This window comes from Klebsiella sp. C349492, assembly GCF_042055345.1.
GTDB classification, from domain to species: domain Bacteria; phylum Pseudomonadota; class Gammaproteobacteria; order Enterobacterales; family Enterobacteriaceae; genus Klebsiella; species Klebsiella scottii.
This window is the reverse complement of sequence record NZ_JANQCE010000002.1, coordinates 173,015-230,049: the sequence shown is the minus strand read 5'-3', so window position 1 is coordinate 230,049 and position 57,035 is coordinate 173,015. Positions and strand designations below refer to the sequence as shown.

Annotated in this window: 52 protein-coding genes, 1 other RNA gene and 2 pseudogenes (1 of these 55 cut by a window edge); 27 read left to right on the top strand and 28 right to left on the bottom strand. The window is 55.9% G+C overall.

What is annotated here, in order from left to right:
* Positions 1-319, bottom strand: partial view of a DUF1428 domain-containing protein gene (locus NWP14_RS08780; RefSeq protein WP_375215188.1) — the 5' portion only. It extends 35 nt beyond the left edge of the window; 319 of the gene's 354 nt are visible here — the first part of the coding sequence; its start codon is at positions 317-319; the stop codon falls past the left edge of the window.
* 92 nt (positions 320-411) lie between these two features.
* The gene (locus NWP14_RS08775) at positions 412-1,026 is read right to left on the bottom strand and encodes a YitT family protein (protein WP_375215187.1); all 615 of its coding nucleotides are present in this window, start codon (positions 1,024-1,026) and stop codon (positions 412-414) included.
* Between the two features lie 87 nt (positions 1,027-1,113).
* Between NWP14_RS08775 and NWP14_RS08770 the strand changes: the two genes are divergently transcribed.
* Complete coding sequence (locus tag NWP14_RS08770; RefSeq protein WP_375215186.1) at positions 1,114-2,541, top strand: PLP-dependent aminotransferase family protein; 1,428 nt, start codon at positions 1,114-1,116, stop codon at positions 2,539-2,541.
* A 132-nt stretch (positions 2,542-2,673) separates the two neighbouring features.
* Here the strand turns inward: NWP14_RS08770 and NWP14_RS08765 are convergent, their stop codons facing one another.
* The 3 genes from NWP14_RS08765 to yeiL form a co-directional block, all read right to left on the bottom strand.
* Complete coding sequence (locus tag NWP14_RS08765; protein WP_041144338.1) at positions 2,674-2,889, bottom strand: hypothetical protein; 216 nt, start codon at positions 2,887-2,889, stop codon at positions 2,674-2,676.
* On the bottom strand, positions 2,886-3,143 hold the full coding sequence (locus tag NWP14_RS08760; RefSeq protein ID WP_331834166.1) for a hypothetical protein: 258 nt from the start codon (positions 3,141-3,143) through the stop codon (positions 2,886-2,888). The genes NWP14_RS08765 and NWP14_RS08760 overlap by 4 nt, the downstream gene beginning before the upstream one ends.
* Before the next feature lie 519 nt (positions 3,144-3,662).
* Positions 3,663-4,355, bottom strand: a complete 693-nt coding sequence (yeiL, locus tag NWP14_RS08755) for a transcriptional regulator YeiL (protein WP_375215185.1) — start codon at positions 4,353-4,355, stop codon at positions 3,663-3,665.
* Between the two features lie 137 nt (positions 4,356-4,492).
* Between yeiL and rihB the strand changes: the two genes are divergently transcribed.
* From rihB to NWP14_RS08740, 3 genes are all read left to right on the top strand, one after another.
* Complete coding sequence (rihB, locus tag NWP14_RS08750; protein ID WP_375215184.1) at positions 4,493-5,425, top strand: ribosylpyrimidine nucleosidase; 933 nt, start codon at positions 4,493-4,495, stop codon at positions 5,423-5,425.
* A gap of 76 nt (positions 5,426-5,501) precedes the next feature.
* Positions 5,502-6,752: a NupC/NupG family nucleoside CNT transporter gene (locus NWP14_RS08745; protein WP_375215183.1), complete on the top strand. Its 1,251-nt coding sequence runs from the start codon at positions 5,502-5,504 to the stop codon at positions 6,750-6,752.
* A 246-nt stretch (positions 6,753-6,998) separates the two neighbouring features.
* Positions 6,999-7,571, top strand: coding sequence for an HD domain-containing protein (locus NWP14_RS08740; RefSeq protein WP_331834163.1), 573 nt, complete (start codon positions 6,999-7,001; stop codon positions 7,569-7,571).
* Between the two features lie 159 nt (positions 7,572-7,730).
* On the opposite strand, the pseudogene arsC reads toward NWP14_RS08740, so the two are convergent.
* From arsC to NWP14_RS08720, 4 genes and pseudogenes are all read right to left on the bottom strand, one after another.
* A pseudogene (gene arsC / locus NWP14_RS08735) lies at positions 7,731-8,156 on the bottom strand (arsenate reductase (glutaredoxin)).
* Positions 8,157-8,171: 15 nt separating this feature from the next.
* Positions 8,172-9,461 carry an arsenic transporter gene (locus NWP14_RS08730; protein ID WP_375215182.1) on the bottom strand — a complete coding sequence of 430 codons (1,290 nt, stop codon included), beginning with the start codon at positions 9,459-9,461 and terminating at the stop codon, positions 8,172-8,174.
* Between the two features lie 46 nt (positions 9,462-9,507).
* Complete coding sequence (locus NWP14_RS08725) at positions 9,508-9,828, bottom strand: metalloregulator ArsR/SmtB family transcription factor (RefSeq protein WP_095094439.1); 321 nt, start codon at positions 9,826-9,828, stop codon at positions 9,508-9,510.
* A 185-nt stretch (positions 9,829-10,013) separates the two neighbouring features.
* Positions 10,014-10,922, bottom strand: coding sequence for a LysR family transcriptional regulator (locus NWP14_RS08720; RefSeq protein ID WP_346431989.1), 909 nt, complete (start codon positions 10,920-10,922; stop codon positions 10,014-10,016).
* A 95-nt stretch (positions 10,923-11,017) separates the two neighbouring features.
* Here NWP14_RS08720 and NWP14_RS08715 point away from each other — a divergent pair, with 95 nt between their 5' ends.
* Positions 11,018-11,854, top strand: a complete 837-nt coding sequence (locus NWP14_RS08715) for an SDR family NAD(P)-dependent oxidoreductase (RefSeq protein WP_375215181.1) — start codon at positions 11,018-11,020, stop codon at positions 11,852-11,854.
* 119 nt (positions 11,855-11,973) lie between these two features.
* Positions 11,974-13,221, top strand: a complete 1,248-nt coding sequence (locus tag NWP14_RS08710; protein WP_375215180.1) for an MFS transporter — start codon at positions 11,974-11,976, stop codon at positions 13,219-13,221.
* Between the two features lie 89 nt (positions 13,222-13,310).
* On the opposite strand, the gene ffs is transcribed toward NWP14_RS08710, so the two are convergent.
* Positions 13,311-13,407: signal recognition particle sRNA small type (gene ffs, locus NWP14_RS08705), an RNA gene on the bottom strand.
* A 283-nt stretch (positions 13,408-13,690) separates the two neighbouring features.
* On the opposite strand from ffs, the gene NWP14_RS08700 reads away from it, so the two are divergent.
* A complete protein-coding gene (locus tag NWP14_RS08700) occupies positions 13,691-14,098 on the top strand; it encodes a dTDP-glucose pyrophosphorylase (protein WP_095094435.1) in 408 nt (135 codons plus the stop codon).
* 65 nt (positions 14,099-14,163) lie between these two features.
* Positions 14,164-14,475: an MGMT family protein gene (locus tag NWP14_RS08695; protein ID WP_095094433.1), complete on the top strand. Its 312-nt coding sequence runs from the start codon at positions 14,164-14,166 to the stop codon at positions 14,473-14,475.
* A 33-nt stretch (positions 14,476-14,508) separates the two neighbouring features.
* On the opposite strand, the gene NWP14_RS08690 is transcribed toward NWP14_RS08695, so the two are convergent.
* On the bottom strand, positions 14,509-15,033 hold the full coding sequence (locus NWP14_RS08690) for a YbaY family lipoprotein (protein WP_331834156.1): 525 nt from the start codon (positions 15,031-15,033) through the stop codon (positions 14,509-14,511).
* A 219-nt stretch (positions 15,034-15,252) separates the two neighbouring features.
* Between NWP14_RS08690 and tesB the strand changes: the two genes are divergently transcribed.
* Positions 15,253-16,116, top strand: coding sequence for an acyl-CoA thioesterase II (gene tesB, locus NWP14_RS08685; RefSeq protein WP_095094429.1), 864 nt, complete (start codon positions 15,253-15,255; stop codon positions 16,114-16,116).
* A gap of 65 nt (positions 16,117-16,181) precedes the next feature.
* On the opposite strand, the gene amtB is transcribed toward tesB, so the two are convergent.
* From amtB to NWP14_RS08660, 5 genes are all read right to left on the bottom strand, one after another.
* Positions 16,182-17,471 (bottom strand): ammonium transporter AmtB, encoded by a 1,290-nt coding sequence (amtB, locus tag NWP14_RS08680; protein ID WP_189339808.1) that lies wholly within the window; start codon positions 17,469-17,471, stop codon positions 16,182-16,184.
* Between the two features lie 33 nt (positions 17,472-17,504).
* On the bottom strand, positions 17,505-17,843 hold the full coding sequence (gene glnK, locus NWP14_RS08675; protein WP_002891893.1) for a P-II family nitrogen regulator: 339 nt from the start codon (positions 17,841-17,843) through the stop codon (positions 17,505-17,507).
* Between the two features lie 242 nt (positions 17,844-18,085).
* On the bottom strand, positions 18,086-19,864 hold the full coding sequence (locus NWP14_RS08670; protein WP_095094425.1) for a SmdB family multidrug efflux ABC transporter permease/ATP-binding protein: 1,779 nt from the start codon (positions 19,862-19,864) through the stop codon (positions 18,086-18,088).
* Positions 19,857-21,629 carry a SmdA family multidrug ABC transporter permease/ATP-binding protein gene (locus NWP14_RS08665; RefSeq protein ID WP_095094423.1) on the bottom strand — a complete coding sequence of 591 codons (1,773 nt, stop codon included), beginning with the start codon at positions 21,627-21,629 and terminating at the stop codon, positions 19,857-19,859. The genes NWP14_RS08670 and NWP14_RS08665 overlap by 8 nt, the downstream gene beginning before the upstream one ends.
* A gap of 42 nt (positions 21,630-21,671) precedes the next feature.
* Entirely contained in the window at positions 21,672-22,130 is a 459-nt protein-coding gene (locus NWP14_RS08660; protein WP_041144328.1) for an Lrp/AsnC family transcriptional regulator, read from the bottom strand.
* A gap of 115 nt (positions 22,131-22,245) precedes the next feature.
* Here NWP14_RS08660 and NWP14_RS08655 point away from each other — a divergent pair, with 115 nt between their 5' ends.
* Entirely contained in the window at positions 22,246-23,298 is a 1,053-nt protein-coding gene (locus NWP14_RS08655; protein WP_375215179.1) for a PLP-dependent cysteine synthase family protein, read from the top strand.
* A 59-nt stretch (positions 23,299-23,357) separates the two neighbouring features.
* Here the strand turns inward: NWP14_RS08655 and cof are convergent, their stop codons facing one another.
* The gene (cof, locus tag NWP14_RS08650) at positions 23,358-24,176 is read right to left on the bottom strand and encodes an HMP-PP phosphatase (protein WP_375215178.1); all 819 of its coding nucleotides are present in this window, start codon (positions 24,174-24,176) and stop codon (positions 23,358-23,360) included.
* A gap of 746 nt (positions 24,177-24,922) precedes the next feature.
* On the opposite strand from cof, the gene NWP14_RS08645 reads away from it, so the two are divergent.
* Both NWP14_RS08645 and queC read left to right on the top strand, forming a co-directional pair.
* Positions 24,923-26,623 (top strand): SgrR family transcriptional regulator, encoded by a 1,701-nt coding sequence (locus NWP14_RS08645; protein WP_375215177.1) that lies wholly within the window; start codon positions 24,923-24,925, stop codon positions 26,621-26,623.
* A 66-nt stretch (positions 26,624-26,689) separates the two neighbouring features.
* Entirely contained in the window at positions 26,690-27,385 is a 696-nt protein-coding gene (gene queC, locus NWP14_RS08640) for a 7-cyano-7-deazaguanine synthase QueC (RefSeq protein WP_095094414.1), read from the top strand.
* Positions 27,386-27,486: 101 nt separating this feature from the next.
* Here queC and NWP14_RS08635 read toward each other — a convergent pair whose 3' ends face one another.
* From NWP14_RS08635 to bolA, 9 genes and pseudogenes are all read right to left on the bottom strand, one after another.
* Positions 27,487-27,885: a YbgC/FadM family acyl-CoA thioesterase gene (locus NWP14_RS08635; RefSeq protein ID WP_095094412.1), complete on the bottom strand. Its 399-nt coding sequence runs from the start codon at positions 27,883-27,885 to the stop codon at positions 27,487-27,489.
* 110 nt (positions 27,886-27,995) lie between these two features.
* Positions 27,996-28,359: pseudogene (locus NWP14_RS08630) on the bottom strand (ComEA family DNA-binding protein).
* 148 nt (positions 28,360-28,507) lie between these two features.
* The gene (gene ppiD / locus NWP14_RS08625; protein WP_331834152.1) at positions 28,508-30,382 is read right to left on the bottom strand and encodes a peptidylprolyl isomerase; all 1,875 of its coding nucleotides are present in this window, start codon (positions 30,380-30,382) and stop codon (positions 28,508-28,510) included.
* A 213-nt stretch (positions 30,383-30,595) separates the two neighbouring features.
* A complete protein-coding gene (gene hupB / locus NWP14_RS08620) occupies positions 30,596-30,868 on the bottom strand; it encodes a nucleoid-associated protein HU-beta (RefSeq protein WP_002444653.1) in 273 nt (90 codons plus the stop codon).
* Between the two features lie 207 nt (positions 30,869-31,075).
* The gene (gene lon, locus NWP14_RS08615; protein WP_095094403.1) at positions 31,076-33,430 is read right to left on the bottom strand and encodes an endopeptidase La; all 2,355 of its coding nucleotides are present in this window, start codon (positions 33,428-33,430) and stop codon (positions 31,076-31,078) included.
* Positions 33,431-33,614: 184 nt separating this feature from the next.
* Positions 33,615-34,889 carry an ATP-dependent protease ATP-binding subunit ClpX gene (clpX, locus tag NWP14_RS08610; RefSeq protein WP_041144319.1) on the bottom strand — a complete coding sequence of 425 codons (1,275 nt, stop codon included), beginning with the start codon at positions 34,887-34,889 and terminating at the stop codon, positions 33,615-33,617.
* A gap of 132 nt (positions 34,890-35,021) precedes the next feature.
* Positions 35,022-35,645 carry an ATP-dependent Clp endopeptidase proteolytic subunit ClpP gene (gene clpP / locus NWP14_RS08605; RefSeq protein WP_002891804.1) on the bottom strand — a complete coding sequence of 208 codons (624 nt, stop codon included), beginning with the start codon at positions 35,643-35,645 and terminating at the stop codon, positions 35,022-35,024.
* Positions 35,646-36,005: 360 nt separating this feature from the next.
* On the bottom strand, positions 36,006-37,304 hold the full coding sequence (tig, locus tag NWP14_RS08600) for a trigger factor (protein WP_095094401.1): 1,299 nt from the start codon (positions 37,302-37,304) through the stop codon (positions 36,006-36,008).
* 344 nt (positions 37,305-37,648) lie between these two features.
* Entirely contained in the window at positions 37,649-37,966 is a 318-nt protein-coding gene (bolA, locus tag NWP14_RS08595) for a transcriptional regulator BolA (RefSeq protein ID WP_041144317.1), read from the bottom strand.
* A gap of 302 nt (positions 37,967-38,268) precedes the next feature.
* Between bolA and NWP14_RS08590 the strand changes: the two genes are divergently transcribed.
* From NWP14_RS08590 to cyoE, 7 genes are all read left to right on the top strand, one after another.
* Entirely contained in the window at positions 38,269-38,847 is a 579-nt protein-coding gene (locus NWP14_RS08590; protein ID WP_004858708.1) for a lipoprotein, read from the top strand.
* A gap of 45 nt (positions 38,848-38,892) precedes the next feature.
* Positions 38,893-40,368 carry a muropeptide MFS transporter AmpG gene (gene ampG / locus NWP14_RS08585; RefSeq protein ID WP_346432004.1) on the top strand — a complete coding sequence of 492 codons (1,476 nt, stop codon included), beginning with the start codon at positions 38,893-38,895 and terminating at the stop codon, positions 40,366-40,368.
* Between the two features lie 520 nt (positions 40,369-40,888).
* Positions 40,889-41,836 (top strand): cytochrome o ubiquinol oxidase subunit II, encoded by a 948-nt coding sequence (gene cyoA, locus NWP14_RS08580; protein ID WP_041144314.1) that lies wholly within the window; start codon positions 40,889-40,891, stop codon positions 41,834-41,836.
* A gap of 19 nt (positions 41,837-41,855) precedes the next feature.
* Entirely contained in the window at positions 41,856-43,847 is a 1,992-nt protein-coding gene (cyoB, locus tag NWP14_RS08575) for a cytochrome o ubiquinol oxidase subunit I (RefSeq protein WP_095094397.1), read from the top strand.
* Complete coding sequence (locus NWP14_RS08570) at positions 43,837-44,448, top strand: cytochrome o ubiquinol oxidase subunit III (RefSeq protein ID WP_095094394.1); 612 nt, start codon at positions 43,837-43,839, stop codon at positions 44,446-44,448. Before cyoB ends, NWP14_RS08570 begins: the two co-directional genes overlap by 11 nt.
* Entirely contained in the window at positions 44,448-44,777 is a 330-nt protein-coding gene (locus NWP14_RS08565) for a cytochrome o ubiquinol oxidase subunit IV (protein WP_041144311.1), read from the top strand. Before NWP14_RS08570 ends, NWP14_RS08565 begins: the two co-directional genes overlap by 1 nt.
* Positions 44,778-44,788: 11 nt before the next feature.
* Positions 44,789-45,676, top strand: a complete 888-nt coding sequence (gene cyoE / locus NWP14_RS08560) for a heme o synthase (protein ID WP_375215176.1) — start codon at positions 44,789-44,791, stop codon at positions 45,674-45,676.
* Between the two features lie 53 nt (positions 45,677-45,729).
* On the opposite strand, the gene NWP14_RS08555 is transcribed toward cyoE, so the two are convergent.
* On the bottom strand, positions 45,730-46,488 hold the full coding sequence (locus NWP14_RS08555) for an IclR family transcriptional regulator C-terminal domain-containing protein (RefSeq protein ID WP_375215175.1): 759 nt from the start codon (positions 46,486-46,488) through the stop codon (positions 45,730-45,732).
* Between the two features lie 152 nt (positions 46,489-46,640).
* Here NWP14_RS08555 and NWP14_RS08550 point away from each other — a divergent pair, with 152 nt between their 5' ends.
* The 8 genes from NWP14_RS08550 (at position 46,641) to NWP14_RS08515 (ending at position 56,456) form a co-directional block, all read left to right on the top strand.
* A complete protein-coding gene (locus NWP14_RS08550) occupies positions 46,641-47,462 on the top strand; it encodes a shikimate dehydrogenase (protein ID WP_346432005.1) in 822 nt (273 codons plus the stop codon).
* A complete protein-coding gene (locus NWP14_RS08545) occupies positions 47,459-49,135 on the top strand; it encodes an FAD-dependent oxidoreductase (protein WP_375215174.1) in 1,677 nt (558 codons plus the stop codon). Before NWP14_RS08550 ends, NWP14_RS08545 begins: the two co-directional genes overlap by 4 nt.
* A gap of 13 nt (positions 49,136-49,148) precedes the next feature.
* Entirely contained in the window at positions 49,149-49,469 is a 321-nt protein-coding gene (locus NWP14_RS08540) for an NIPSNAP family protein (RefSeq protein ID WP_128878934.1), read from the top strand.
* Between the two features lie 10 nt (positions 49,470-49,479).
* Positions 49,480-51,183 (top strand): FAD-dependent oxidoreductase, encoded by a 1,704-nt coding sequence (locus NWP14_RS08535; protein WP_375215173.1) that lies wholly within the window; start codon positions 49,480-49,482, stop codon positions 51,181-51,183.
* A gap of 65 nt (positions 51,184-51,248) precedes the next feature.
* Positions 51,249-52,067, top strand: coding sequence for a sugar phosphate isomerase/epimerase (locus tag NWP14_RS08530; RefSeq protein ID WP_095094381.1), 819 nt, complete (start codon positions 51,249-51,251; stop codon positions 52,065-52,067).
* A 10-nt stretch (positions 52,068-52,077) separates the two neighbouring features.
* Positions 52,078-53,442, top strand: a complete 1,365-nt coding sequence (locus tag NWP14_RS08525; RefSeq protein ID WP_346432008.1) for an aromatic acid/H+ symport family MFS transporter — start codon at positions 52,078-52,080, stop codon at positions 53,440-53,442.
* Positions 53,443-53,756: 314 nt separating this feature from the next.
* A complete protein-coding gene (locus NWP14_RS08520) occupies positions 53,757-54,935 on the top strand; it encodes a Gfo/Idh/MocA family oxidoreductase (RefSeq protein ID WP_346432009.1) in 1,179 nt (392 codons plus the stop codon).
* A gap of 156 nt (positions 54,936-55,091) precedes the next feature.
* Entirely contained in the window at positions 55,092-56,456 is a 1,365-nt protein-coding gene (locus NWP14_RS08515; protein ID WP_095094373.1) for an MFS transporter, read from the top strand.
* Between the two features lie 28 nt (positions 56,457-56,484).
* On the opposite strand, the gene NWP14_RS08510 is transcribed toward NWP14_RS08515, so the two are convergent.
* Positions 56,485-56,976, bottom strand: a complete 492-nt coding sequence (locus tag NWP14_RS08510; protein ID WP_041144301.1) for a YajQ family cyclic di-GMP-binding protein — start codon at positions 56,974-56,976, stop codon at positions 56,485-56,487.
* Positions 56,977-57,035 lie beyond the last annotated feature (59 nt).

The window sequence follows — 57,035 nt, the reverse complement described above, 5'->3', positions numbered from 1 at the left end:
TCATGCGCTGGCCGTCAAAGGGCATACTCTCTCCCAGCGCCTTCATCCGCGGGTCCGTCATCAGCTTTGCGTTGGCGGCATCCCTCGTCTCTTTCGACGGATATTCGATCCAGCTGAATACCACCTCTTCATCGTCCTCGGCTTTTACCGCCATCCGAAAGTCGGTGAACTTGCCTTGCGGAACGTCGTCCGCCCAGCACTCCACTACGCGCAGTGCGCCAAACTCTCTGAACAGTGACGCGGCCTTCGCTGCCATCTCGCGGTATGCCTCCTTATTTTCCACGGGCACGGCAACGACAAAACCATCAACGTACTTCATGAGCGTTATCTCCGAAGTGAGCAGCGCAGCCGGCAAACCCGGCGACATTTGCAGCGTTAAGTTTAGTTCTCATCACCGGCGACGGCATAAAATCAGGATGCGGCTTCGCGGCTGTCGGCAATGGACTGCGGAGCGACGGGCTGACGGAACCAGGGCAAACAGAGCTGAATAAGCGGCCCGATGGTCAGCGCATACAGCACGGTGCCGATGCCAAAGGTGCCTCCAGCCATCCAGCCAATGAGCAGTACCGATACCTCGATGGCGGTGCGGATCCCGCGCAGCGACCAGCCGGTACGGGCATGCAGGCCGGTCATCAGACCGTCGCGCGGCCCGGGGCCAAATCCGGCGCCAATATACATACCGGTTGCGAGGGCGTTGAGGACCACCGCCCCGACCAGCATCAGGCTGCGCACCACGACCGATTCCAGCGGCGGCAAAACCGCCAGGGTCGCATTTGCCGCCAGGCCCAGCACGATCACATTACTGATGGTTCCCAGCCCGGGCATCTGGCGCAGGGGGATCCACAGCAGCAGGACCGCCGCGCCGGTCAGGATCATGACCGTGCCAAAATCCAGGCCAAACTGCTTACCCATGCCCAGATGAAAAACATCCCACGGGTCGGCTCCGAGATTGGCGTGCACAAAGAGCGCGGTCGACACGCCGTACAGGACAAGACCGATATAGAGCTGCAGTAGACGACGTAACATTTTTTACCTCTGGATGATTGCGGACCTCGCCATCATCAGCAAAAATGGATTGATAATTAATGGCCAGTTTTACAAAAGTGGATCGCTATGACCTCTCGTCGCTTTGGTACGCAATCTTTGGTTCGCCTGCTGGGCAACTGGCAGGAGTCCGCCTCCCGCACGCCGCTCTGGCGTCAGCTGGCTGAAGCCCTGAGGCTATTGATTCTCGATGGCCGCCTGACGCTGGAAACGCGTCTGCCGGGTGAACGCGAGCTGGCGACGGCGCTGAGCGTTAGCCGCACGACCATCGCCAGCGCGCTCGGCCAGCTGCGGGAAGAGGGATATCTTTATAGTCGCCAGGGCAGCGGCTCGCGTATCGCCCTGCCCCAGCGCCAGGCTGGAGTCGCGGAACAGGCCATCAGCGCAACCTCGGTTAATCTGGCCACCGCCGCCCTCAGCGCCGGGCCGGAGATTCATCAGGCCTACCATCATGCGCTGGGCGTGATGCCGCAGCATCTGACCAGCACCGGCTACGATCAGCAGGGATTGCCGGCACTGCGCGAGGCGATAGCCCGCCGCTACTGCGAGCGCGGTTTACCGACCCGGCCTGATGAAGTGATGATTGTAAACGGCGCGCTTAGCGGCCTGGCGCTGGTTTTGCGCTTAATGACCGGGCCCGGCGACCGCGTGGTGGTCGATGCCCCAACCTATCCCATGGCCATCAGCGCTATTCAGGGAGCCTCCTGTAGGCCGGTTGGCGTGGCGCTGCCCTCACAGGGCTGGGACTGCGACGGACTGGCGGCAACCATTGCGCAAACCGCCCCGCGCCTGGCCTGGCTGATGCCGGATTTTCACAATCCCACCGGCCGCTGTATGGATAGCGCGACCCGCCAGAGGGTGGCTGATATTGCAGCCCATACGCGCACCACGCTGGTGGTCGATGAGACAATGGTTGATTTATGGTACAACGCCCCGCCGCCGCCGCCGCTGGCGGCCTTCAACCCCGAGGCGCCGGTTATCACCATCGGCTCTGCCGGCAAAAGCTTCTGGGGCGGGCTGCGCATTGGCTGGATCCGCGCATCGTCCCGAACCATCGCCTCACTCGTCCAGGCTCGCGACTCCCTGGACTTAGGCTCGCCCCTGCTCGAACAGCTGGCCTGCTGCTGGCTGCTGGAAAATGAAAAACAGCTGCTCCCGCCGCGCCGGGCAATGCTGGCCGCTCGCCGGGACATGTGCGGTAAATTGATGGCTGAATATTTTCCCCACTGGCATTTTACGCCGCCGGAAGGAGGGCTCTCTTTTTGGGTTGAGCTACCGGGAATGCTGGCGACAATTCTTTCCGCACGGGCAGAAAGCCGCGGTATTCATATTGGAACCGGGACGCGCTTTGGCCTCGCAGGAGCTTTTGATCGCTATCTGCGGCTACCGTTTACGCTGGAGGATGAGGCATTACGCAGCGCCTTCACGACGCTACAGCCGCTGTGGCATAGTCTCGCACAGCAGAGTGAAAATACGCGGACGCGTAAAATAATATAATAAAATATCGACGGGCTGGGTTCAGCCCGTCAAAAGTCATCATCCATGACCGATATGAGATGTTTTTATAAAATTGCAGTTCATCTTGTCATCGCAATATGTCAGCGTAATGACAAAATTAACCGCATTTCATTAATGCTGGCGCGGAATGGGAAAGCTTTTTAGCGAGATAATAAAACCATCGTCATCTTTTTTTATTTTCGCCCCGGTTTCGCACCAGTCGGAAGCAATGCGAAAGAACTCATCGCTGCCGATATTCCAGTTCAGGCGAACGTGCTTCACATACCCTGAACGTAACATGTCGCAGGCTTCGCTGTAGTTGCTGGCTGTAGAGAGTTGTTGTTTCATTTTCTCTTCTTCAGAATCTTTCTTAACGCTTTGATTTCTTTAGGAGTTAATGGGGTCGCTTCCTCTTCGGTATGCTGGCTGTCAATATCCTCTTCCGAAACCCCCGCCTCGTCTGCTGAATCCGCTATTTGAAAAGCGAGTAGCAGCAGTTTCTCCGTCGCAGTACCCAGATTTTCGTTATTTAATTCCGCATAGTGACGCAGCTTCTCTTTTAATTCTGCATCAATTTTTACGTTCAAAACCACTGTGGTCATAGTCACGCTTCCCGTGCAATAAATTCATCATAATTAATACACGAAGTTAACATGTTGATCCAGACATATATTTACGGCTTGTAATCTGGCAACAAATTCCCACTACTAATCTGCCAGTTATTTATGACGAATGTATGACGGATATATTTCAGTATTATTTCAAAATTATGACAGCTACTTTTTTTGTCGGGCTCAGAGTGTTTTCGGCCCGAGGATTTGCACTTTTTGATTCTGGCCTCAGGTCCCGTATCGGAGATACGAACCGCGCGACCGGCTTACAAACCCAGGACGGTCATGATCGGGCAAATCACCGCACGCATGACCAAGGTTGCCTGCCAGTTGCCGCCATATTGATGAAGTCCGCCCATCAGCGAAGGCGGCCAGGAAGTAGCCAATAGATTGAGTCATTCCAGGTAATGCCGCCGTCTGCTGAGAGAGATATTGTCAGCTTAATAAATGACCGATGAGGGCTGACTGTATCTGTTTAACCTGGCAACGCCGAACGCGGCGGCAGCCTGATTAATTGCCGGCTATTGTGGTATTAGGCTCCATTTCCCGTGCCAGCGCCGTTAGCGCTTCTTTATTATTAATCGCGTAGCCGAAATTAAGTTTTATCAATATTCCTTGCGCGTTCAATTGCGCAATAACATATAGCAGGTGGCGATAGGTTACGCCAAGATACTCTGCTACCTGAGTATATTTTTCTTTATACAGCGCATCATGCTCGGTCAGCAAAATAAAAGCCGCCAGGCGATTTATCAACGGATAAGCCTGATTACGCGTTGAGGTGACAATATTGCGAAAATTCTTTTCAACCAGGCCGAGACAAACGTTGCGCAGAAATAATGTATCGTTGAGCAATGCCGTCCGTAAGGTTTTTACTGGCAATGCCAGACACCAGCACTCTTCAATAGCTTGCACCCCGCGAGATTGATGCTGGTCATCTAATACTTCTATTTCACCAATAAAACAAGGGGCGCTGAAAAAATCGACTAAGGATATTCGACCATTGGCTAATGTGACATAAAGTTTGGTGCGTCCGCGAGCCAGATAAAAAAGAAAGGTAGGTAAAGTACCTTCCCGCACAATGTAGTCTCCGGCCTGAGCATGGAATAAATGTGCGTTGCGGATCACATCCATTGAAAATTTATCAACATAGCCAGACTCCTTTATTAGTTGATTTTTAAAGGATTCACTTTGTACTTCTTTCATCACCCGCTCGCCCCTATGAGATTTCTCATGCCCGGTGTAGTTTGCCGCTGATAAGGTGAAAACGTCAACCCTACTGCACCTGATTATTTTTTTGAAATTATATCCAGGTGTTCCAAAATAAAAGATAAGGAATAAAAATGGCAACGCGCAAAATAATCCTGGACTGCGACCCGGGTCATGATGACGCCATCGCAATTATGCTGGCAGCAAAACATCCTGCAATTGAATTACTGGGCATCAGCATCGTTGCGGGAAACCAAACCCTCGATAAAACCTTGATCAACGGCCTGAACGTTTGTCAAACGCTGAATATTGACACCCCGGTATATGCCGGGATGCCGCAGCCGATTATGCGCAAGCAAATTGTCGCCGATAATATTCATGGAGAAACCGGTCTGGATGGCCCTGTTTTCGGCCCACTTACCCGCAAAGCAGAAAAAAAGCACGCCGTTAACTTTATTATTGATACATTAATGGATAGCACAGGAGATATTACTCTGGTCCCGGTGGGGCCGTTAACTAATATCGCGGTAGCGATGCGGATGCAACCAACTATTATTCCTAAAATTCGTGAAATCGTGCTGATGGGCGGCGCTTATGGTACCGGCAACTTCACCCCTTCCGCCGAGTTTAATATTTTCGCCGACCCTGAGGCCGCCCGCGTGGTCTTTACCTCTGGCGTTCCTCTGGTGATGATGGGGCTCGATTTGACCCACCAAACGGTTTGTACTCCAGACATCATATCGCGCATGGAAAATGCCGGAGGGCCGGCCGGTAAGTTATTCAGCGACATGATGAATTTCACACTGAAGACACAATACGACAACTATGGCCTGGAAGGCGGCCCGGTGCATGATGCCACCTGCGTCGCTTATCTCATCAATCCTGATGCTTTCAAAGTGCAGGAGATGTATGTCGAGATCGACGTCAACAGCGGGCCATGCTATGGCCGCACGGTCTGTGACGAACTGGGTGTACTCGGCAAAAGCGCAAATACCAAGGTTGGCATAACGTTGGATACCGCGTGGTTCTGGGACCTGGTAGAAGAATGCGTACGTAAATACCACTAAATAAACCACCATGGGCAGAATGCAGTCGCCCATACCGCTATGACACATCCCAAAGATGACATGAAGAGAGATCATTATGGATATACTGAGAAGCGTTCCTGGTATGGTGGTACTGCTGGCGATTGCATTTTTGCTATCAGTAAATAAAAAAAGTATTAGCCTACGCACCACCGGCGCGGCACTTTTAATACAGATTGTTATTGGCGGCACTATGCTGTACCTACCGCCGGGAAAATGGCTGGCAGAGAAAGCGGCAAACGGAATTCATCATGTATTATCCTATAGCGATGCCGGTAGCGCCTTTATCTTTGGCGCCCTGGCCGGCCCGCAGATGGATAAAGTATTTGACGGTGCAGGCTTTGTTTTTGCATTCCGCGTACTCCCGGCAATTATATTCATAACTGCCCTGGTAAGTATCCTGTATTACATAGGCGTCATGGGATTTTTAATTCGGATATTAGGCGGGTTATTTCAGAAGGCGCTGAAGATTAGTAAGATCGAATCTTTTGTCGCGGTGACGACAATATTCCTTGGGCAGAATGAAATCCCGGCTATCGTCAAACCTTTCATTAATCGTCTCAACCGTAATGAACTCTTTACCGCAATTTGCAGCGGCATGGCGTCGATTGCTGGCTCAACGATGGTGGGATACGCAGGGCTGGGCGTGCCGATCGAGTATCTACTGGCCGCCTCACTGATGGCCATTCCCGGCGGTATTCTGTTTGCTCGTTTACTTAGCCCCGCGACGGAAGAGTCTAAAGTGGATTTTGATAATCTGTCATTCAATGAAACGCCCGCTCGTAGCTTGATAGAAGCAGCGGCATCCGGAGCAATCATTGGTCTCAAAATCGCCGCCGGACTGGCAACAGTGGTGATGGCATTCGTTGGTATCATAGCGTTGATCAATGGGATTCTGGCCGGCGTCGGCGGCTGGTTTGGCTATGGTGATGCAAGCCTACAGTCTATTTTGGGCGTGGTGATGGCGCCGCTGGCGTGGCTGATGGGCGTTGACTGGGGTGATGCCGCGCTAGCAGGTAGCCTGATCGGCCAGAAGCTGGTGGTGAATGAGTTTGTTGCCTATCTTAGCTTCTCACCCTATCTGCATGATGCCGGCCTGCTGGATAGTAAAACTATCGCCATTGTTTCATTCGCGCTGTGCGGATTCGCCAATTTTGGCTCCATCGGCGTGGTGGTGGGCGCTTTCTCCGCCGTTGCGCCGGAGCGCACCTCGGAAATAGCGCGTTTGGGCATGCGGGCCCTGCTCGCAGCGACGCTATCGAATCTGATGAGCGCGACTATCGCCGGTTTCTTTATCGGTATTGGCTAAGCGTTACGCCTCTGCGAGGCCGGTAGTTCCAGGGCGTCATCAGCCCGCAACCGTTTTCAGACTCGGGTGTTCGCCAGTCCGCCTCCTGAGCCTGCAGGGGCGGACTGGCGCCCTTGCGCATTGACGTATACCGCCGGAGCCAATGCTGAAGTCACTATACCCAGAGGCTGAGGACTAAGCGTCACTCCAGGCAGTAGAAATAGTGACCGTATTCCACTATATGATTTTCAGATGAAGGAAAATGCAATGACGGCGTTGGAAAAACAATTAACCTTTCTGCGAGAAATTGACAAACTTAAAACGGTCATACGGCAATCACCGCTGCTTGATACAAGCCGCAAAGAAAACTCTGCCGAGCACTCCTGGCATCTGGCGATGTACGCCTTAATATTGAGCGAATATGCCGATGGAGCCGTTAATCCCTGTCGCGTGATAAAAATGCTCTTGCTGCATGACATTGTCGAAATAGATGTTGGAGATCATCCAATTCATAGTTCTTATTCAGGCGAACTGTATCAAGAGGAGTCCGCAGCGGCGATGCGGCTGTTTGGTTTATTGCCGCAGCTACAATGCACTGAGTTCCTTAATTTGTGGCAAGAGTTTGAGCAGGCAGAAACCGCAGATGCTCAATTTGCCAAGGCCCTCGATCGCTTTCAGCCACTGCTTGTTAATATATTTACTGACGGGGGAACCTGGAAAGAAAACGGCGTAGCGCTTGAACAGGTATTATCTCGTTATGGGCCGACGATAAAAAGAGGCTCATCCGGGCTATGGGGAATATGCGAGAATTTGATCATGAAGCATTTTGCTAATATTTGACGACCATGACGCGGGCAGAGCGTAGATACATATTGCCCCAATGCAGCGGGTGACTTCGGGCTACCGCGCAAAATACAAATCAGCCCACATCATCCGCTCAGAACCTCACGCCCAGGGGCGCGGACAACACGGATGATGCGGGATAGCCTACGGTTAAACTTAAATCAGTCGCTTGCCATCCTTATCAACGACTTTTTCCCCGTCTTCCTTAATGAACTCTCCCTGCTAGGGCGCGGGCAGAATCTCCAGCACCACCTCTGACGGGCGACACAGACGCGTTCCCAGTGGTGTAACGACGATCGGGCGATTGATCAAAACCGGATGACTTAGCATGGCTGCAATCAGTTCTTCATCGCTGAAGCGGTCTTCAGCTAACCCAAGCTGGTCGTATGGTTCAACATTTGTCCGCAATAATGCGCGAACACCGATCCCCATTGCGCCGATCAGCGCCTTAAGTTTCGCCCTGGTCGGTGGCGTTTCCAGATAGAGAATCACGGTTGGTTCAACACCGCTATTTTGAATCAAAGCCAGCGTATTACGGGATGTTCCACATGCGGGATTGTGATAAATGATTATATCAGTCACGGTTCTTCTCCTATCTTACAGGGAAAGCGACAGGCGCAGAGCCAGCGCGCTAAGGGTGACCAATAACACAGGCAGCGTCATAACCACGCCCACCCGGAAATAGTACCCCCAACTTATTTTAATGCTTTTCTGATCAAGTACATGTAACCAAAGCAAGGTTGCGAGACTGCCTATTGGTGTGATTTTCGGCCCCAGATCGCAGCCAATCACATTGGCATAGATCATCGCTTCCTTGATAACCCCTGATGCCGTACTTCCATCTATCGATAAAGCGCCAATCAGGACAGTGGGCATGTTGTTCATGACCGATGACAAGAACGCAGATAAGAAGCCGGTTCCCAGCGTAGCTGCCCAGATGCCCCGTTCCGCAAACTGATTGAGAACAGCGGAAAGGTATTCGGTGAGTCCTGCGTTACGCAGACCATAAACAACCAGGTACATTCCAAGAGAGAAAATAACTATCTGCCAGGGCGCCCCACGCAACACTTTGCCCGTATTGATGGAATGCCCGCGTTTAGCAACAAGGAAGAGTATTAACGCCCCAGCTGCGGCAATAGCGCTTACCGGGATTCCAGCAGGCTCCAGCACAAAAAAGCCGGCTAAAAGAAGCAATAACACTATCCAACCCGTTCTGAACGTCGCCAGGTCTTTAATAGCCTCTGCAGGTGCTTTCAATCGCGATAGCTCGTAAACGGCGGGAATGTCTTTACGGAAGAACAGATGAAGCACAGCAAGCGTGGCAGCAATAGCGGCAAGATCCACCGGTACCATCACGGAAGCGTAATCACTGAACCCCAGCTGGAAGAAGTCAGCGGAAACAATGTTCACAAGATTAGAGACGATCAGCGGTAAACTTGCCGTATCCGCGATAAACCCGGCGGCCATAACAAAAGCCAGCGTTGTTCCTTTGCTGAAACCCAGCGCCAGCAGCATAGCAATAACGATCGGCGTAAGAATCAGCGCCGCGCCATCATTAGCGAAAAGTGCAGCAACGGCAGCCCCCAACAAAACGATGTAGGTAAACAGAATCCGTCCGCGTCCATTCCCCCAGCGGGCAACATGCAGAGCACACCATTCAAAAAAACCCGATTCATCAAGCAGTAAGCTGATGATGATGACCGCGATAAAGGCCCCGGTAGCATTCCAGACAATGTGCCATACAGCCGGAATGTCGTTGACTTGTATAACCCCCGTAACTAAAGCCAGTGCCGCTCCAGTAGAAGCCATCCAGCCAATACTGAGGCCACGAGGCTGCCAAATCACAAAGATAATGGTGAGTACGAAGATTGCTCCTGCCAATAACACGTCAAACCCCTTAAACACATTCTATTTAGTGAATATGTATTTATTATCATCCGCAGATCGCGGCATTGACGCTATTTAAAGACTCCCGCACTTCATCGCGTTGACTACTCCAGGCAGTTTCGATGATGGAAGCCACCCAGGCAGGCATGTGCGGGGAAAGTCGATAATAAATCCATTTTCCTTCACGCCGATCCAGCACCAATCCGGCCTCTCTCAGCAAGGCTATATGCCGGGAAACTTTGGGTTGAGATTGATTAGTGACCGAGCAAAGCTCGCATACGCACAGCTCCCCCGCCTCTCGCAGCAGTAGAATAATCGTCGTGCGCGTCTCGTCTGCGAGTAGCTTGAAAAGTTGAACAGGTCGCATCCGTAAGCAGCTCCAGTGGAAAATTAACACATATGTTATTCCATATATATTAAAAGTAAAGCCTGGTGTTGCAGACTCGGAGTAACAATGCGACCGGTTCAGCCACTGCTTGCAGGACTGCGCAAAAATGGTAGGGCCGATTCCAGCCGATGGTGACATTCACGGGTCAGAGCAGTTTATAATTTCTAATCGACAAGGCGATCAACGAAGTCAAGCAGTACACGGGTTTTAGAGGGGACATATCGGCGCGAAGGGTAGTATGCGTAGAGAGGGAACCGATGATCTGACCACTCAGGGAAAACCTGTACCAGCTGATTTGCGGCCACGTAATCTTCAATACCCAGCTCAAAAAGCTGCGCTATACCCAGTCCGGCAAGACAAGAGCTGTATACAGTCCCCGGATCGTTGACTGTCAGCATACCCTGCGGCTCAACAAGTAGTTTCTTACGACGCTGATGAAACTCCCATGGAAACGGTTTTCCTGTGACGGGCTCCCTGAACAGAATACATTTGTGCGGTGGAGACTCCAGCTCTCGGGGATCCGTCGGATGGCCGAATCGCTGCAAATAGTCCGGTGATGCCATAGCCAACACTCTGGTATCAAATAACTTTCTGGCTACCAGCGATGAGGATTGAGGATGGCCAAAGCGCAGAGCAAGATCAAAACCGTCCGCAACCAGGTCACCTGGCTCATCCTTGCTTCGCAATTCAATTTCTAATTCCGGATAACGGTCCATGAAGGCCCCAAGACGAGGGGCCAGAATGAATCTTGCGAACAGGGGATCGACATTGACTCGCAATTTTCCGCGGACACGTTCAGCGTCCCCTGCTGCGCTGCTGGTCGCTTCTGCCAGAGCGCCTATAAGTGGCATGACTTCCTCATAGAAGCGCCGTCCTTCATCCGTCAGACGTACCTGTCGTGTCGTGCGCTCGAAGAGGCGAATGCCCAATCTGGCCTCAAGGCGCGCGATGGCTCTGCTGACGCCGGACTGTGACATATCCACAATCTCTGCCGCTTTTCCAAAACTGCGCGTGTCGACTATCGCAGCCATGACGTCCAGACCTTCCAGAAGCTGCTTGCTGAATGCGCTCATTTATGACTCCGACACATAAATATTGTGATTCCCATGCTATCGCATTTCAAAGCTCGGCGGGACAGAATTGCACCAACGCGAAAGAGCGTTGCTCCATGAACGAAGCGCTTTCTTTAAATGCCGGGGCGATTGACCGGCACAAACAGGATAACCAGATGGCAAGAATCTTCATCACCGGATCGTCTGATGGCCTGGGCCAAATGGCGGCGAAACTGCTCGTAGCCCAGGGTCACCAGGTCGTTCTGCATGCCCGTAATAAAGCACGCGCAGAATATGCCCTTGCACAGCTCCCGGGAGCCCGGTCGGTACCAGATGCCGATCTTTCGAGTATTGAGGAAACGAAGGCTCTGGCATATCGCATTAATGATATGAGGCACTTCGACGCCGTGATTCATAACGCGGCAGCGGGCTTTCAGGAGCCTGGGCGCATCGCAACCGTCGACGGTCTGCCCCATGTATTTGCTGTGAACTCACTTGCACCTTACATCCTGACGGCGCTGCTCAACGTGCCCAAAAGGCTTATCTATATCAGCTCAAGACTGCACCTGGATGGCGATCCGTCCCTGACAGACCTTGCGTGGGAGACACGCCTCTGGAACGGAATGCAAGCCTGTTCTGACCCTAAGCTACATGTTGTGCTGCTCGCGTTTACCGCTGCCCGTCGCTGGTCCGAAGTCTTATCTAACTGCGTCGAACCCGGCTGGGTTGTAACGAAGATGGGCGGAGCAAATGCCCCTGACGACCTCGATCTTGCCTGTCGTACTCAGGCCTGGCCCGCTGCCGGTGCCTCTCCCGCGCGTCGCGTAGCGGGCGACGACGTCTATCACCGGACATCGGCAGAAGCTATGCGTGCGGCATTCGAGCCTACGCTTCAGGATAGCTTCATGAAGAGATGCGCCCGGTTTAGCGGAGTTGCGTTTCCCGCCCACTAATCACGTCCAGGTTATATCCAACCCCGCGGTCGAGTTGCCCGGGGAAGGTAGCGCTATGCCTGAAAAAAGCCGCAGCGACGCCAGACCTATTTAATTGATCGTTTTAATGGAGAACATTCATGCACTCTCATGGTACTGAATCTAAAGTCGATTCATCATCGCAGACGCACCACGCCGCTCATCATCGAGGTAGCAATATTTCTCAAGCGCGAGCGGTTGCCGCCATACTCGCATTGAGCATGGGCTGCTTTACCTTTGTCAGCACCGAACTCATGCCTGTCGGCGTATTGCCGGCAATGGCTGAGGGTTTGCATGTATCGCTCGGAGCAGCGGGCTATCTTGTGACGATATTTGCCTTCATGGTGGCCCTCACGGCCGCGCCGCTCACCAGCATATTGGCTGGATTCAACCGTAAAGCGCTAATGGCCGGTTTGCTGGCCGCGTGCTGCGTCGGCAACCTGGTCACCTTTCTGGCGCCGGGCTACTTTGTCGTCTTTCTGGGGCGTATTCTTATCGCAGCCGCGATTGGGGTATTTTGGTCTACCGCTGTTGTCACGGCGGTACATATGGTTTCTTCTCGTCATGCAGTGAGGGCCACTGCCATCGTTTTTGGCGGCGTCTCTCTGGCAGCAGTGCTCGGGGTTCCTGCCGGGACGATGTTGGGCGATCTGTATAACTGGCGCGCAGTGTTCGCCGCGCTCTCCGCGCTGAGCCTGTTAGTTTTCACGCTTATTGTCTGGTCGGTGCCCGCCGTTCGCATTTCCAAAGCCGCCAGGCGTGGTGCAATGTCGTCCGTGCTGAAAAACGGGCCGCTGCTTGCCGTATTCGGCATCACTGCCCTGGTCGTGACCGGCAATTTCCTGGCATATACCTATATCTCGCCCTACCTGGAGCAGATTGCAGGACAAAGCCCTGCGCAGATCGGCATGCTGCTTCTCATCTACGGCGCTGCTGGCGTGGTCACCAACTTTGCCATCGGTCCCTTTGCCTCCAGCGCCCCGCGTACAAGCCTTGGCCTGGTCACGGCCCTCTTCATGCTGAGTCTGGCATGTCTGAATTCGGCTGCAGCCAGCACGGCCGCATTGTTTATTGCATTGGCGGCATGGGGAGCCGCATATGGGGCACTGCCCGTTCTGCTGCAAACGCTGGTGTTCCGGGAAGCGTCCCGGATTCCGGGAGCCGCTGACGCCGCGACCTCCATCAATGTCTCGGTATTCAATGCAGCGATCGGTCTCGGCTCTTTGCTTGGCGGAATGTTGATTAACCTGGCCGGTCCGCATCCCATTCCCTATCTGTCGGCGTGCTTTGGCCTGGCAGGATTAGGGGCCATTTTTATCAGCCGTGAAGGTAAGTCACGCCAGCATTAAGTTAATCGCATCGAGCGAAGAAAAGAGGATTAATATCAACGTACCGGGGGGAAGTGCGAGGGGAAAACGCTAGCAGAATTGGGTGGGGGCCCTGCCAGCTACATCCCGGCACACACGTCGTCTGCTCTGGCTGCTTCCTTCCGGATCTGACCTGGTAAACAGAGTAGCGTTGCGGGAGAACCAACAGAGCCCCCATTGAGAGCGTTGTTAACCAACGCGCCGGCGCATTATCCCCACTGCGGCGCTGAATTGCAAGCTGACGTCGCTCGGATGCTGGTTTATTGCGCAAAGCCGCCAATAAGCTGGCTAAAAGCCGCCGCCGCGCGGGCTGTTAATTTTCGAAACCATCCTTCCGGGACAATACGAGGGATTGCGAGCGCCGTCGCGGCAGGATGCTTCATGCTCATCCATACTTTATCAGATACCGAAGCCCTCTTTTTAATCAACATCTTATCTGTATGGGGAATCCATGAGTGAATCACCGCGTTTGACGTCAACTCTGGCGATGCCGGCGATTGACGGCGTGACCGTATCCTTCAAGGGTTTGCACTACCTGCGCCCGGAGCTGGTGCTGGATTTTGTCACCATCAGCAGCGGCACGATGCTGGCAGTAACGCCGGTGGCGGTGCTCTACTCCACCGTAGGCGTGCTGCAGAGCGTCGAGTTACGCAAACTGCCCATCGCGGTTTGTGGGCGCATAGTTTATCCCATCACCTCGCAGAAGCTCCCCGCCCTGCGCGCAAAGCTGATTATCAACGCCCGGTCCCGTCGGCTGAAATTTCTCGAAAGCCTGATGGCTATCACCCCGCATGACAACATACACGGGATGCAGACGCTTGGCCTGGCGCTGGAGTTTACCCTCGCGCACCCCGCCTAAGCGGCGGGCTGTACAGCCTGTTATCCAGCGCTTATCCTGAACCTTTCCCGGTAACAGGACGCCTCATGGAACCTCAAGACACATTTCCTCAGCGGGTATGGCAGATTATCGCTTCGATACCGGAAGGCTACGTCGCCACCTACGGCGACGTCGCGCTGCTGGCAGGCTCGCCGCGCGCGGCCCGCCAGGTTGGCGGCGTGCTCAAGCGTCTGCCGGAGGGCTCAGCTCTGCCGTGGCATCGGGTGGTGAATCGGCACGGCGATATTTCCCTGACCGGGCCGGACCTGCAGCGTCAGCGCCAGGCGCTGCTGGCAGAGGGGGTACAGGTCTCCGGCAGCGGGCATATAGACCTGCAGCACTATCGATGGATTTATTAAAAAAAATGCCCCTGAACAGGGGCATATGAGGTCTTATTGCGCGACGGCCGGGGTATCCGCTGCGCCATCGTTGGCGACAGGCACCGCCGTTTGCTGTACCGGTACCAGCAGCAGATCGGCACGATTCCCGCCGCCGTTGATCACCGTCTGGACGGTATCGGTGATAAACATCAGCTGACCATTTACCGTAATTGCCGAGCTTAGCAGGATGCGCGCGTTAGGCTTAATGTCCGCCTGGCTGTACGGCAGAACAAAGTTATACGGCGGCTGCTTACCTTCGGTACGTACGGCTTTCTGCGCCAGCACGCGGGACGGCGCGTCGGCCAGTGAAGCATCAGACAAGGTCACGGTCAGTACCGCATCCGGCGGTAAGGCAACTTTCTGCCGGATAGAGATAGTCCCGGAAACGTTAGGCTGTTGCTGCGAGGACGTCAGAGACGCGATGCCGTAAGGATCGGCGGCAGCCGCGTTATTGTTCGCACTGTTGCTGTGATTATTGGCACAGGCGGTCAATGCGGAGGCAACGGCTAAAGCACTTAACATATAGGCAAATTTCATGTTGTTCTCCTTCTCATCCCTATATACACATGAGCATGTCCTACCGACTGGATGGCATGAACATTTGTATCGTGCATAAGTGTGGCACAGATCTCAGATCTCTTCCTGCAAACGAACCGTTATTCAGATTATTACACCCATCGGACCACTTGCGATTCCAGGTTATACTTTGCCTCAATACGCGCCGCGAGAAGCGGTTATCACCGATTGAGGGGAAATATGAGTCAGGCACTAACCAATCTGCTGGCATTGTTAAATCTGGAAAAAATTGAAGAAGGGCTGTTCCGCGGGCAGAGCGAAGATCTGGGGCTACGTCAGGTTTTTGGCGGCCAGGTCGTCGGCCAGGCGCTGTACGCGGCGAAAGAAACCGTGCCTGCCGAGCGTCTGATCCACTCGTTCCATAGCTACTTCCTGCGCCCTGGCGATAGCCAAAAGCCGATAATTTATGACGTCGAAGTCCTGCGCGATGGCAACAGCTTCAGCGCGCGCCGGGTGGCCGCGATTCAAAACGGCAAGCCGATTTTCTATATGACCGCCTCTTTCCAGGCCCCGGAACCGGGCTACGAGCATCAAAAAACGATGCCGGTGGCCCCGTCGCCGGACTCTCTGCCTTCAGAGACCGATATTGCCCGTAAGCTGGCGCATCTGCTGCCGCCGCAGGTCAAAGATAAGTTCCTCTGCGATAAGCCGCTGGAGATCCGCCCGGTTGAATTCCATAACCCGCTAAAAGGCCATGCGGCAGAACCGACCCGCCAGGTATGGATCCGCGCCAACGGCGCCGTCCCGGAAGACATCCGCATCCATCAATATCTGCTGGGCTACGCCTCGGACTTTAACTTCCTGCCGGTCGCGCTGCAGCCGCACGGCGTGGGCTTCCTTGAGCCCGGCATGCAGGTTGCCACAATCGATCACTCGATGTGGTTCCATCGCCCGTTCAACATTAATGAGTGGCTGCTGTACAGCGTTGAGAGCACCTCAGCCTCCAGCGCCAGGGGATTTGTGCGCGGCGAGTTCTACACCCAGGACGGCATCCTGGTGGCGTCGACGGTGCAGGAAGGCGTGATGCGCAACCGGAATGCGTAGGACGTAACGACATAAAAAAAGCCTCCCGCGGGAGGCTTTGCTGCTACTGGAGATAACACAAAGATTCAGGCATTGTAGGCGTTTTCGCCGTGGCTGTTGACGTCCAGGCCTTCGCGCTCCTGCTCTTCCGGTACGCGCAGACCTACGGTCATATCGGCAACTTTATAGCCAATGTAGGCGACGATGCCCGACCAGACGATGGTGATGGCAATACTTTCCAGCTGTACCAGCAGCTGATGCCCCATAGTGACGCCTTCTGCGTAACCGACGCCGCCCAGAGAAGTCGCGGCAAAGATACCGGTCAGGATACAGCCCACAATCCCGCAGACGCCGTGCACGCCGAACACATCGCACGGGTCGTCAACGCGCAGCCAGCGTTTCAGCACCGTTACGCCCCACAGACCCGCCAGACCGGCAGCAATACCCACAATCAGTGAACCGCCCACGCCGATATAACCACATGCCGGCGTAATACCAACCAGGCCGGCAATCGCCCCGGAGCATGCGCCCAGCAGGGACGGCTTACCGCGGGTAACCCATTCGCCGAAGGTCCAGGCCAGAATCGCAGCGGCGGTCGCCACAACGGTATTCACAAACGCCAGGGCCGCAATTTCGTTCGCCGCGCTGGCAGAGCCAGCGTTGAAGCCAAACCAGCCGACATACAGAATCGCGGTGCCGGTGAAGACCATCGGCAGGTTATGCGGTTTGAACGCCTCTTTGCCAAAGCCTACGCGTTTGCCCATCATGTAGGCACCCACCAGCCCGGCAACCGCGGCGTTGATATGCACAACGGTACCGCCGGCAAAATCCAGCGCGCCGTGCGTCGCCAGCAGACCGCCGCCCCAGACCATATGGGCAATCGGTACATAGGAGAGCGTCATCCACACCACCACAAAGATCAGCACCGCGGAGAAGCGAATACGCTCCGCCAGCGCGCCGACGATAAGGCCGACGGTGATACAGGCGAAGGAGCCCTGGAAGGCGACGTGAATGTACTGATAGAAGGAGCCCATCAGCGCTTTCAGCTCAATATTTTTCAACAGTATCCAGTCGAAGCTGCCGAAGAAGCTGCCGCCGGTGCCGAACGCCAGCGAGTAGCCGTAGAGCACCCACAGAACGCACACCAGCGCAAAGGTGACAATCACCTGAGTCAGCATCGAAAGCACGTTTTTGCCGCGAATCAGGCCGCCGTAGAACAGTGCGATGCCCGGAATAGTCATAAACAGCACCAGCGCGGTGCAGATCATCATAAAGGCGTTGTCGGCTTTATCTGCCACCGCCGGTGCGGCCATGGCTAATCCCGGGAGAAGCGCCAGCGCACCCAGACCTGTTTTCATTGTTGTTGCTATTTTCATCTTCTCAATCCCCATCACTGTGTGGTCTGGTCGTTACAGTGCCGCTTCGTCGGCTTCGCCGGTGCGGATGCGAATAACGCGCTGCAGCTCGGCGACGAAAATTTTGCCATCGCCAATTTTCCCGGTGTATGCCGCTTTACTGATGACGTCGATGACCTCATCAAGCTGATCGTCGGCGATCGCGACGTCAATTTTTACCTTCGGCAAAAAGTTAACGCTATATTCGGCGCCACGGTACAGCTCAGCATGGCCTTTCTGGCGGCCAAACCCTTTCACTTCAGTGACCGTCAGGCCCTGAATGCCGATGGAAGATAACGCTTCGCGAACGTCTTCCAGTTTAAACGGTTTGATTACCACGGTAACCAGCTTCATAAGTCCCCTCCGATCAGAATTCGTAATGGCAGCAGCTAACACACAGGGAATAAAGCAAAGGCTATGCCAGAAATGAAAAAGGACCGCTAAGCGGCCCTTTTGATGAAGAAAAGAGAGAAACGGCCCGGGAACGAGGGGGAAAGCGCCCGGCGACGTCTAAAAACGCACCATTTCAGTGCACAAAAGGTTGCATTTTTGCACCATGCTATATCGCCGCAGAATCACTGCCTGCTTATAGTGCATCAGGCAATAAGAGACTCTTCCTGCGAGCTCGCCGCCAGCTCTTCGCCGGCCAGCTGTAGCTGATACATCTGCCAGTAGCGTCCTTTTTCCGCCAGCAGCTGCTGATGGTTTCCGCGCTCGACGGCCTGGCCGCGATGGAGCACCAGAATCGTGTCCGCTTCGACTATCGTCGACAGGCGATGGGCAATCACAATCAGCGTGGTGTTCTGGCGGACCTTTGCCAGCGCCTGCTGGATCGCCTGCTCGGTGCCGGAGTCGATATTCGCCGTAGCCTCGTCAAGGATCAGTATCTGCGGAGTATCAACCAGCACCCGGGCCAGCGCCAGAAGCTGCTTCTGACCTACCGAGAGGTTGTTGCCCTGCTCGCCCAGCAGGGTATAGAGCCCGCCGTTCATGCCGCGCGCCAGCTCGGCCAGCTGAACGGCTTCCAGCGCTTCCCAGACCTGCGCCTCGCTGATATCGCGACCGAGAGTGACGTTGGCGTAGAAGGTATCGGCCAGCACGACCGGATCCTGCTGCACCATTGCGACGCCCTGGCGTAATGCGCTGTGGCTTAAAGAAGAGAGCGGACGACCGTCAATGCGGATCTCGCCTTTGCTCAGCGGGTAGTAGCCCATCATCAGGCTGGCGAGCGTACTTTTGCCGCTTCCGGTGTGGCCAACCAGCGCCACAAAGCTGCGGGACGGAATTTCAAGGTTGATATCCTGCAGCACCAGCCGATCGCCGCGGTAGGCGAAAGAGAGATCCTCGATCGATACCGTCCCGCTACGCAGCGGCGCATCATCCTGCCCCCACGCCTGGCGCGGCCGATCCATCAGCTCGAAGACCCGCTCGCCGGCCACCACCGCCTGCTGCAGCATCGACTGCTGAGTCGTCAGCTCAATCAGCGGCTCGTTCAGCCGACCGAGATAGCTGATAAAGGCATACAGCACCCCAACCTCAATGGTTCCCGTGGCGCTGAAGCCAAAGAGCATCAGCAGCCCGCACAGCACCAGCGTCGAGAACAGGCTGAGCAACGGGCGCAGCAGGAAGCCGTCGAGACGCAGCGTTTGCATACGCGCCAGATAGTGGGCATAGCTGGCCTCGCGCATCCGCTCGCCGAACCGCGCCTGCTGGCGGAACTGCTGGATAACGCCCATGCCGTTAATGACTTCATTAAAGCCGTCGTTGATGTCCGCCAGCCAGGCGCGCACCCGCCGGACGATAGGCGTGCTGTAGCGCTGATAGATCATCATGACGATCAGCACCGCCGGGAAAATCGCCAGCGCCACCAGCGCCATGCGCCAGTCGAGGCTGAACATCGCCACCAGCATTGCGCCAATCAGCGCCGCGCTGCGCAGCACCGTCGCCACCACGGTGACGTAGAGATCGCGGATCACCTCGGTGTCGTTAGTCACCCGGGAGATAAGCTGCCCGACCGGCTGAGTATCGAATTCACTAAGCGGCTGGCGCAGCGCGGCGTCCATCACGTCGCTACGCAGCTGCTGAACGACGCCGACGGCGGCGCGGTTAAACAGCAACGACTGGTTGTAGTGCAGCGTCGCCGCGAGGATCTGCAGGCCGATATAGGCCACCGCGAGGCCGCTAACCAGCTTCAGCGGCAGCGAATTCTTCGCCACCATATTGTCGATGAAATAGCTGATCAGCAGCGGGCCGCTAACTTCAGCCGCCGCCGCAACCCACATCATTCCTACCGCAATCAGCAGCGGCCTGCGCCACGGCGAGCCGTAGACCAGCAGGCGTTTTAAGGTCGGCCAGAGTTCGGTAAAACTACGCATCGGCAGCCTCCTCAAGTTCATGAGGGGCGTCATCCAGCGCCGCCTCCAGCTGCTGATAGCGGTACATATCGCGATACCAGCCCGGCTGCGCTGCCAGCACCTCATGGCGGCCGCGCTGGGCAATATGACCATGCTGCATGACCAGAATTTCGCTGGCTTCCGTCAATGCCGATAGTCGATGGGCGCTGATGATCACCGTCCGGCCTTCTCCCCACTGCCGCAGGTTATACAGTATCTGGTGCTCCGTACGGCCGTCTACCGCCGACAGGGCATCGTCGAGAATCAGGATCTCCGCCTCCAGCAGCAGCGCGCGAGCAATGGAGATGCGCTGTTTCTGCCCACCGGACAGCATCACGCCGCGTTCGCCCACCTCGGTCTCATAGCCCTGGGGCAGACGCAGAATATCCTCGTGAACGCTGGCGAGGCGCGCCACCCGCTCAATTTGCTCAGCCGTCGCCTCGGGCCTGCCGAGCGCGATGTTGTTTGCCACGGTGTCGGAAAACAGGAACGGCGTCTGATTGACCACCGCCAGCCGACCGCGCCAGCTGTCCAGCTGTAGCCGGGTTAAAGGAATATCATGAAAACGAATATCCCCCTGGGTGACGTCGAAGTGGCGCTGTATCAGCGCCAGAATAGTGCTTTTCCCCGAGCCGGTTGGCCCGCAGATACCAAGCATTTGCCCCGGCTGCAGCACAAAATTGACCTTTTCCAGCGAGGGTTTGTTGGCCTGAGGATAGATAAACTCGCGCACGGCAACGTTAAGCATGCCGCGCCCTTCCGGCGCCGTTTCGCTGCCGTCTTTGACCGCCGGCGCCTCTTCCAGCATCGTGCGAATTCGGCTATAGGCCGCGCTGCCGCGCTCGACGATATTAAACATCCACGCCAGCGCCAGCATGGGCCAAATCATCAGCCCCAGATACATGACAAAGCTGGTGAGCTGACCCAGGGTCATGCTGCCCTGCAGCACCATCCAGCTCCCGCCGCCGATCGCCAGCAGATTGGCGGTCCCGATAGCGATATAGATCGTCGGGTCAAAGCGCGCATCGATGCGCGCCACGCGCATATTTTTCTTACCGGTATCCTCCGCATCGGCCGCGAACTGCGCCGACTGCCGGTCTTCCAGGCCAAAGGCTTTAATCATGCGGATACTGGTCAGGCTTTCCTGGGTTCGGTCGTTGAGGCTTGAGAACGCCGCCTGCGCCACGCGGAAACGCTCGTGCAGGGCATCGCCGTTGCGCTTAATCACCAGCGCCATCACCGGCATCGGCAGCAGCGCCAGCAGCGTGAGCTGCCAGCTGATTTGCGTCGACATCACGATCAGCACCGCGCAGCCCATCACCAGTGAATCCACCAGCGTCAGCACGCCCTCCCCCGCGGCGAAGACCACCCGGTCAACGTCGTTGGTGGCGCGGGCGATCAGGTCGCCGGTGCGGTGGCGCAGGTAGAAGGCCGGATGCTGGCGGCTCAGCTGGCGATAAAAATCTTCCCGCAGCTCGACGGCCAGCTGATAAGAGGCGCCAAACAGTAGCACGCGCCAGACATAGCGCAGGAGGTAAACCATTATCGCGATAAGTACCAGCACGCCAACCCACATCCACACCTTTTCAGCGGTGTAATGTTCTTTGGTGACGCCATCAACCACAATCCCCACCACCTTAGGTGGAATCAGCTGTAAAACGGCGATAATGGCCAGTAGAGCAATAGCGCCGAGATAACGGCGCCACTCCCGGCGAAAGTACCAGCTAAGTTGAGCAAATAATCGCAAGCAGTTAAATCCTGAGTGTATAAATCGTCGCGGCAAACGCCGTTAATCAATCGGTAAGGCCGTGGTGTATTTTATCTGTTCCATCGCGAAACTCGAAGTAACATCAGAGAGTCCCGGAACGCTGTTCACCAGTCGTTTATAAAAATCGTCGTAGCGTTTCATATCCGCGACCTGGACCCGCAGCAGGTAATCATACTCCCCCGCCATGCGCCAGAAGCCGAGAACTTCCGCCATTTGCGTCACCTCGCTCACGAAGCGGCAGTACCAGTCGCTGCTGTGGTGCTGGGTCTTTATCAGCACAAAGGCCGTCAGGCTAAGACCGAGTTTTTCTGCATCCAGCAGCGCGACCCGCTCGCGCAGGATACCCTCATCTTCCAGCCGCTTCAGCCGTTTCCAGCAGGGCGTGGTGGTCAGATTAACGGCATCAGCCAACGCCTGCAAAGAAAGGGTGCAGTCTGTCTGCAGCAAAGAAAGCAGCTTGCGGTCAATTTTATCTAACATAGGTCACCAATAGAGAAAATTTTACTCCTTTCATTGTAATTCAAAGGCTAAATAGCAACAATCTTTCCTTCAACTTCCTTTAAGCTGGGCACAAAATGACAAACAGGAAATGAAGATGAACAGCGCCTGGGTAAAACACGCCATTAGCGAAATCAACGCCGACTATCAGCGCTCCGCCGACACGCACCTTATTCGCCTGGCGCTGCCCGGATTCCCCGGGATCCAGATCTACCTGAAGGATGAAAGTACCCATCCCACCGGCAGCCTGAAGCATCGCCTGGCGCGCTCGCTCTTCCTTTATGGCCTGTGCAATGGCTGGATTAAAGAAGGGACGACGATTATCGAATCGTCTTCCGGCTCGACCGCGGTGTCTGAGGCCTACTTCGCCCGCCTGCTGGGCCTGCCGTTCATTGCCGTGATGCCCTCCTGTACGGCGAAGCGCAAAATCGAACAGATCGAGTTTTACGGCGGTCGCTGCCATTTCGTGACCAGCGCCTGCGAAATCTACGCCGCGTCCGAAACCCTGGCTCGCGAACTGAACGGCCACTATATGGACCAGTTTACCTTTGCCGAGCGGGCGACCGACTGGCGAGGAAACAATAACATTGCCGACAGCATCTTCCGCCAGATGACCCATGAGCCGCATCCGCAGCCGTCATATATCGTGATGAGCGCGGGAACCGGCGGGACCTCGGCAACTATCGGCCGCTATATCCGCAGCCAGGGCTACGATACCCGGCTGATGGTGGTTGACCCGCAAAACTCGGTGTTTCTCGACTACTGGCAGACCCGCGATGCCAGCCTGCGCAGCCCGATCGGCAGCAAAATAGAAGGCATCGGCCGTCCGCGCGTCGAACCGTCATTTATCCCGGATGTGGTTGATGAAATGCTGCGCGTGCCGGATGCCGCCAGCGTCGCGACCGCCCTGTGGCTGGAAACGCTGCTGGGTCGTAAGGTTGGGGCTTCCACCGGCACCAATATGTGGGGCGTGCTGGAACTTGCCGTACGCATGCGCGCCGAAGGGCGGACCGGCTCGATTGTGACCCTGCTCTGCGATAGCGGCGAACGCTACCTCGAAAGCTATTACGATTCCCGGTGGGTGGCGGCCAATATCGGCGACATCACGCCGTGGCAGGCGCAAATTGCGGCAAGAGTGGCAGCGCAATAAAAAAAGCCAGGCTTAATGCATCATCACGAGCATAGGCCTGGCTTGCTGGAATGGTCTGATTATTCGGGGGAATAAGGAAGATCGGGATTATCCAGCCAATGCGTTAAAAAATGGGAAACGGCCTGGTTGCGGCAGTCTCCAATAACCGGTAAATGCGGCAGCTCTGCCTTAAGCTGCGCCATTGCGTTGCCCATAATCACCCCGCGCCCGACGCTGCCCAGCATCTCGCGATCGTTCATCGCGTCACCAAACGCCATGCAATCCTGCAGCGTCAGGCCAAGATGCTGGCTAAGTACCGCCAGCGCCGCGCCTTTATTACAGCCATTCGGCAGCACTTCCAGGCAATCAACGGCCGAGAAACACATATGTGCGCGATCGCCTAAGGTTTCAGTAAGCTGAACTTTCAGCCGCTGGAGATCCTGATGATCGCCGCAGAAGCACACTTTGGTGACCTCGTGCGCCGGCATGCGTTTTAAATCACAGATGTGGTAGCGGAAGCCGCTAAAGATATGCGCCTGCAGCAGCTCGGGGATCGCCTGCCCGGTAAACCAACCGCCGTCATTGAATACGTGCATGCTGGCCGTCGTATCCCAGACGCTGTGCAGAACGAGCTCAGCAACGCCCGGCTCCAGATCGCATTGATGCAGCACCTCTCCCTCCAGGGAGTGAATGCGCGTGCCGTTGCCGGTGATAAGGAACGCATCGAGCGCAAACTCGCCGATCACATGGCGCATTTCCAGAGCATGGCGACCGGTGGCAAAGGTCAGGGTAATGTCGCGTTCACGCAGGCGCTTCAAGGTCGCAAGCGTGAGTTCTCCCAGACGATGGTCCGGCATTAACAGCGTACCGTCCATATCAAATGCGGCGAGTCTTGCCATGTTTTGCTCCCGGAGGTGAGGTGGGTTTTGCTTGTGTTCCAGTATTGCCTGAGATATACGGAAGTAATAGTGAATAGATATTTTTTATTGTTCCGGGTTTATAAACCACGCTTGCGCAGGCCCCAAATGGACGAGGCCGAAGGATGGGTCGGGTAATCGCCGCAAGCAATACAAGCAACATAACCAGCGCAGAGACAGCCTTGTCAGGTGAAGTGAATATACACAAAATCATTCGGCCTGCATCAAGGCGGCAAGTACGCGAATCCCAGGAGCTTACGCCAGTAAGTGACTGGTGTGAGCAATCGTAAGCAGCACAAGCAACAAGACCAACACAACCAGCGCAGAGACAGCCTTGTCAGGTGAAGTGAATATACACAAAATCATTCGGCCTGCATCAAGGCGGCAAGTGCGCGAATCCCCAAGAGCTTACGCCAGTAAGTGACTGGGGTGAGCAATTGCAAGCAACACAGAGATTGCCTTGTCAGGTGAGGTGAATATACACAAAATCATTCGGCCTGCATCAAGGCGGCAAGTACGCGAATCCCAGGAACTTATGCCAGTAAGTGACTGGGGTGAGCAATTGCAAGCAACACAGAGATTGCCTTGTCAGGTGAGGTGAATATACACAAAATCATTCGGCCTGCATCAAGGCGGCAAGTGCGCGAATCCCCAGGAGCTTACGCCAGTAAGTGACTGGGGTGAGCAAGCGCAGCCAACGCAGAGGCAGGTTGAAGGATGAAGTGTATATGAGATTACTGAACAGGCTGAACCAATACCAGCGCCTCTGGCTGCCCTCTTCCGGCGCCCCGCAGCAGGTCACCGTTGGCGAGCTGGCGGAGCGCTGTTTTTGCAGCGAACGCCATATCCGCACGCTGTTGCGCCAGGCGCAGGACGCCGGCTGGCTGAGCTGGCAGGCCAGCTCCGGGCGTGGAAAGCGCGGCACACTTCTTTTTCACACCTCGCCAGAGATGCTGCGTAACGAGATGATGGAGCTGGCGCTAAATAGCGGACAGCAGAAAAATGCGCTGGAGCTGGCCCAGCTGGCGCCGGTCGATCTTAAAGCGCTGCTGTCGCCGTTCCTCGGCGGCCAGTGGCAGAACAATACGCCGACCCTGCGTATCCCCTACTATCGCCCGCTCGAACCGCTGCGGCCCGGCTTTTTACCCGGCCGGGCGGAGCAGCACCTCGCCGGGCAGATATTTTCCGGTTTACTGCGTTTTGATGCGCAAAGTACCTGCCCGATGGGGGACCTGGCTCATCACTGGCAAGTCTCGGCAGACGGATTGCGTTGGCATTTTTACATCCGCTCGACGCTGTTCTGGCACAACGGCGACCCGATAGAGACCCCTCAGCTACGGCAGCGTCTGCTGATGCTGCTCAATATACCGGCATTGCGTACGCTCTTCGCCAGCATCAGCCGGATTGATGTTACCCACGCTCAGCGCCTGACTATCACGCTGCATCGCCCGGATTACTGGCTGCCGTTTCGCCTTGCCAGCTATTGCAGCGTCCTCGCGCATCCCGACGATCCGACGATCGGCAGTGGCCCGTTTCGCCTCAAGCTGCTGAGTCCAGAGCTGGTGCGGCTGGAGAATCATCCCCGCTATCATCTGAATCATCCGCTCATCCAGGCCGTCGAATATTGGATCACTCCGCAGCTTTTTGAGCAGGATTTAGGCACCAGCTGCCGTCATCCGGTGCAGATAGCGATTGGCGATGCCGATGAGCTGGCTCATCTTCGTCAGGTCAGCAACAGCATTAGCCTGGGCTTTTGCTACCTGACGCTGCGCCAAAGCCCTCGTCTGAGTAAAGCCCAGGCCCAGCGGCTGGTGGCGCTTATTCATCGCTCCTCGCTGCTGGAAACGCTGCCGCTGGACGAAGATCTGATTACCCCCAGCAACGAAGTGCTGCCCGGATGGTCAATTCCGCAGGAGCCTGAAAACCGCCAGGTCGCGCTGCCCGAACGGCTTACCCTGCTCTACCATCTGCCGGTTGAGCTGCATACGATGGCCGAACAGCTACGTCAGCGGCTGAGCGAACTCGGCTGTGACCTGACGCTTATTTTTCACGATGCCAAAAACTGGGACGGCTGCCAGGAACTGGCGCGGGCGGATTTGATCATGGGCGATCGCCTGATCGGTGAAGCGCCGGAATATACCCTGGAGCAGTGGCTACGCTGCGACAGCATGTGGCCAAACCTGCTGACCGGGGCGCAGTATGCTCATTTGCAGGCAACGCTTGATGCGGTACAGATGCAGCCGGATGAGCGCAGCCGTAACGATGCCTTGCGTAACGTATTCAACAGGTTGATGGACGATGCCATCATGACGCCGCTGTTCAATTATAATTATCGCATTAGCGCTCCGCCGGGGGTTAACGGCCTGCGCCTTAACGCGCGCGGCTGGTTCGATTTCGCCAGCGCCTGGCTGCCGGCTTCATCGCCGTGATGAAGCTGGTCGCCGCGCTCATCAAGCGCTACCATACCGCTTTCATTTTAATAGCCAGGAATGACCATGAAACGCGCCGTAGTTGTCTTCAGCGGAGGACAAGATTCAACGACCTGTCTGGTGCAGGCTCTGAAACAGTATGACGAAGTGCACTGCGTCACTTTTGACTATGGGCAGCGCCACCGCGCAGAAATCGACGTCGCTCGCGAGCTGGCGCTAAAGCTGGGCGCCGTCGCTCATAAAGTGCTGGACGTGACCCTGCTTAACGAACTTGCCGTGAGCAGCCTGACCCGCGACAGCATTCCGGTTCCGGACTACGAACCGGACGCCAGCGGGATTCCGAATACCTTCGTTCCCGGGCGTAATATCCTCTTTTTAACCCTGACGGCGATCTACGCTTATCAGGTTAAAGCCGAAGCGATTATCACCGGCGTTTGCGAGACCGACTTCTCCGGCTATCCAGACTGTCGGGACGAGTTCGTGAAAGCGCTCAACCACGCCGTTAATCTAGGCATGGCAAAAGATATCCGCTTTGAAACGCCGCTGATGTGGCTCAACAAGGCTGAGACCTGGGCGCTGGCCGACTACTGGGGCCAGCTGGAGCTGATCCGTACCGAAACCCTGACCTGCTATAACGGAATTAAGGGTGACGGCTGCGGGCAGTGTGCCTCCTGTAACCTGCGCGCCAATGGCCTGAATCAGTACCAGGACGATAAGGTCGGCGTCATGGCGCTGATGAAGCAAAAAACAGGGTTGCAGTAAGCATCGCCAGACGCTTCCCCCGCTCGCGCTTCGCTTAGCGGGGTTACAGGTCCATATTAGGGTCGGCGCGTGGCGGGAAATATGCGCGCCGGCCCTTGCCGCTACAGCTCCATCTGCTCGAGCTTTTCGCGCAGCTCACCGTCCAGCGGCAGCGCCTTCTGAGTTTTCAAATCGATACAGACAAAGGTAATCATCGCATCGGCGACCACTTCCCCTTCGGGGTTCAGGGTTACCGTCTGGCTTAATGTGCCGCTTTTGCCATTCAGCTGCTGCAGGTGGCTGGTGACGGTTAGCACATCTCCGAGGACCGCCGGACGGCGATAGTTAATATTAATGTTCACGACCACAAACGCGATATTGCGCGCGGTGAGCCAGTGGAACGCCGCGCTGTTTTCCAGGCCATCCCAGCGCGCCTCCTCGAGGAATTCGAGATAGCGGGCATTATTAACGTGCTGGTAAACATCCAGGTGATAGCCGCGAACTTTGATTTGTGTCTGCATAGCGCAAGTGCCTTCGTCTTATTATCATTGATGAGGTAAGAGGTCACACCACTTGTGTAACCTCTTTAGTCTGGCAAAGATTTACGCTGCTGCAACCCCCCGATGCAAAATTACAAGGTCAGATGTGACAGGTTGCGCTCTACCAGCGCATGCCCCATTCCGGGAACCTGTTTGAGATCGTCGATAGTTTTAAACGGCCCGAACTCTTCGCGATAGCTCACAATCCCCTGCGCTTTCTTCAGACCGACGCCGTTCAGCGCCTCCATCAGGTCCTGCGCGCTGGCGCTATTGATGCTGACCTTCCCCGACCCAGACTCCGCCACTTTGGCTGAGTCGGGCGCTTTAGCCCGCAGGCTCTCCTTACCTGTCGCCACCGACGCCTTACCGTCGGCAGGCGCCCCCCAGCGCTATCGGGCTTCCCGCAGCGCAAAGTAATGCGGCGGCAACAACGAACGCTTTAACTCTTGGTTTCATGCTGTGTTCTCCTTTTTTGTAGACAGCAAGGCCACGATAGCGAGCGGAAAAAAGGAGTACAAAAGGCGAATGCCAGAAATGGAAAAGGCCGCGAAAGCGGCCTTTGGGGATTGCATTACGTTACTTGCTTTTGCGAGTGCTCGCGAAATTACTGCTGCTGGTCGACAATATCGCCGAGCTTAATTTTCGCTGATTTACGCAGGCTGCTCATCAGCGCTTCGAAAGCAATCTGGGCATTGTTTTGCGTAATACCCTGCACCATAGCTTGTTTCTGCTCAGCCGGCATGTCGCCTGCTTTAACGGCATCCAGAGCCAGCAGTACCACGTTACCGTTCGCATCGCTGCCCACGCCGTAGCTTGCTTTACCTTCCTGCGGCAGCGGCAGAGCGAACGCGGCCTGGCTCAGCGGATCCTGACCGGTACGCGCCAGCGTCTGCGCCGCACCAAAGCTTAAGCCCGCGGCCTTCATCGCGTCATCGCCTTTGCCGTCTTTCAGGGCAGCCAGCAGTTTGTCCGCATCGAGCTTAGCCTGCTGCTCAGCTTTGGTGTGCTTAACGATATCGGTAACCTGCGCTTTGACTTCCGCCAGCGGTTTAACGGCTTCCGCTTTGTGCTCGCTGATGCGCAGCACAAAGGCGCGGTCGCCATCAACGGTGATGATATCGGAGTTGCTTCCCGGTGCGCCGTTTTCGCCCACCAGGCCACCGTTAAAGATAGCGTCGGAGACCGGCTTAAAGTTCAGCTCTTCCGGCAGGTTGTCGTGTCCGAACCAGCCCGTTTCGACAACTTTAACGTCCGCTGCCTGTGCTGCGCCGGCCAGAGATTCGTTATCGTTGCTGGCGGCATCGCTCACCTTCTGCTGCAGCGCGTAGTACGCATCAAGCGCTTTTTCCTGCTTAACTTTCGCTGCGATATCCGCACGAACGTCGGCCAGCGGTTTAACCTGCGCAGGCTGAACGTCAGCCAGGCGCACGACCAGGAAACCCACGGAAGATTTGATCACGCCGGAGAGCTGACCTTTTTCTTTCAGCCCGGCATCTTTCAGCTCGGGAACCGTTGCCGCATCTTCCAGCCAGCCCATATCGCCGCCGTTGCGGGCAGAGATAATGTCGGTAGATTTTTCTTTCGCCAGCGTCGCGAAATCGGCGCCTTTTTTCAGTTCGTCCAGTACGGCCTGCGCATCAGCTTCGGTCTTCGTCTGAATCACGCTGTAGCGGTTACGCTGCGGCTGAGTGAACTGATCCTGATGCTGGTCGTACCAGGATTGAATTTCCGCGTCAGAAGCGTTCTCCTGCATGCTCGCTGCATCCATTTTGATGTAGCTCACGCGGAACTGCTCCGGCGCCATAAAGCGCGCCTGGTTCTGCTGATAGTAGGCCTCGACTTCCGCGTCGGTCACCGTCTGCTTCGCCGCCAGCGCGTTGACGTCAATCGTTGCTTCACGCACCACGCGCTGCTGAGAAACCAGCGCCGCCAGCTGATCGGATTCGCCCGACAGCATGAAGTCGGTACCGGCAACGGCGTTGATCAGCTGCTGAGTCGTCAGCTGGTTGCGCAATGCCTGGGCGTACTGGTCGGTGGTCATGCCCATCTGACTAACGATGCCGCCAAAACGTTCGTTATCAAATTTACCGTTAGACTGGAAGGCCTGGGTCTGGAAGATGGCCTGTTTCACCTGGGCATCGCTGACGCTCAGGCCGAGTTCACGCGCGTACTGGTCAAGCAGCGATTCGTCGATCAGGCGGTTCAGCACCTGCTGACGCATGGTTTTCATGTAGTTTTCGTTGGCCGCCAGTTCAGAGAACTGGTCGCCGAGCTGCTGCTGCATACGATTACGTTCGCTGGCAACGGCATTTTCAAACTGTGAGCGACCAATCTCCTGGTCATTAACTTTCGCGGCATAGTTGCTGCTGCCGCCAATCAGGTAACCACTCACCCCGGTCAAAATGAACGAGACAATGATGATACCGAAAATAATCTTGAGCACGACGCTGTTGGCGGCCGTGCGTAGGTTGTCCATCATGGTGTAACAACGCTCCGCTGTAGATGACTTTAGCTCGCGCAGCATAGCACGTGATGGCCGCCGCGCGTGAGGACCTATTTTGACAAGAAAATGGGGTGATTGTCAGCCCACAAGTGTACGCAAACACAGATAAAGTCGCGTTCTGGACAAATAAAAAAGGCACATCTCGCGATGCGCCCTTGTACTTCGTCAAATTCCCTGACGGGAAGCCGATCAGTTGACCGCGTCTTTCAGCGCTTTACCAGCACGGAAACCCGGAACTTTAGCAGCGGCAATAGTAATTTCTTTACCTGTTTGCGGGTTGCGACCGGTACGGGCAGCACGCTCTTTAACAGCAAAAGTACCAAAACCTACCAGCGCAACGTCATCCCCAGCCTGCAGAGATTCAGTAACAGAAGCAATTAAAGCATCTAACGCACGTCCGGCTGCAGCTTTAGAAATGTCCGCACCCGCAGCAATTTTGTCAATCAGTTGAGATTTATTCACTGTTCTCTTCCTCTCTTTATAATTTATATCGCACCAGAATCCTTCGTGGCGCGACCGCGCAGCAGTTATATCAGGACTGTCATGCCCTTACAACAGAGTTGTAGATGACCCCCTGCCAGCGATCTAAGTTAGCTACACAAAAAAAGGCTGGCAAGCACGAATTTACTTACCAGCCCTACTTTTCTTAGCGCAATTTGCGCGAAATCACTATTTCGCCGTGGCAACCTGCATGCCGAACGGCTCGTTCTGCAGCGCAAGTGTCAGAACTTCTTCGATTCGTTTCACCGGATGGATATCTAAATCGGCGATAACGTTATCTGGAATTTCTTCAAGGTCACGTTTGTTTTCGTCAGGAATCAGAACAGTCTTAATGCCGCCGCGGTGTGCCGCCAGCAGTTTTTCCTTCAGTCCACCGATTGGCAGCACCTGGCCACGCAGGGTAATTTCCCCGGTCATGGCAACATCTGCGCGTACCGGATTGCCCGTCAGACAGGAGACCAGCGCGGTACACATCGCAATACCGGCGCTTGGGCCATCTTTCGGCGTCGCCCCTTCCGGAACGTGGACGTGGATATCACGTTTTTCGTAGAAATCTGAGTTAATACCCAGTTTATCCGCACGAGAACGCACCACGGTCAGCGCTGCCTGAATGGACTCCTGCATCACTTCGCCGAGCGAACCGGTGTAGGTGAGCTTGCCTTTACCCGGAACGCAGGCGGTTTCGATGGTCAGCAGATCGCCGCCCACTTCCGTCCACGCCAGGCCGGTCACCTGACCTACGCGGTTTTCGCTATCCGCACGACCGTAGTCAAAGCGCTGAACGCCGAGGAAGTCGTGCAGGTTATCGCCGTTGATGGTGATGTGCTTGAGCGATTTATCCAGCAGCAGCTGTTTAACCGCCTTACGGCACAGTTTGGAGATTTCACGCTCCAGGCCACGCACGCCCGCTTCACGGGTGTAATAGCGAATGATGCCGACGATCGCGCTGTCTTCAACGGTCAGTTCGCCTTTCTTCAGCGCGTTACGCTCAATTTGCTTCGACAGCAGATGCTGTTTTGCGATGTTCAGCTTTTCATCTTCGGTATAGCCGGAGAGACGAATCACTTCCATACGGTCAAGCAGCGGCGCCGGGATATTCATGGAGTTAGAGGTCGCCACAAACATCACGTCGCTCAGATCGTAGTCCACTTCCAGGTAGTGGTCGTTAAAGGCCACGTTCTGTTCAGGATCCAACACTTCCAGCAGAGCCGATGCCGGATCGCCGCGCATGTCGGAGGACATTTTGTCGATCTCATCAAGCAGGAACAGCGGGTTTTTAACCCCCACCTTCGCCATTTTCTGGATCAGTTTACCCGGCATTGAGCCGATGTAGGTCCGGCGGTGACCGCGAATTTCCGCTTCATCACGCACGCCGCCCAGCGCCATACGCACGTATTTACGTCCGGTGGCTTTGGCGATGGATTGACCCAGAGAGGTTTTACCTACCCCCGGCGGCCCAACCAGGCACAGGATCGGCCCTTTGAGCTTATTCACGCGGCTCTGCACTGCGAGGTACTCAAGAATACGATCCTTCACGCGTTCCAGACCGTAGTGGTCGGTATCGAGGATCTCCTGAGCCTGGCGCAGATCTTTTTTGACCTTGCTGCGGGCGTTCCACGGCACCTGAACCATCCAGTCGATGTAGCCGCGTACGACGGTGGCTTCCGCCGACATCGGCGACATCATCTTCAGCTTTTGCAGTTCCGCTTCGGTTTTTTCTTTAGCCTCTTTCGGCATTTTCGCCGCGTCGATTTTACGCTTCAACGCTTCGTTTTCGTCCGGGGCATCGTCCATCTCGCCGAGCTCTTTCTGGATGGCCTTCATCTGCTCATTCAGATAGTACTCACGCTGGGACTTTTCCATCTGCTTTTTAACGCGGTTGCGAATGCGTTTCTCAACCTGCAGCAGATCGATTTCTGATTCCATCATCGCCATCAGATACTCCAGACGTTCGTTAACGTCGGACATCTCCAGCACGGACTGTTTGTCCGCCAGCTTCAGCGGCATGTGCGCCGCGATGGTGTCAGCCAGACGCGCGGGATCGTCGATGCTATTCAGCGACGTCAGCACTTCTGGTGGGATTTTTTTGTTCAGCTTGATGTAGCCTTCAAACTGACCGATAGCTGTGCGAACCAGGACTTCCTGCTCGCGCTCTTCAATAGCAGGCGATTCAAGGTACTCCGCTTTCGCTGAAAAATGCTCGCCGTCATCGGATAACGCGGAAATACGCGCCCGCTGCAGGCCTTCAACCAGCACTTTTACCGTGCCATCAGGCAGCTTCAGCATCTGTAAAATTGACGCCACGGTCCCGACGGTGAAAAGATCATTTACACCCGGCTCATCCGTTGAAGCTTCTTTCTGCGCAACCAGCATGATTTTTTTATCATGGTCCATAGCCGCTTCAAGACAACGGATAGATTTTTCCCGCCCTACAAACAGGGGTATGACCATGTGCGGATAAACCACCACATCGCGCAACGGCAATACGGGGATTTCAATGCGTTCAGAACGCTCAGGATTCATAGAGCTCTCTCTTAGTTTAAAGTCCGCCAGGTAGCCAGCGGCACGACTCTTGATCGCGTCGCCGTTAATATGTAATCCAGTATATGGGGATGTAATCCACACATTCAACGGCAGGAATGCAGGAAAAATAAAAGGGGAGATAAAATCCCCCCTTTTTGGTTAACTGCTTGAGCGAGTTGGCTAATTATTCACCAGACGCCTGCTGCGCTTCCGGTTTCCCGTAAATCAGCAGCGGCTTGCTTTGCCCGTCGATAACCGAGGCGTCGATCACCACTTTTTCGACGTCTTCCATCGACGGAAGGTCGTACATGGTATCGAGCAGGGCCGCTTCTACGATAGAACGCAGGCCACGGGCGCCGGTTTTACGCGCCATCGCTTTCTTGGCGATAGCGTCCAGCGCTTCATCACGGAACTCCAGCTCAGCGCCTTCAAGATTGAACAGCGCCTGATACTGCTTGGTCAGGGCGTTTTTCGGCTCTTTCAGGATCTGAATCAGCGCGTCTTCGCTCAGCTCATTCAGCGTTGCGACCACCGGCAGACGGCCGATAAACTCAGGGATCAGACCAAACTTGATCAGATCTTCCGGCTCAACCTGGGACAGCAGCTCGCCTTCGCTGGCCTTGTCGGACTTAGCTTTAACCGTCGCGCCGAAACCAATTCCAGAACCGGTCTCTACGCGATGAGAAATCACTTTATCCAGGCCGGCAAACGCACCGCCGCAGATAAACAGGATCTTGGAGGTATCAACCTGCAAGAACTCCTGCTGCGGGTGTTTGCGCCCGCCCTGAGGCGGAACGGCGGCAATGGTGCCTTCGATAAGCTTCAGCAGCGCCTGCTGCACGCCTTCACCGGAAACATCGCGGGTAATCGACGGGTTATCCGATTTACGGGAAATTTTGTCGATTTCATCGATATAAACGATGCCGCGCTGCGCTTTCTGCACGTCGTAATCGCATTTCTGCAGCAGTTTCTGGATGATGTTTTCGACGTCCTCACCCACATAACCGGCTTCGGTCAGGGTGGTGGCGTCAGCCATGGTGAACGGTACATCCAGCAGGCGAGCCAGCGTTTCCGCCAGCAGGGTCTTACCGGAGCCCGTTGGCCCAATCAGCAGAATGTTGCTTTTACCCAGCTCCACGCCGTTGCTGGTATCGCCATTGCGCAGGCGCTTGTAGTGGTTGTATACCGCTACTGCCAGCACTTTTTTCGCCGGTTCCTGGCCGATAACGTAATCGTCAAGATGGTGGCGAATCTCGTGTGGAGTCGGCAGTGCACTGCGCTCGCGATGCGGCGCGACTTCTTTAATCTCTTCGCGAATGATGTCGTTACATAAATCAACGCATTCGTCGCAGATATACACGGATGGCCCGGCAATCAGCTTACGCACTTCATGCTGGCTTTTGCCGCAAAAAGAGCAATACAACAATTTGCCCGATCCATCTTTGCGTTTATCTGTCATGAGTCCAAACCTCTTATTAAGTTCTTTGTGCCGCACACGACGACGCAAATGCCATTCTCAGGCGCAAGCCGCTGGTAAGCGTTGTGCCGTCCTACTTCAGACAAGTATAGCGGCCCCCTTGCGCCAGGGGCATCAATTACGATGGGTCAAAATGGAATCGACCAGGCCGTATTCCACCGCTTCAGCTGCAGAAAGGAAGCGGTCACGCTCGGTGTCGCGCTCGATCTGCTCAAGGGATTGACCCGTATGGTGTGCCATCAGTTCATTCATGCGCCCCTTCACTTTCAGGATTTCACGGGCGTGAATTTCGATATCCGTTGCCTGACCCTGATAGCCGCCCAGCGGCTGGTGGATCATCACGCGGGAGTTCGGCAGGCAGAAACGCTTGCCTTTCGCCCCTGCGGTCAGCAGGAACGCGCCCATGGACGCAGCCTGGCCCATACAAATGGTGCTCACGTCAGGCTTGATGAACTGCATGGTGTCGTAAATCGACATCCCGGCGGTAATCACCCCGCCCGGAGAGTTAATGTACAGGTAAATGTCTTTTTCCGGGTTTTCTGCTTCCAGAAAAAGCATCTGCGCCACGATCAGGTTCGCCATGTGGTCTTCCACCTGGCCGGTCAGAAAAATGACGCGCTCCTTGAGCAGACGGGAATAGATATCAAAAGAACGTTCACCGCGCGAGGTCTGTTCGATGACCATCGGCACCAGGGCCATATGGGGTGCAAAGTTATCTCGTTCGCCACTGTATGACATTTCCGTCTCCTGGATTAATTTTGAATAAACCTGCTGCACTGATTGTAACCTTATGGACGGATTATCAGCCAGAGTCTTCTGCCCGTCATCATGTGAATTACTGCTGCTTAAGCTGAATTCCTGCGTCCTCAACGATGGCGGACAGACACGCTTCGTCATTATGCATGATTTCACGCGTGCAGTTACGTTCCCCGGTAATGGGGGCGACGTCGCCATAATTCAAGCATAACAATCTTTTGTCGTAACGCTATCACTGAAATCGGCTTTTCGCACTCGCCCTAACGCTATCATTGTTCTAAAAAAAAACCCGCAGCCTCTCGGCAACGGGTTTTGCTCGAACCTTATAACCGCCGGGCGAAATTACGCCTGCTGGTTCATCAGTTCGCTGAAGGAGGTCGCTTTCTCGGATACTTTAGCTTTCGCCAGTACCGCTTCAACAGCCTGCTCTTCCAGAGCGACGTTACGCATGTTATCCATCAGTTCGTTGTTTTTGCTATAGAACTCAACAACTTCTTTCGGATCTTCGTAAGCAGAAGCCATCTCTTCGATCAGGCCTTTCACGCGATCTTCGTCAGCTTTCAGCTCGTTGGTACGAATCACTTCGCCCAGCAGCAGGCCAACAACAACGCGGCGTTTAGCCTGCTCTTCGAACAGCTCACGCGGCAGTTCCAGAGCCTGGTTTTCGTTACCGCCAAAGCGCTGAGCAGCCTGACGACGCAGAACGTCGATTTCGCTGTCGATCAGTGCTGCAGGAACGTCGATTTCGTTAGCCTTCACCAGGCCTTCGATAGCCTGAGTCTTCACGCGGTTACGCACGGCGCCTTTCAGCTCGCGATCCATGTTTTTACGCACTTCAGCGCGCAGACCTTCTACGGAACCATCTTCAACGCCAAAACGTTTGATGAATTCTGCAGTCAGTTCCGGCAGCTCACGCTCTTCCACTTTCTTCAGGTTAATAACGAACTTAGCCGCTTTACCTTTCAGAGTTTCCGCGTGGTATTCTTCCGGGAAGGTCACTTCGATAGTGAACTCTTCGCCAGCTTTGTGGCCTTTGATACCGTCTTCAAAGCCCGGGATCATACGACCCTGGCCCATCGCCAGTACGAAATCAGAGGCTTTGCCGCCTTCGAACTCTTCGCCATCAACAGAACCGCTGAAGTCGATGGTTACACGGTCTTCTGCATCAACAGCGCCGTCTTTGTCTTTCCAGTTCGCCTGCTGCTTACGCAGGGTGTCCAGCATGGTGTCGACGTCAGCTTCGGTCACTTCAACAACCGGTTTTTCAACTTCGATCGCGTCCAGACCCTGCAGTTCAACTTCCGGGTAAACTTCGAATTCTACCGCGTAGGTGAAGTCTTCACCCAGCTTGTATTCGCCCGGTACATAGTTCGGTGCGCCAGCCGGATTGATTTTCTCTTTGATGATCGCGTCAACGAAGTGACGGCTCATCAGATCGCCCAGCACGTCCTGGCGAACGGATGCGCCATAACGCTGAGCGACAACATTCATCGGCACTTTACCCTTGCGGAAGCCGTCAATGCGAACTTTTTTCGCTACGTTGACCAGCTCACTTTTGACAGCATTCTCGATGCTGTCAGCAGCGATAGTTATCGTTACACGGCGCCCAAGGCCCTGAGTGGTTTCAACTGAAACTTGCATCTTGTTACCTCAAAAAAATCACAGTGCTCGGTCAACTCTGGAAGCGCGTGTAGGTTGCTTCGCAGAACCGGGATGCCCTCTTCACTTCAGAAACACATTCCCTGTCGTCAGAATCATCCCGAAGACATTCATATAAGACGCGGCATTATAGCGGCATCACTTTTGTGAGTCGAGAACGGTTGTCGCCCACTGCTGCGGCATTTTTCACATTTCTCGCGCAAATTTACCTGTAAAAGTGACCATAGCGCACAATTTCCAGGCAAAATAAAACGGCCCGTAGGCCGTTTTCTGATAAATCTTCACGCAACATACTGGAAAAGCTCCAGCGGTTGCAAATGGGATTTCTACGCGATGCTTCCGGCTCCACGACAGGCAGGGGAAGCAAAGACGGTGTCCTGGAGTCCTTCCCACTCTTTAATCGTATAGGTATGCAGCGCCAGCGCGTGCACGGGGCCTGACAGCTCCTCGGTCAACGTACCGTAGATCATACGGTGACGGCTGAGAAAACGCTCGCCGGTGAAACGATCGCTCACCAACACCACTTTAAAATGACTTTCGGAGCCCGCGGGAACATTGTGGCGATAACTTTCATCCACGACTTCGAGATACACGGGGTCGAACGCTGCCCTAAGTTTTGCTTCGATCTGTTCACGTATCATCATGAATTTTCTCCTCCGACAACGCTGGGATGCCGCCATTCCTTTTAAATGTTAGCCGCTTTTACCGTTTCCATTACCGGAAAACAACAAAAAATTAGCATTTCTCTTATATTTTCATTCAAAAGTATCAAGTTTACTGGCTCTGTATGCCGTAATGTCCGTCTGGATCGCCATAAAAATGGGAAGAAGGCCAGAAAACGCACAACGCGATGAATTTACATACGTTGCCACTTCCCCTCGCCGTTGGCGATGTTATGATGACGGCAATTTCCTCATCACAACACCATGCCTTGAGACCCCTGAACATGTTTAAGAAAATTCTTTTCCCGCTGGTCGCAATGTTTATGCTGGCAGGATGCGCCACACCGCCGACCACTATTGATGTATCGCCGAAAATGTCCCTGCCGCAGCAGGACCCGAGCCTGATGGGCGTGACCGTCAGCATCAACGGCGCGGATCAGCGTCCGGATCAGGCCCTGGCCAAAGTGACCCGCGATAACCAGCAGGTGACGCTGACTGCCTCCCGCGATCTCCGCTTCCTGCTGCAGGAAGTGCTGGAGAAACAGATGACCGCGCGCGGCTATATGATTGGGCCGAACGGCGCCGTCGATCTGCAAATCATCGTGAATAAACTGTACGCCGACGTTTCCCAGGGCAACGTGCGTTACAACATCGCCACGAAAGCGGATATCGCCATCATCGCCACCGCGGCGAACGGCACGAAGATGACCAAAAACTATCGCGCAAGCTATTCCGTGGAAGGTGCATTCCAGGCCTCCAACCAGAATATTGCCAATGCTGTTAACAGCGTTCTGACCGACACTATCGCCGACATGGCGCAGGACACCAGCATCCACGACTTCATCAAGCAAAACGCGCGTTAATAAAATCACGGACCCGGCCAGCGGTCGGGTCCGTGCTACAGGCCCATGTCCAGTCACTACTTACGTATTTTTCAGCAGCCTAAATCAGCTATTTTGCTGATCCTTGGCTTTGCTTCCGGTTTGCCTCTCGCCCTCACCTCCGGCACGCTGCAGGCGTGGATGACCGTCGAGAATATAGATCTGAAAACCATCGGTTTCTTTTCGCTCGTCGGCCAGGCCTACGTCTTTAAGTTCCTTTGGTCGCCGGTGATGGACCGCTACACGCCGCCGTTTCTCGGCAGACGCCGCGGCTGGCTGCTGACGACCCAGTTTCTGCTGCTTATCGCCATCGCGGCTATGGGTTTCCTTGAACCCTCGACGCAGCTGCGCTGGATGGCGGCGCTGGCGGTAGTTATTGCCTTCTGTTCCGCCTCGCAGGATATCGTCTTCGACGCGTGGAAAACCGACATTCTGGCCGCCGAAGAGCGCGGAGCCGGCGCCGCGGTTAGCGTGCTGGGCTACCGTCTGGGCATGCTGGTTTCCGGCGGCCTGGCGCTATGGCTGGCCGACCGCTGGCTGGGCTGGCAGGGCATGTACTGGCTGATGGCCGCGCTGCTGATCCCGTGCATCATCGCCACCCTGCTGGCGCCGGAGCCTGACGACGCGATCCCGGTACCGAAAAGCCTTGAGCAGGCCGTCGCGGAACCGCTCCGCGATTTCTTCGGCCGCAACAACGCCTGGCTGATCCTGCTGTTAATCGTCCTTTATAAGCTCGGCGATGCTTTTGCAATGAGCCTGACGACCACCTTTTTGATCCGCGGCGTCGGTTTTGACGCCGGTGAGGTCGGGATGGTGAATAAAACGCTGGGGCTGTTTGCCACTATCATCGGCGCCCTGTACGGCGGCGTGTTAATGCAGCGCCTGACCCTGTTCCGCGCTCTGCTTATTTTCGGTCTGCTGCAGGGGGTCTCCAACGCCGGCTACTGGCTGCTGTCAATTACCGATAAGCATATTTACTCGATGGCCACGGCGGTATTTTTCGAAAATCTGTGCGGCGGGATGGGTACCGCGGCGTTTGTCGCGCTGTTAATGACGCTGTGCAATAAATCGTTCTCCGCCACCCAGTTTGCGCTGCTGTCGGCGCTCTCCGCCGTCGGGCGCGTGTACGTCGGGCCGATTGCCGGCTGGTTTGTTGAAGCCCACGGCTGGCCGACGTTTTATCTCTTCTCGGTCGTGGCGGCCGTTCCCGGCATCGTGCTGCTGCTTATCTGCAGGCGCACGCTGGAACATACCCAGCGCACGGAGAGGTTTATGCCGCGAACGCATTATCCGCAGGCCTATTCGCTGGCCCTGATCGTGCTGGCTATCGGCTGCGTCATGCTCGCGGTATGGCTGCTGCTGCTGGTGCTGAATGCCCTCGATTACACCTCGTTCTCCTTCTTATCCGGCCTGCTGGAGATTGCTGCGCTGACCGCCGTTGGCGGTATTTTGCTCGGCAGCCTTCTGGACTATCTGGCGCTGCGCAAAACGGAGCTGGTTTAGGGTAGCCGCGCCCTGCGGAGCGCGGCGCGGCTGGTCCGGGATACCCCGGCGGAGGGAATAAGCCGTTTTAATCACTAAACGTAATTATAACGGCTTATTAACGATTTTATATTTTCCTTTTTTCATTTGTTGTTTTGTGCGTTTTACATTTTGGGAAATTATTGACAACTTTTATTCAATTCATTAAATAATTTAAACGATTCAGCAAAGGCCGTTTATTTCGCCTCGCCGGCGATGTCTTTTATTTGATAATTAATTGTTAATTAGTTGTTCTATTTTCTCGACGTTTATACTCATTCCCCCATAAGTAACTTCATTCTTATCCCTTTCGTTATAGATCCAGCGCAAATCAGGCTTTGCAAGCGACAGCGTCACACTCGGTTACATATGTGACAAAGCAAGCAGAACCCACTAACACGGAACTGACACAGCTCCAATCATGTTTACAGTAATGCAACCTTCCCGTAAAATGCCCGCACACTTTAAGCGCCACCAGATTCCGTGGAATTGAGGTCGTTCAATGAGACTTAGGAAATACAATAAAAGTTTGGGATGGATGTCATTAATCGCAGGTACTGTATTACTCAGTGGTTGTGATTCTGCGCTCCTTGACCCAAAAGGACAGATTGGACTGGAGCAACGTTCTTTGATACTGACGGCCTTTGGCCTGATGATGATTGTCGTTATTCCCGCCGTCTTAATGGCAGTAGGATTTGCCTGGAAGTATCGCGCGAGCAATAAAGATGCGAAGTATAGCCCGAACTGGTCACACTCCAACAAAGTTGAAGCTGTGGTCTGGACGGTTCCTATCCTGATCATTCTGTTCCTGGCCGTTCTGACCTGGAAAACCACTCACGCATTAGAGCCAAGCAAACCGCTAGCTCACGAAGAGAACCCGATCGTCATCGAAGTTGTTTCGATGGACTGGAAATGGTTCTTTATCTATCCGGAACAGGGTATTGCTACCGTCAACGAAATCGCCTTCCCGGCGAACGTACCGGTACACTTCAAAGTGACCTCTAACTCCGTGATGAACTCGTTCTTTATCCCACGTTTAGGCAGCCAGATTTACGCAATGGCCGGGATGCAGACTCAGCTGCACCTCATCGCGAACGAAACTGGCACTTATGACGGTATCTCCGCCAGCTATAGCGGCCCGGGCTTCTCAGGAATGAAGTTCAAAGCTCTCGCCACGCCGGATCGTGCATCCTTCGATCAGTGGGTAGCGAAAGTAAAACAGTCTTCGAACACCATGGACTCCATGGCTGCCTTCGAAAAAGTGGCTGCGCCTAGCGAATACAACAAAGTGGAATACTTCTCTAACGTGAAGCCAGATTTGTTTAAAGACGTTATCGGCAAATTCATGTCTCACGGCAAGAGCATGGACATGTCCCAACCTGAAGGCGAGCACGCGGCGCACGAAGGAATGGAAGGCATGGACATGAGCCACGCGGAAACCGCTCACTAAGGGACCGAGGAAGAAAACGATGTTCGGAAAACTAACACTGGATGCAGTGCCCTATCACGAACCTATTATCGTGATTACGGTAGCTGCAATCATCATCGGGGGACTGGCGCTTCTGGCGGCAATCACTTACTTCGGTAAGTGGTCCTACCTATGGAAAGAGTGGCTGACTTCGGTTGACCACAAACGACTCGGTATCATGTACGTCATCGTAGCAATCGTTATGCTGCTGCGTGGCTTTGCTGACGCCGTCATGATGCGTAGCCAGCAGGTGCTGGCCTCGGCCGGGGATGCGGGCTTCCTGCCTCCTCACCACTACGATCAGATCTTTACCGCCCACGGCGTTATCATGATCTTCTTCGTAGCGATGCCGTTTGTTATCGGTCTGATGAACCTCGTTGTTCCGCTGCAGCTCGGCGCGCGCGACGTGGCATTCCCGTTCCTTAACAACCTGAGCTTCTGGTTCACCGTTGTTGGCGTAATTCTGGTTAACCTGTCTCTGGGCGTCGGTGAGTTCGCGCAGACCGGTTGGCTGGCCTACCCGCCGCTATCGGGAATCGAATACAGTCCGGGCGTTGGGGTCGATTACTGGATCTGGGCTCTCCAGCTCTCCGGTATCGGGACAACCTTAACCGGTATTAACTTCTTTGTGACTATTATCAAGATGCGTGCCCCTGGCATGACGATGTTCAAGATGCCGGTATTCTCCTGGGCATCTCTGTGCGCCAACATCCTGATTATTGCTTCATTCCCAATTCTGACCGTCACCGTCGCGCTGCTGACCCTGGACCGCTACCTGGGCACCCATTTCTTTACCAACGATATGGGTGGCAACATGATGATGTACATCAACCTGATTTGGGCCTGGGGTCACCCGGAAGTGTACATTCTGGTTCTGCCGGTATTCGGCGTGTTCTCCGAAATCGCGGCCACCTTCTCGCGTAAGCGTCTGTTCGGCTATACCTCGCTGGTATGGGCAACCATTTGTATTACCGTTCTGTCGTTCATCGTTTGGCTGCACCACTTCTTCACCATGGGTGCTGGCGCGAACGTAAACGCCTTCTTTGGTATTACAACCATGATTATCGCCATCCCGACCGGGGTGAAGATCTTCAACTGGCTGTTCACTATGTACCAGGGACGTATCGTCCTGAACTCTGCCATGCTGTGGACCATCGGCTTCATCGTCACCTTCTCCGTAGGCGGCATGACCGGTGTACTGCTGGCGGTACCGGGCGCGGACTTCGTTCTGCACAACAGCCTGTTCCTGATTGCCCACTTCCATAACGTTATTATCGGTGGCGTGGTCTTCGGCTGCTTCGCAGGTCTGACCTACTGGTGGCCAAAAGCCTTCGGCTTCACGCTGAACGAAACCTGGGGCGTACGCGCGTTCTGGTTCTGGATCATCGGCTTCTTCGTGGCGTTTATGCCGCTGTACGTGCTGGGCTTCATGGGGATGACCCGTCGTCTGAGCCAGCAAATCGATCCGCAGTTCCACCCGATGCTGGTTGTTGCAGCCTGCGGCGCGGCGCTGATCGCTTGCGGTATCCTCTGCCAGCTGATTCAGTTCTACGTCTCTATCCGCGATCGCGAGCAAAACCGCGACCTGACCGGTGACCCGTGGGGCGGCCGTACTCTGGAGTGGGCAACCTCTTCACCTCCGCCGTTCTATAACTTTGCTATCGTTCCGAACGTCCACGAGCGCGATGCGTTCTGGGAAATGAAAGAAAAAGGCGAAGCGTACAAGAAACCTGCAGGCTATGAAGAGATTCATATGCCGAAAAACAGCGGCGCCGGCATCGTTATTGCTGCCTTTGCTACGGTGTTTGGTTTCGCGATGATCTGGCATATCTGGTGGATGGCGATTGTTGGCTTTGTCGGCATCGTTGTAACCTGGATTATTAAGAGCTTTGACGAAGACGTGGATTACTACGTGCCGGTTGCAGAAGTCGAAAAACTGGAAGGTCAGCATTTCGATGAAATTAACAAAGCGGGGCTGAAAAATGGCAACTGATACTCTTGCGCATAACGCCCACGGACACGACCACGGGCATCACGATACAGGGCCGATGAAGGTATTCGGCTTCTGGATCTACCTGATGAGCGACTGCATTATCTTCGCTAGCCTGTTCGCCACTTATGCCGTTCTGGTGAACGGCACTGCGGGCGGCCCGACCGGTAAAGATATTTTCGAACTGCCGTTCGTTCTGGTTGAAACTGCTCTGCTGCTGTTCAGCTCCATCACCTACGGCATGGCGGCTATCGCCATGTACAAAAACAACAAGAGCCAGGTCGTTTCCTGGCTGGCGCTGACCTTCCTCTTCGGGGCAGGGTTCATCGCGATGGAGCTCTATGAATTCCATCATCTGATTGTTGAAGGTATGGGTCCGGATCGCAGCGGCTTCCTGTCAGCGTTCTTCGCGCTGGTAGGCACGCACGGTCTGCACGTCACTTCCGGTCTTATCTGGATGGCGGTGCTGATGTTCCAGGTTTCGCGTCGCGGCCTGACCCCAACTAACCGTACCCGTATCATGTGCCTGAGCCTGTTCTGGCACTTCCTGGACGTGGTGTGGATCTGCGTGTTCTCTGTTGTTTATCTGATGGGGGCAATGTAATGAGTCATTCTACCGATCATAACGGCGCTTCTCACGGCAGCGTTAAGAGCTACATGACAGGTTTTATCCTGTCGATCATTCTGACGGTCATTCCGTTTGCTATGGTTATGAGTGGCTCCGCATCGCATGCGGCTATTCTGGGAACTATCCTGGTCACTGCTGTTGTGCAGATCGTGGTACACCTGGTGTACTTCCTGCACATGAACAGCAAATCTGACGAAGGTTGGAACCTGACCGCGTTTATCTTCACCGTAATCATCATTGCTATCGTTGTTATCGGCTCCATCTGGATTATGTGGAACCTGAACTACAACATGATGATGCACTAAGAGCGGCGAGTATGTTTAAGCAATACCTGCAAGTAACGAAACCTGGCATCATTTTCGGCAACCTGATCTCGGTGATCGGCGGTTTCCTGCTGGCCTCTAAAGGCCACATCGACTATCCGCTGTTCGCCTGGACGCTCCTTGGCGTGTCCCTGGTGGTCGCCTCGGGTTGTGTATTCAACAACTACATCGACCGTGATATCGATCGTAAGATGGAACGGACGAAAAACCGGGTGCTGGTCAAAGGGCTGATCTCGCCAGGAGCTTCGCTGGTATACGCCACCTTGCTGGGTATTGCTGGCTTCATGCTCCTGTGGTTTGGCGCTAATCCCCTGGCCTGCTGGCTGGGGGTGATGGGGTTCGTGGTTTATGTCGGCGTCTATAGCCTGTACATGAAACGCCACTCCGTCTACGGCACGCTGATTGGTTCTCTCTCCGGCGCTGCGCCGCCGGTGATTGGCTACTGTGCGGTTACCGGCGATTTTGATAGCGGTGCCGCCATTCTGCTGGCTATCTTTAGCCTGTGGCAGATGCCTCACTCCTATGCCATCGCGATTTTCCGCTTCAAGGATTATCAGGCGGCAAACATTCCGGTTCTGCCGGTAGTGAAAGGTATCTCGGTTGCCAAGAACCATATCACCGTATACATCATTGCTTTCGCCGTCGCGACGCTGATGCTCTCCCTGGGCGGCTATGCCGGGTACAAATACCTGGTCGTGGCGGCCGCGGTGAGCGTCTGGTGGCTCGGAATGGCGCTGCGCGGTTACAAAGTGGCCGATGATAAAGTCTGGGCGCGTAAGCTGTTCGTCTTTTCCATCGTCGCCATTACCGCGCTGTCGGTGATGATGTCCGTCGACTTTATGGTGCCGAATTCGCACAATCTGCTGGCCTACATCGGATAAGATTGTCGCTCTCTGACAAACCCCGCTCCGGCGGGGTTTTTTATTTGTCTCGCTTAGCTAATCAGCATCGCCTGCGCGCTGTAGAGTAAATCAAGATGATCGCGGCATAAGGCATCCAGCGAAGTCCGCGACAGATGGCTGGTTAAGCTCAGCGCTCCCCAGTACACCCCTTCCCTGTCGGCCAGCGGCACCGCCAGCACTAACATCCCAATTTCAAACTCCTGCTCGATCGCGGCATATCCCTGGCGACGGATTTGGGCGATCTTTTCCATCAGCGGCGCAATATCGGTCACCGTATAAGGGGTGCGCTGTTCGCGCCTGATGCGCTGCAGGACCGTTTCGCACTCTGCCTCCGTCAACGATGCCAGCCACAAACGTCCGCCGGCGGTGCAGTGAATCGGTACCCTCTCCCCCAGCCGAACCGAGGTGGAGTTAAACGGCGTGTGTTTGCTGCGAGCGATATAAACCAGCTCGTCATCATCAATCACCCCAACCGAGGCGTGCTCCTCCGTGCGGCTGGCAATGTACTCGACAATCGGCCGCACCATCCGCGGGAACTGGGCCGAATCAACATAGGCCTGCCCCAGACGCAGCGCTTTTGGCGTAAGCCAGTAGTAGCGCCCGTCGGTCTGCAGGTAGCGCTCATGCAGCAGCGTGAGAAAGAATCGCCGCGCCGCGCTTTGCGTCAGCCCGCTCATTTTTGCCGCCTGCGGTACGGAGAGACGGGGATACTCTCGTGAAAAAAGCTGGATCAGCGCCAGCCCTTTTTGCAGCCCGACGATCAAATCGCGTGGATGTATTTGGTTTTGCATAGTTGTTCACACTTTTGCAACAAGACTATCAGTTTAGTGCGATTATCGCAGTGATGGTGCGATTAACAACCAACACGTCCGAATTCTGCGTTGCCGCTCCCAGCGTCCACTGAAATACTTTCACAACATTCATTTAACAAGTGAGGTTTGAAATGGTCAGTGGATCCACTCAGGTTGTTGCCGTCATCGGCCACCCTATTACCCAGGTTAAATCACCGGAGAATTTCAACCGTCACTTTGCAGAGCAAAGCCAGGACAGCGTGATGATCCCGGTTGATATCGTGCCAGAGGCGGTGGCTGATTACCTGAACGCGTTACGTGGATGGCAGAATATGAGCGGCGTGCTGGTTACCGTTCCGCACAAACAGCGCGTCGCCGCCCTGGTCGATGAACTCACTCCGCGAGCGCGCCACCTCAACGCGGTAAACGTGGTGCGTAAGCTGCCGGACGGCCGCTTGCAGGGCGATATGCTGGACGGCGTCGGCTTTCTTCTTGCCGCAAAAACGCGGGGTTTTCAGGCCAGCGGAAAAAAAGCGCTGCTGTCAGGCTGCGGCGGCGTAGGGAGCGCCATCGCGTGGGGTTTATGCGAAGCGGGCATCACCCACCTGACTCTCCACGACCAGAATTCGGCCACTCTGCAGCTGCTGCACAACCGCCTGGCCACTCGCTTCCCTGAGCTGCACCTCGCCACGCTGCCGGACACCCTGGACGGTATTGATTTGCTGGTCAACGGCTCCCCCGCCGGAATGAGCGGCTTTGACGCGCTGCCGCTGCCGCAGACCCTGCTGGATACTCTGGAAGCCGCCACTTATGTCGCCGATGTCGTCACCGCGCCGGTGATGACTCCCCTGCTGACCTTCGCTCAAGCCCGGGGCTGCGTGGTGCAAACCGGGCCTGAAATGGCGTTAGCGCAGATGAAGCTGATGGGGCAGTTCATTGGCGCCATCGCTCATGAAGAAGGGGCCATCGCATGAAAAGCTGGGACGTTATTGTTATCGGCAGCGGCGCCGCCGGTTTTGCCGCAGCGGTGACGGCGTGCTGTAAAGGGCTCTCGGTACTGATGCTGGAGAAAGCCGCTCAGTTTGGCGGCACCTCGGCCATTTCAGGCGGAGCCGTATGGATCAACGATACCGACCAGGCGCGCAGGCAGGGAAAAAGCGGCCCGGAACACGCGATAAAAACCTACCTGAAGACGATTATCGGCGAACGGCACTACCGCCCGGAGATGGTGGATGCCTTCGTCAGTTCAGGCCGTGAAGCGCTGGCCTTTCTGGAAAAAGAGGGCGCGGTGAAATACAGCCTGCGCCCGCTATCTCCCGACTATTACCCGGATGAACCCGGCGCCGTTGACGTTGGCCGCGCGCTTGAAGTCGTCGAATACGACGGCCGCAGGCTTGGCTCACGATTTCGCGAACTGCGATCGCCTCCGCCGGGGATGCTGCTATTCGGCGGCATGATGGTCAACCGCGTCGATATTCAGCATTTTCTCGATATGCGCCGCTCGCTCCGCTCATTTACCCACTGCACAAAGCTACTGCTGCGCTATGGCCGCGATCGCCTGAAATATCCTCGCGGAACCCGGCTGGCGATGGGTAATGCCTTAATTGCGCGGATGGCCACCCTCGCCTTTCGCAAGGGCATGAGCCTGCAGCTGAACGTAAACGTTACGTCGCTAATCGAAAGCAACGGTGAAGTCACCGGCGTCGAGATTGAGCATGCCGGCCAGAGAAGCGTGCTGCATGCGCGCCAGGGCGTGGTGCTGGCCGCCGGGGGATTTGCCGCTGGCCAGCTGGCGGCGCGGTACCGGCCGAAAACGCGCGAACACTACACCATGTCACCCGACGCCAATGACGGCGCGGCTTTTCGCCTGACGGCGACGCTTAACGCCAGGCAAGGAGCCGATTTACCGTCAAACTTTTTCTGGGCGCCGGTCTCCGTCTTACGTCATGCGGATGGCAGCGAAGAGCGTTTCCCGCACCTCGTCACCGATCGCGCCAAGCCCGGCGTCATTGCCGTTAACCAGCGCGCCGTGCGTTTCGTGAATGAATCTAACTCCTACCACCATTTCGCCAGCGCCATGCAAAGCCAGGAGGAAAATGCGCCCTGCTATCTGATTTGCGATGCGCTGGCCATGAAGCGCTACGGCCTGGGGCTGGCGCGCCCGGCTCCGGTTAATAACGACGCGCTGATAAAGGCCGGCTATCTGCACAAAGCGGATTCTCTCGCTCAGCTCGCGCAAGCGCTGGGGGTCGATGGACAAACCCTGACCGCTACCGTTAGCCGCTACAACCGAGATGCCGCCAGCGGCAGCGATACGGAATTTACCAAAGGAGGCAACAGCTATAACCGTGTGATGGGCGATCCCGGCCACCAGCCGAACGCCTGTAACGCCCCGCTCGCCGCGGCCCCCTTTTACGCCATCACGCTCTACACCGGTGATTTGGGCACCTCACGCGGGCTGGTCACCACCGCCGATGCTCAGGTCATTAATCAACAAGGTCAGCCCATTAGAGGGCTGTATGCCGTGGGCAATGATATGGATTCACTGATGGCCGGGACCTATCCCGGTCCCGGAATCACTCTCGGCCCGGCGCTCACCTTCGGCTATCTCTGCGCCACGCACCTGGCGCAACAACCCGCACTTTAATCAGGAGAGTTTCATGATCTACGAAAAACGTACCTACACCATCAGCCCATTAAAAATGGCCGACTGGCTGGCGCTCTACAAAAGCGATGCCTACGCCGTGCAAACCGAGCACCTCGGCAAGCTGATTGGCTTTTTCTTTACCGAGATTGGCGTCGTTAATCAGGTCGTGCATATCTGGGCTTATGAAAGCCTTGACGATCGTCTGGTGCGCCGCGCGCGCATGGCGCAGGACGAACGCTGGCTCACCTTCTCTCGTAAAAACCGCGAACTGGCGGCCGTCGAGCGCCTGGAGTCCGTTCTGCTGCGCCCTACCGATTTTTCACCGCTGCAATAAGGAGCCATAGATGAGCGGGCATGTGAAAGTAGATGTGCTGATTGTCGGTTCCGGAGCGGCGGGTCTCTCAGCCGCCGTCACCGCCGCCCTCAACGGCGCCAGCGTGCTGGTGGCGGAAAAGGAGTCGGTGATTGGCGGCACCAGCGCCTGGTCCGGCGGCTGGCTGTGGATCCCCCGCAATCCGCTGGCCCGCGAGGAAGGCATTGAAGAGGATGCCAGCGTGCCGCTCACCTATCTTCAACACGAGATGGCGGGGCAATCCGCCGATGCCCGCCTGCTCACTTTTCTTCGCTACGGCCCGGAAATGATTGATTTCTTTCGCCATAACACGGCGGTGCAGTTTATTTCCGGCAGCCGAATGCCTGATTTTCACAACTCGCCAGGCTACGCGCAGGGCGGACGTTCCGTCACCGCCCGGCCGTTCGATGGCCGCCTGCTCGGCGACTGGCTGCATCGACTGAGGCCGCCGCTGGAGACAATCAGCCTTGCGGGAATGGGGATTGCTGGCGGCGCCGACATGACGCATTTCTTTAACGCCACTCGCTCTCCGCGCTCCGCGCTGTATGCCGCGCGGCGCCTGCTGCGCCACGGCTGGCAGCGCTTACGCCACGGTCGCGGACGGCATCTGGTCAACGGCAACGCGCTGATGGCGCGCCTGCTGCGCGCGGCGCTGGATGCCGGCGTCAACTTCCGGCTGAATGCGCCGGTAGAACGTCTCTTAACGTCATCAGCCGGCGTGACCGGCGCGGTATTACGCGGCGATGAGGGTCCAGTTCAGGTCAGCGCAAATGCGGTTATTCTCGCCTGCGGCGGCTTCCCCCACGATAAGCAGCGCCTGGCTCAGCATGTCGCCCACGCCGCAAACGGCTACGGCCACTTCTCTGCCGCCCCGCCGGGCAACGCGGGGGACGGGATCCGCCTGGGAGAGTCGGTCGGCGGTCAGTTTGACGACTCTCTCAGACACGCGATGGCCTGGGCCCCAGTTTCCCGCGTCACCCTCGCCAGCGGCCTGCAGCTGCCGTTCCCGCACCTGGTGGAACGCGCTAAGCCAGGGTTTGTCGCCGTGCTGCCCAACGGCAGGCGCTTCACCAACGAAGCCGACTCCTATCACGACTTTATTGCCGCGCTGCTGGAGGCCACGCCGCCCGGAGAAACTCCGCAGGCGTGGCTGCTTGCCGACAGCCGGGCGCTGCGCCGCTATGGTCTGGGCCATGCTCGTCCGGCCCCTTTCTCGACCATGGCATGGCTTCGCACCGGCTATCTGCAGTCCGGCGAGACGCTGGAGGCGCTGGCGGAAAAATGCGCTATTGATAGCGTCCGGTTGAAGGAGACCATCAGCCGCTTTAATACCTTCGCCGCCCGCGGCAGGGACGATGAGTTCCAGCGCGGAGCCTCGGCCTATAACCAGGCCCAGGGCGACGCCGCCAATCCTCACCACCCGACCTTAGGCGCGCTGAGCCAACCCCCTTTCTATGCGGTACGCATTCTGCCGGGTTCGCTCGGATCGTTTAGCGGCTTGAAAACCGATGAACAGGCCCGCGTGCTGGATGCGCAGCAGCAGCCCATCGCCGGCCTCTATGCCATCGGTAACGATATGTCGAGCGTGATGCGGGGATACTATCCCAGCGGCGGTATTACGCTCGGCCCGGCGATGACCTTTGGTTATCTTGTTGGTAAAAATTTGACGGAAAACATAGATAAAACAATGCAGTAAGTCACACCCCGCCAGGGACGGTAGTACACATAACAACAACCACCTGCCACTGTACCGGAGTCCTTATGAACATGCGTACCCTATCACTCGCCGCACTGACCCTGCTGGATGTTTCGCCGCCGGAACAGGTGCGGATTGCCGCCCAAACCGGCTTTACCCACGTCGGACTGCGGCTACTTCCCGCCACGCCATCCGACCCGAACTACGACATGCTCGGCGATACCGCCACCGTTCGCGAAACCTTAGCGGCGCTGCGCGATACCGGCATTCGCGTCTCCGATGTTGAAATTGTTCGCCTGACGCCAGACTTTGCGCTGGATGCGCGACTGCGTCTGTTTATGCAAACCGCCGAGCGGCTGGGGGCGAAACAGGTGCTGGTCGCCGGCAACGATAGCCATCTCAACCGTAGCGCGGATAACCTCGCGGCGCTGGCGCAGGCGGGTCAAGAGTATGGTTTAACGATGAATCTCGAACCCATGCCGTGGACCTGCCTGCGCACTATTGCCGCTGCCCGCAGCTTGATTGACGCCAGCGGCAGATCGGATGTTGGTATTCTGATCGACGCCATCCATTTCTGGCGAGGGGGCGAATCGCTCGAAGCGCTCTCCCGCCTCCCGCACCATTACCTGAACTATATGCAGCTGTGTGACGCTCCGTCAGCTATCCCGAGCGATGAGCAGGAGCTTATCCATCAGGCCCGCGCCGCGCGTAACATTCCCGGCGAGGGCGGGCTCGATCTACCTGGCCTGATGGCCGCCCTTCCGGCGACTCTCGCCGTCTCTCTCGAGGTGCCGTTAAGCGGCGACCGGGGCGCCCTGCCCGCGCTTGAGCGCGCGCAGCTGCTGTTCAAGGCCGCGCAGACCTATCTGCAGCCATCCGCCTGAGGGAGGCACTATGACACAGACTCAACGCCTGGATGTCAGAGAGTTAATTAACCATAACCCCTTGAGCCGCTATCAGAAGCTGGTGGTTTTCTTAGGTTTCTGCGTGATTGCGCTGGACGGTTTTGATATCGCGATTATGGGTTTTATCGCCCCCACCTTGAAGCAGGAGTGGGGGGTCACCAACCATGAGCTCGGCTTTGTCATTAGCGCCGCGCTGATTGGCCTCGCGCTGGGAGCGATTTTTTCCGGCCCGCTTGCCGACTGGCTGGGACGGAAAAAAATCATCGTTAACAGCGTCTTCTTTTTTGGCTTCTGGACCATCGCCACCGCATTTTCACAAAATATCGATCAGATGATCTTCTTTCGCTTTATGACCGGACTCGGACTGGGGGCCGCGATGCCGAACATGGGGACCCTGGTCTCAGAATATGCGCCGGAGCGACGGCGATCTTTCATTATTACGATTATCTTTTGCGGCTTCACCTTCGGCGCGGCGGCGGGAGGATTTTCCGCCTCGTGGCTGATCCCGCGGTTTGGCTGGCACTCCTTAATGGCCTTAGGTGGCGTGCTGCCTATTTTGTTTGCGCCGCTGCTTATCTGGAAGCTACCGGAATCAGTGCGTTTTCTGGTGATTAAGGGCGCTCCGGCGGCGCGGGTCCGCACGATTTTACGGCGGCTTTATCCCGGACAAATCGCCGATGACGCGGAGTTTACCCTGCCAGCGCAGCCCGTCAGCGGCAGCGCAATGCGCATCGTGCTCTCCCGCCGGTATCGCTTCGGCTCGCTGATGCTGTGGCTGGTCTATTTTATGGGGCTCTTTCTGGTCTATCTGCTGGGCAGCTGGCTGCCGACGCTGGTTAAAGAGGTCGGCATGACGGTAAGCCAGGCGGCAATCATGACCGCCATATATCAGGCCGGCGGGACCCTGGGCTCGCTGTTTGCCGGCTGGCTGATGGACCGTATTAACCCGCACCGTGCGCTGGCGGTCATTTTTGCCATTGGCGGGATTTTCACGATGGCAATGGGCTACGCCGCGGCCAGCTTTACCCTTCTGTGCCTGCTGGCCTTTATTAGCGGAGCCTGTCTGAACGGCGGCAATACCGGGATGAACGCGCTCTCTGCGCGCTTTTATCCGACCCAGGCGCGAGCCACCGGCTCCAGCTGGATGCACGGCATCGGCCGCGTCGGGGCTATTATCAGCGCCTTTGCCGGCGCCGAAATGATGGCGCTAAACCTCAGCTTTGAAAGCGTCTTTTTGATCCTCGGTATTCCGGCGGCTCTGACCGTAGCAGGGCTTATTGCAAAAGAGCTGTTTGCCGACGGCCCCCACGCGAACGATACCGCTTCATCCGCCGCAGCCAGGAGCGCATCGTGAATAATATACCTCCTGCCGCTATTACCGCCGGAGAGGCTGCCTCCAGGCATATTGCGGCCCCCCCTCGCCCCACCTCACGTACGATCTGAGAAGCAGGCGGCGCAGCAGAAAGCTGCGCCGCGCCTTCATTTCCTCCTCGCTACGGCCATTTTTCGATCGCCCTCGCACAAACGAAAAATAAATTCCAAAACAATAATAAAATGAAATAAACGATTCCATAATGTGGATGCCGAAATATGCCCCGTCGACGGCACAAGCGGCAGGAATCACCCAACGTTCCCCCTGACACCCGTGTTTTTTGAAAGGAGAGCTCCATGTTAAACGGCATGAAACCCCTGTCCCGTTCCCTGCGCTGGGGCATGATCGGCGGCGGCGGCACCAGCCAGATTGGCTACAGCCACCGCTCTGCGGCGCTGCGCGACAACGTCTTTACCCTGCTGGCGGGCGCACTCGATATCGATGCCGAACGCGGACGCCAGTTTGGCCAGCAGCTCGGCATCGCGCCAGAGCGCTGCTACGCCGATTATCAAACCCTGTTTCGCGAGGAGGCGCGGCGTCCCGATGGCGTCGAGGCGGTGTCGGTCACCACGCCAAACAATACCCACTTCGCGATCGCTAAAGCCGCGCTGGAAGCCGGGCTGCACGTTATCTGCGAAAAGCCGCTGTGCTTCACCGCCGCCGAAGCCAACGAACTGCTGACGCTGAGCCGCCGGCACAACAAGATCGTAGGCGTCACCTACGGCTACGCCGGATATCAGATGGTTCAGCAGGCGCGGCAGATGATCGCCGAAGGGCTGCTCGGCCAGATTCGGGTGATCACCATGCAGTTCGCCCACGGCTTTCATAACGAGGCGGTCGAACTGCAGGCAGAGTCCACCCGCTGGCGGGTGACGCCGGAGTACGCAGGCCCAAGCTACGTTCTGGGCGACCTCGCAACGCACCCGCTGTTTATCGCCGAAACCATGGTGCCGCAGCTCAACATTAAGCGCCTGATGTGCTCCCGTCAGAGCTTCGTTAAGTCCCGGGCGCCGCTGGAAGATAACGCCTTCGTGCTGATGGAGTACGACAACGGTGCCGTCGGTTCGATGTGGACCAGCGCGATCAACAGCGGCGCAATGCACTCGCAAAAGGTGCGGGTGGTCGGGGAAAAGGCCAGCATCGAATGGTGGGACGAGCGGCCCAATCAGCTCAGCTATGAGGTACAGGGCGAACCGGCCCGGCTCCTCGAACGCGGAATGCCCTATCTCAGCCGCGAGGCGCTGGCGGACGATCGCATCGGCGGCGGCCATCCGGAGGGGCTGTTCGAAGCCTGGGCAAACCTCTACCGCCGCTTCGCTATCGCCATTGATGCGACGGATCGCGGCGACGCTCAGCTGCTGGCAGACTTCTGGTACCCAAATGTGGAAGCAGGATTACACGGCGTCTACTGGGTTGAACAATGCGTCAAATCCGCCGACGCCGGCGGCCAGTGGGTTGACTTTAATTTACAATAAATGCTGCATCCCGGTGGGGCCTCCTCCACCGGTTTCTTTATTTCTACCGCACTTACCTCACCACGCTACACACCCGTAATATCTGTTAAACAAACATTTATTTACGCTTTCGGCTCCCCCCACTACACTAGGCGCAGTTTTTCGATTGAGGTGGTAATGAACGATAATAAAATGACGCCAGGCGAACTGCGCGCGACCTGGGGTTTGGGGACCGTATTCTCGCTGCGTATGCTCGGCATGTTTATGGTTCTGCCGGTTCTGACCACCTATGGTATGGCTTTACAGGGCGCCAGCGAGGCGCTTATCGGCCTCGCAATTGGGATCTATGGGCTGGCCCAGGCCCTGTTTCAGATCCCCTTCGGCCTGCTTTCCGACCGTATCGGGCGTAAACCGCTGATCGTTGGCGGCCTGCTGATCTTCGTTATCGGCAGCATTATCGCCGCGCTCAGCGACTCCATCTGGGGCATAATTCTCGGCCGGGCGCTGCAGGGCTCCGGGGCGATTGCCGCCGCGGTCATGGCGCTCCTTTCCGATTTAACCCGCGAACAGAACCGCACGAAAGCGATGGCCTTTATTGGCGTCAGCTTCGGCGTGACCTTTGCTATCGCCATGGTGCTGGGGCCGATAGTCACCCACCAGCTGGGCCTGCACGCCCTGTTCTGGATGATCGCCGGGCTCGCGTCAATCGGCATTCTGCTCACCCTGTGGGTGGTGCCCAACAGCCATAATCACGTCCTGAACCGCGAATCAGGCATGGTAAAAGACTGCTTTAGCAAAGTCCTCGCCGAGCCAAAGCTGCTGAAGCTCAATTTCGGCATTATGTGCCTGCACATCATGCTGATGTCGACGTTCGTCGCCCTTCCCGGCCAGCTGGAGGCCGCAGGTTTCCCCGCCGCTGAGCACTGGAAGATTTATCTGGTGACCATGCTTATCTCTTTTGTCTCGGTCGTGCCGTTTATCATCTATGCCGAAGTGAAGCGCAAGATGAAGCACGTCTTTCTGTTCTGCGTCGCGCTGCTGCTGGTGGCCGAAATCGTCCTGTGGGGCGCGGGCGGATACTTCTGGGAGCTGGTCGCGGGGGTTCAGCTGTTCTTCCTTGCCTTTAACCTGCTGGAAGCGCTGCTGCCGTCGTTGATTAGCAAGGAGTCGCCGGCCGGATACAAAGGCACCGCGATGGGCATCTACTCAACCAGCCAGTTTCTCGGCGTGGCGATTGGCGGCGCGCTCGGCGGCTGGGTTGACGGCTTCTTCGATTCGCAGACCGTGTTCCTGCTCGGCGCGCTGCTGGCGATGCTGTGGCTGCTGGTTGCCGGAACGATGAGCGAACCGCCGTACGTCAGCAGTCTGAGAATTGAAATCCCGGGCGATGTGGCCGTGGATGATACCCTGCAGACGCGTCTGCTGACCCTCGACGGGGTAAAACAGGCGCTGGTGGTGGCCGAAGAGCGTTCGGTCTACGTCAAAATCGACAGCAAGCTGACCAATCGCTTCGAGGTTGAGCAGGCGATAAAAGGGAGTTAAAAAAAAGCGGGGATAACCCGCTTTTTTATTAGTCGCGGAAGTTCTTGAACTGGAACGGCTGGCCTAAATCGCCGCCGCGCACCAGCGCCATCACCGCCTGCAGATCGTCACGCGCCTTGCCGGTCACGCGGATCTCTTCGCCCTGAATCTGCGCCTGCACCTTCAGCTTGCTGTCCTTGATGAGCTTAACGATTTTTTTCTGCATCGTGCTCTCAATGCCCTGCTTCAGTTTGGCATCGACAAACCAGGTTTTGCCGCTGTGCACGAACTCTTCCGGCACCTCGAGAGAGCTGCCCTCAATGCCGCGCTTCAACAGCTTAGCGCGGAGAATATCCAGCAGCTGGTTAATCTGGAAATCAGACTCGCTGAGAACCTTGATGGTCTCATTTTTTTCGTTCAGCTCAAAACTGGCTTCCACGTTGCGAAAATCAAAACGCGATTCAACTTCACGGGTCGCATTCTCTACGGCGTTTCGAACTTCCTGAAGATCGACTTCAGAGACAATATCGAAAGATGGCATCTTTTCCTCTCCTTTCGTTTCTTTTGCGTTGCATAATACCTGCAACACGGCATAACTCA

What these genes read in the sequence shown, in the direction of transcription:
- NWP14_RS08775 (WP_375215187.1), bottom strand. Translation starts at nt 1,026, where the DNA reads ATGTTACGTCGTCTACTGCAGCTCTATATCGGTCTTGTCCTGTACGGC.
- NWP14_RS08770 (WP_375215186.1), top strand. Translation starts at nt 1,114, where the DNA reads ATGACCTCTCGTCGCTTTGGTACGCAATCTTTGGTTCGCCTGCTGGGC.
- NWP14_RS08765 (WP_041144338.1), bottom strand. Translation starts at nt 2,889, where the DNA reads ATGAAACAACAACTCTCTACAGCCAGCAACTACAGCGAAGCCTGCGAC.
- NWP14_RS08760 (WP_331834166.1), bottom strand. Translation starts at nt 3,143, where the DNA reads ATGACCACAGTGGTTTTGAACGTAAAAATTGATGCAGAATTAAAAGAG.
- yeiL (WP_375215185.1), bottom strand. Translation starts at nt 4,355, where the DNA reads ATGAAAGAAGTACAAAGTGAATCCTTTAAAAATCAACTAATAAAGGAG.
- rihB (WP_375215184.1), top strand. Translation starts at nt 4,493, where the DNA reads ATGGCAACGCGCAAAATAATCCTGGACTGCGACCCGGGTCATGATGAC.
- NWP14_RS08745 (WP_375215183.1), top strand. Translation starts at nt 5,502, where the DNA reads ATGGATATACTGAGAAGCGTTCCTGGTATGGTGGTACTGCTGGCGATT.
- NWP14_RS08740 (WP_331834163.1), top strand. Translation starts at nt 6,999, where the DNA reads ATGACGGCGTTGGAAAAACAATTAACCTTTCTGCGAGAAATTGACAAA.
- NWP14_RS08725 (WP_095094439.1), bottom strand. Translation starts at nt 9,828, where the DNA reads ATGCGACCTGTTCAACTTTTCAAGCTACTCGCAGACGAGACGCGCACG.
- NWP14_RS08720 (WP_346431989.1), bottom strand. Translation starts at nt 10,922, where the DNA reads ATGAGCGCATTCAGCAAGCAGCTTCTGGAAGGTCTGGACGTCATGGCT.
- NWP14_RS08715 (WP_375215181.1), top strand. Translation starts at nt 11,018, where the DNA reads ATGAACGAAGCGCTTTCTTTAAATGCCGGGGCGATTGACCGGCACAAA.
- NWP14_RS08710 (WP_375215180.1), top strand. Translation starts at nt 11,974, where the DNA reads ATGCACTCTCATGGTACTGAATCTAAAGTCGATTCATCATCGCAGACG.
- NWP14_RS08700 (WP_095094435.1), top strand. Translation starts at nt 13,691, where the DNA reads ATGAGTGAATCACCGCGTTTGACGTCAACTCTGGCGATGCCGGCGATT.
- NWP14_RS08695 (WP_095094433.1), top strand. Translation starts at nt 14,164, where the DNA reads ATGGAACCTCAAGACACATTTCCTCAGCGGGTATGGCAGATTATCGCT.
- NWP14_RS08690 (WP_331834156.1), bottom strand. Translation starts at nt 15,033, where the DNA reads ATGAAATTTGCCTATATGTTAAGTGCTTTAGCCGTTGCCTCCGCATTG.
- tesB (WP_095094429.1), top strand. Translation starts at nt 15,253, where the DNA reads ATGAGTCAGGCACTAACCAATCTGCTGGCATTGTTAAATCTGGAAAAA.
- amtB (WP_189339808.1), bottom strand. Translation starts at nt 17,471, where the DNA reads ATGAAAATAGCAACAACAATGAAAACAGGTCTGGGTGCGCTGGCGCTT.
- glnK (WP_002891893.1), bottom strand. Translation starts at nt 17,843, where the DNA reads ATGAAGCTGGTTACCGTGGTAATCAAACCGTTTAAACTGGAAGACGTT.
- NWP14_RS08670 (WP_095094425.1), bottom strand. Translation starts at nt 19,864, where the DNA reads ATGCGTAGTTTTACCGAACTCTGGCCGACCTTAAAACGCCTGCTGGTC.
- NWP14_RS08660 (WP_041144328.1), bottom strand. Translation starts at nt 22,130, where the DNA reads ATGTTAGATAAAATTGACCGCAAGCTGCTTTCTTTGCTGCAGACAGAC.
- NWP14_RS08655 (WP_375215179.1), top strand. Translation starts at nt 22,246, where the DNA reads ATGAACAGCGCCTGGGTAAAACACGCCATTAGCGAAATCAACGCCGAC.
- cof (WP_375215178.1), bottom strand. Translation starts at nt 24,176, where the DNA reads ATGGCAAGACTCGCCGCATTTGATATGGACGGTACGCTGTTAATGCCG.
- NWP14_RS08645 (WP_375215177.1), top strand. Translation starts at nt 24,923, where the DNA reads ATGAGATTACTGAACAGGCTGAACCAATACCAGCGCCTCTGGCTGCCC.
- queC (WP_095094414.1), top strand. Translation starts at nt 26,690, where the DNA reads ATGAAACGCGCCGTAGTTGTCTTCAGCGGAGGACAAGATTCAACGACC.
- NWP14_RS08635 (WP_095094412.1), bottom strand. Translation starts at nt 27,885, where the DNA reads ATGCAGACACAAATCAAAGTTCGCGGCTATCACCTGGATGTTTACCAG.
- ppiD (WP_331834152.1), bottom strand. Translation starts at nt 30,382, where the DNA reads ATGATGGACAACCTACGCACGGCCGCCAACAGCGTCGTGCTCAAGATT.
- lon (WP_095094403.1), bottom strand. Translation starts at nt 33,430, where the DNA reads ATGAATCCTGAGCGTTCTGAACGCATTGAAATCCCCGTATTGCCGTTG.
- clpX (WP_041144319.1), bottom strand. Translation starts at nt 34,889, where the DNA reads ATGACAGATAAACGCAAAGATGGATCGGGCAAATTGTTGTATTGCTCT.
- clpP (WP_002891804.1), bottom strand. Translation starts at nt 35,645, where the DNA reads ATGTCATACAGTGGCGAACGAGATAACTTTGCACCCCATATGGCCCTG.
- tig (WP_095094401.1), bottom strand. Translation starts at nt 37,304, where the DNA reads ATGCAAGTTTCAGTTGAAACCACTCAGGGCCTTGGGCGCCGTGTAACG.
- bolA (WP_041144317.1), bottom strand. Translation starts at nt 37,966, where the DNA reads ATGATGATACGTGAACAGATCGAAGCAAAACTTAGGGCAGCGTTCGAC.
- NWP14_RS08590 (WP_004858708.1), top strand. Translation starts at nt 38,269, where the DNA reads ATGTTTAAGAAAATTCTTTTCCCGCTGGTCGCAATGTTTATGCTGGCA.
- ampG (WP_346432004.1), top strand. Translation starts at nt 38,893, where the DNA reads ATGTCCAGTCACTACTTACGTATTTTTCAGCAGCCTAAATCAGCTATT.
- cyoA (WP_041144314.1), top strand. Translation starts at nt 40,889, where the DNA reads ATGAGACTTAGGAAATACAATAAAAGTTTGGGATGGATGTCATTAATC.
- cyoB (WP_095094397.1), top strand. Translation starts at nt 41,856, where the DNA reads ATGTTCGGAAAACTAACACTGGATGCAGTGCCCTATCACGAACCTATT.
- NWP14_RS08570 (WP_095094394.1), top strand. Translation starts at nt 43,837, where the DNA reads ATGGCAACTGATACTCTTGCGCATAACGCCCACGGACACGACCACGGG.
- NWP14_RS08565 (WP_041144311.1), top strand. Translation starts at nt 44,448, where the DNA reads ATGAGTCATTCTACCGATCATAACGGCGCTTCTCACGGCAGCGTTAAG.
- cyoE (WP_375215176.1), top strand. Translation starts at nt 44,789, where the DNA reads ATGTTTAAGCAATACCTGCAAGTAACGAAACCTGGCATCATTTTCGGC.
- NWP14_RS08555 (WP_375215175.1), bottom strand. Translation starts at nt 46,488, where the DNA reads ATGCAAAACCAAATACATCCACGCGATTTGATCGTCGGGCTGCAAAAA.
- NWP14_RS08550 (WP_346432005.1), top strand. Translation starts at nt 46,641, where the DNA reads ATGGTCAGTGGATCCACTCAGGTTGTTGCCGTCATCGGCCACCCTATT.
- NWP14_RS08545 (WP_375215174.1), top strand. Translation starts at nt 47,459, where the DNA reads ATGAAAAGCTGGGACGTTATTGTTATCGGCAGCGGCGCCGCCGGTTTT.
- NWP14_RS08540 (WP_128878934.1), top strand. Translation starts at nt 49,149, where the DNA reads ATGATCTACGAAAAACGTACCTACACCATCAGCCCATTAAAAATGGCC.
- NWP14_RS08535 (WP_375215173.1), top strand. Translation starts at nt 49,480, where the DNA reads ATGAGCGGGCATGTGAAAGTAGATGTGCTGATTGTCGGTTCCGGAGCG.
- NWP14_RS08530 (WP_095094381.1), top strand. Translation starts at nt 51,249, where the DNA reads ATGAACATGCGTACCCTATCACTCGCCGCACTGACCCTGCTGGATGTT.
- NWP14_RS08525 (WP_346432008.1), top strand. Translation starts at nt 52,078, where the DNA reads ATGACACAGACTCAACGCCTGGATGTCAGAGAGTTAATTAACCATAAC.
- NWP14_RS08520 (WP_346432009.1), top strand. Translation starts at nt 53,757, where the DNA reads ATGTTAAACGGCATGAAACCCCTGTCCCGTTCCCTGCGCTGGGGCATG.
- NWP14_RS08515 (WP_095094373.1), top strand. Translation starts at nt 55,092, where the DNA reads ATGAACGATAATAAAATGACGCCAGGCGAACTGCGCGCGACCTGGGGT.
- NWP14_RS08510 (WP_041144301.1), bottom strand. Translation starts at nt 56,976, where the DNA reads ATGCCATCTTTCGATATTGTCTCTGAAGTCGATCTTCAGGAAGTTCGA.